This is a genomic window from Bacteroidales bacterium, assembly GCA_031275285.1.
Taxonomy (GTDB): Bacteria; Bacteroidota; Bacteroidia; order Bacteroidales; family UBA4181; genus JAIRLS01.
The window spans coordinates 1-57671 of the sequence record JAISOY010000082.1; the positions used below are offsets into that span (position 1 = coordinate 1).

The 57671-nt window shown below is 41.1% G+C and carries 46 protein-coding genes (1 of these 46 running past the window's edge); 27 read left to right on the plus strand and 19 right to left on the minus strand.

Features of this window, described 5'->3' with window-relative positions; all coding sequences use genetic code 11:
* Positions 1 to 63: 63 nt before the first annotated feature.
* The 5 genes from rpoB to infB all read left to right on the plus strand — a co-directional run bounded on the left by rpoB (position 64) and on the right by infB (position 13236).
* Positions 64 to 3873, plus strand: a complete 3810-nt coding sequence (gene rpoB / locus LBQ60_08365; protein ID MDR2037922.1) for a DNA-directed RNA polymerase subunit beta — start codon at positions 64 to 66, stop codon at positions 3871 to 3873.
* A gap of 94 nt (positions 3874 to 3967) precedes the next feature.
* Positions 3968 to 8263, plus strand: a complete 4296-nt coding sequence (gene rpoC / locus LBQ60_08370; protein MDR2037923.1) for a DNA-directed RNA polymerase subunit beta' — start codon at positions 3968 to 3970, stop codon at positions 8261 to 8263.
* A 184-nt stretch (positions 8264 to 8447) separates the two neighbouring features.
* A complete protein-coding gene (gene rimP / locus LBQ60_08375) occupies positions 8448 to 8912 on the plus strand; it encodes a ribosome assembly cofactor RimP (GenBank protein MDR2037924.1) in 465 nt (154 codons plus the stop codon).
* A gap of 12 nt (positions 8913 to 8924) precedes the next feature.
* Positions 8925 to 10163, plus strand: coding sequence for a transcription termination factor NusA (gene nusA, locus LBQ60_08380; GenBank protein ID MDR2037925.1), 1239 nt, complete (start codon positions 8925 to 8927; stop codon positions 10161 to 10163).
* Positions 10164 to 10281: 118 nt separating this feature from the next.
* The gene (gene infB, locus LBQ60_08385; GenBank protein MDR2037926.1) at positions 10282 to 13236 is read left to right on the plus strand and encodes a translation initiation factor IF-2; all 2955 of its coding nucleotides are present in this window, start codon (positions 10282 to 10284) and stop codon (positions 13234 to 13236) included.
* 85 nt (positions 13237 to 13321) lie between these two features.
* Here infB and LBQ60_08390 read toward each other — a convergent pair whose 3' ends face one another.
* From LBQ60_08390 to LBQ60_08405, 4 genes are all read right to left on the minus strand, one after another.
* Entirely contained in the window at positions 13322 to 14194 is an 873-nt protein-coding gene (locus LBQ60_08390; GenBank protein MDR2037927.1) for an NAD kinase, read from the minus strand.
* Between the two features lie 61 nt (positions 14195 to 14255).
* Positions 14256 to 15221 (minus strand): M23 family metallopeptidase, encoded by a 966-nt coding sequence (locus LBQ60_08395; protein ID MDR2037928.1) that lies wholly within the window; start codon positions 15219 to 15221, stop codon positions 14256 to 14258.
* 215 nt (positions 15222 to 15436) lie between these two features.
* On the minus strand, positions 15437 to 16879 hold the full coding sequence (locus LBQ60_08400) for a Gfo/Idh/MocA family oxidoreductase (GenBank protein ID MDR2037929.1): 1443 nt from the start codon (positions 16877 to 16879) through the stop codon (positions 15437 to 15439).
* Positions 16880 to 17037: 158 nt separating this feature from the next.
* Complete coding sequence (locus LBQ60_08405; GenBank protein MDR2037930.1) at positions 17038 to 17721, minus strand: DUF4294 domain-containing protein; 684 nt, start codon at positions 17719 to 17721, stop codon at positions 17038 to 17040.
* Between the two features lie 41 nt (positions 17722 to 17762).
* Here LBQ60_08405 and LBQ60_08410 point away from each other — a divergent pair, with 41 nt between their 5' ends.
* Complete coding sequence (locus tag LBQ60_08410; protein ID MDR2037931.1) at positions 17763 to 19007, plus strand: ABC transporter permease; 1245 nt, start codon at positions 17763 to 17765, stop codon at positions 19005 to 19007.
* Positions 19008 to 19011: 4 nt separating this feature from the next.
* Here LBQ60_08410 and LBQ60_08415 read toward each other — a convergent pair whose 3' ends face one another.
* From LBQ60_08415 to LBQ60_08430, 4 genes are all read right to left on the minus strand, one after another.
* Entirely contained in the window at positions 19012 to 19428 is a 417-nt protein-coding gene (locus tag LBQ60_08415) for a secondary thiamine-phosphate synthase enzyme YjbQ (GenBank protein MDR2037932.1), read from the minus strand.
* 12 nt (positions 19429 to 19440) lie between these two features.
* Positions 19441 to 20151 (minus strand): UMP kinase, encoded by a 711-nt coding sequence (gene pyrH, locus LBQ60_08420; protein MDR2037933.1) that lies wholly within the window; start codon positions 20149 to 20151, stop codon positions 19441 to 19443.
* 149 nt (positions 20152 to 20300) lie between these two features.
* Positions 20301 to 22427, minus strand: coding sequence for a methylmalonyl-CoA mutase (scpA, locus tag LBQ60_08425; protein ID MDR2037934.1), 2127 nt, complete (start codon positions 22425 to 22427; stop codon positions 20301 to 20303).
* A gap of 94 nt (positions 22428 to 22521) precedes the next feature.
* Positions 22522 to 24357: a methylmalonyl-CoA mutase family protein gene (locus LBQ60_08430; GenBank protein MDR2037935.1), complete on the minus strand. Its 1836-nt coding sequence runs from the start codon at positions 24355 to 24357 to the stop codon at positions 22522 to 22524.
* Positions 24358 to 24663: 306 nt separating this feature from the next.
* Between LBQ60_08430 and LBQ60_08435 the strand changes: the two genes are divergently transcribed.
* The gene (locus LBQ60_08435) at positions 24664 to 25434 is read left to right on the plus strand and encodes a shikimate dehydrogenase (GenBank protein ID MDR2037936.1); all 771 of its coding nucleotides are present in this window, start codon (positions 24664 to 24666) and stop codon (positions 25432 to 25434) included.
* 8 nt (positions 25435 to 25442) lie between these two features.
* Here LBQ60_08435 and yidD read toward each other — a convergent pair whose 3' ends face one another.
* The 5 genes from yidD to LBQ60_08460 all read right to left on the minus strand — a co-directional run bounded on the left by yidD (position 25443) and on the right by LBQ60_08460 (position 30489).
* Positions 25443 to 25664, minus strand: a complete 222-nt coding sequence (yidD, locus tag LBQ60_08440; GenBank protein ID MDR2037937.1) for a membrane protein insertion efficiency factor YidD — start codon at positions 25662 to 25664, stop codon at positions 25443 to 25445.
* Positions 25648 to 26052 (minus strand): ribonuclease P protein component, encoded by a 405-nt coding sequence (rnpA, locus tag LBQ60_08445; protein MDR2037938.1) that lies wholly within the window; start codon positions 26050 to 26052, stop codon positions 25648 to 25650. Before rnpA ends, yidD begins: the two co-directional genes overlap by 17 nt.
* A 37-nt stretch (positions 26053 to 26089) precedes the next feature.
* Positions 26090 to 26857, minus strand: coding sequence for a uroporphyrinogen-III synthase (locus tag LBQ60_08450; GenBank protein ID MDR2037939.1), 768 nt, complete (start codon positions 26855 to 26857; stop codon positions 26090 to 26092).
* Positions 26858 to 26944: 87 nt separating this feature from the next.
* Positions 26945 to 28108, minus strand: coding sequence for a DUF4271 domain-containing protein (locus tag LBQ60_08455; protein ID MDR2037940.1), 1164 nt, complete (start codon positions 28106 to 28108; stop codon positions 26945 to 26947).
* 14 nt (positions 28109 to 28122) lie between these two features.
* The gene (locus tag LBQ60_08460) at positions 28123 to 30489 is read right to left on the minus strand and encodes a transglycosylase domain-containing protein (GenBank protein ID MDR2037941.1); all 2367 of its coding nucleotides are present in this window, start codon (positions 30487 to 30489) and stop codon (positions 28123 to 28125) included.
* Positions 30490 to 30606: 117 nt separating this feature from the next.
* Here LBQ60_08460 and topA point away from each other — a divergent pair, with 117 nt between their 5' ends.
* From topA to LBQ60_08525, 13 genes are all read left to right on the plus strand, one after another.
* Positions 30607 to 32934, plus strand: coding sequence for a type I DNA topoisomerase (gene topA / locus LBQ60_08465; protein ID MDR2037942.1), 2328 nt, complete (start codon positions 30607 to 30609; stop codon positions 32932 to 32934).
* A complete protein-coding gene (locus tag LBQ60_08470; GenBank protein ID MDR2037943.1) occupies positions 32931 to 34064 on the plus strand; it encodes a formimidoylglutamase in 1134 nt (377 codons plus the stop codon). The genes topA and LBQ60_08470 overlap by 4 nt, the downstream gene beginning before the upstream one ends.
* Before the next feature lie 209 nt (positions 34065 to 34273).
* Positions 34274 to 35248 carry a type IX secretion system membrane protein PorP/SprF gene (locus LBQ60_08475; GenBank protein MDR2037944.1) on the plus strand — a complete coding sequence of 325 codons (975 nt, stop codon included), beginning with the start codon at positions 34274 to 34276 and terminating at the stop codon, positions 35246 to 35248.
* A 30-nt stretch (positions 35249 to 35278) separates the two neighbouring features.
* Complete coding sequence (locus LBQ60_08480) at positions 35279 to 36619, plus strand: SUMF1/EgtB/PvdO family nonheme iron enzyme (protein MDR2037945.1); 1341 nt, start codon at positions 35279 to 35281, stop codon at positions 36617 to 36619.
* 56 nt (positions 36620 to 36675) lie between these two features.
* Positions 36676 to 37521 carry a gliding motility protein GldL gene (gene gldL, locus LBQ60_08485; GenBank protein MDR2037946.1) on the plus strand — a complete coding sequence of 282 codons (846 nt, stop codon included), beginning with the start codon at positions 36676 to 36678 and terminating at the stop codon, positions 37519 to 37521.
* A 34-nt stretch (positions 37522 to 37555) separates the two neighbouring features.
* A complete protein-coding gene (gldM, locus tag LBQ60_08490; GenBank protein MDR2037947.1) occupies positions 37556 to 39226 on the plus strand; it encodes a gliding motility protein GldM in 1671 nt (556 codons plus the stop codon).
* Positions 39227 to 39242: 16 nt separating this feature from the next.
* A complete protein-coding gene (gene gldN, locus LBQ60_08495; protein ID MDR2037948.1) occupies positions 39243 to 40130 on the plus strand; it encodes a gliding motility protein GldN in 888 nt (295 codons plus the stop codon).
* 65 nt (positions 40131 to 40195) lie between these two features.
* On the plus strand, positions 40196 to 40630 hold the full coding sequence (locus tag LBQ60_08500) for a GNAT family N-acetyltransferase (GenBank protein ID MDR2037949.1): 435 nt from the start codon (positions 40196 to 40198) through the stop codon (positions 40628 to 40630).
* A gap of 69 nt (positions 40631 to 40699) precedes the next feature.
* Entirely contained in the window at positions 40700 to 41728 is a 1029-nt protein-coding gene (hisC, locus tag LBQ60_08505; protein ID MDR2037950.1) for a histidinol-phosphate transaminase, read from the plus strand.
* A gap of 7 nt (positions 41729 to 41735) precedes the next feature.
* Positions 41736 to 42149: an acyl-CoA thioesterase gene (locus LBQ60_08510; GenBank protein MDR2037951.1), complete on the plus strand. Its 414-nt coding sequence runs from the start codon at positions 41736 to 41738 to the stop codon at positions 42147 to 42149.
* A 103-nt stretch (positions 42150 to 42252) separates the two neighbouring features.
* Positions 42253 to 43338, plus strand: coding sequence for a peptide chain release factor 1 (gene prfA, locus LBQ60_08515; protein ID MDR2037952.1), 1086 nt, complete (start codon positions 42253 to 42255; stop codon positions 43336 to 43338).
* Between the two features lie 68 nt (positions 43339 to 43406).
* Positions 43407 to 45389: a DNA primase gene (dnaG, locus tag LBQ60_08520; GenBank protein ID MDR2037953.1), complete on the plus strand. Its 1983-nt coding sequence runs from the start codon at positions 43407 to 43409 to the stop codon at positions 45387 to 45389.
* A gap of 111 nt (positions 45390 to 45500) precedes the next feature.
* Positions 45501 to 46478, plus strand: a complete 978-nt coding sequence (locus LBQ60_08525) for a hypothetical protein (GenBank protein ID MDR2037954.1) — start codon at positions 45501 to 45503, stop codon at positions 46476 to 46478.
* Positions 46479 to 46481: 3 nt separating this feature from the next.
* Here the strand turns inward: LBQ60_08525 and LBQ60_08530 are convergent, their stop codons facing one another.
* On the minus strand, positions 46482 to 47579 hold the full coding sequence (locus tag LBQ60_08530) for an SGNH/GDSL hydrolase family protein (protein MDR2037955.1): 1098 nt from the start codon (positions 47577 to 47579) through the stop codon (positions 46482 to 46484).
* Positions 47580 to 47828: 249 nt separating this feature from the next.
* On the opposite strand from LBQ60_08530, the gene LBQ60_08535 reads away from it, so the two are divergent.
* Positions 47829 to 49691, plus strand: a complete 1863-nt coding sequence (locus tag LBQ60_08535; GenBank protein ID MDR2037956.1) for a RecQ family ATP-dependent DNA helicase — start codon at positions 47829 to 47831, stop codon at positions 49689 to 49691.
* Between the two features lie 173 nt (positions 49692 to 49864).
* Positions 49865 to 50152: a lasso peptide biosynthesis PqqD family chaperone gene (locus tag LBQ60_08540; GenBank protein MDR2037957.1), complete on the plus strand. Its 288-nt coding sequence runs from the start codon at positions 49865 to 49867 to the stop codon at positions 50150 to 50152.
* Positions 50153 to 50355: 203 nt separating this feature from the next.
* Here LBQ60_08540 and lgt read toward each other — a convergent pair whose 3' ends face one another.
* From lgt to LBQ60_08560, 4 genes are all read right to left on the minus strand, one after another.
* Positions 50356 to 51264 (minus strand): prolipoprotein diacylglyceryl transferase, encoded by a 909-nt coding sequence (gene lgt, locus LBQ60_08545; GenBank protein ID MDR2037958.1) that lies wholly within the window; start codon positions 51262 to 51264, stop codon positions 50356 to 50358.
* A 23-nt stretch (positions 51265 to 51287) separates the two neighbouring features.
* Entirely contained in the window at positions 51288 to 51806 is a 519-nt protein-coding gene (locus LBQ60_08550; GenBank protein MDR2037959.1) for a methylated-DNA--[protein]-cysteine S-methyltransferase, read from the minus strand.
* A 94-nt stretch (positions 51807 to 51900) separates the two neighbouring features.
* Positions 51901 to 52104: a helix-turn-helix transcriptional regulator gene (locus tag LBQ60_08555; protein ID MDR2037960.1), complete on the minus strand. Its 204-nt coding sequence runs from the start codon at positions 52102 to 52104 to the stop codon at positions 51901 to 51903.
* 2 nt (positions 52105 to 52106) lie between these two features.
* Positions 52107 to 52730, minus strand: a complete 624-nt coding sequence (locus LBQ60_08560) for a DUF2975 domain-containing protein (GenBank protein ID MDR2037961.1) — start codon at positions 52728 to 52730, stop codon at positions 52107 to 52109.
* 121 nt (positions 52731 to 52851) lie between these two features.
* Between LBQ60_08560 and LBQ60_08565 the strand changes: the two genes are divergently transcribed.
* From LBQ60_08565 to LBQ60_08580, 4 genes are all read left to right on the plus strand, one after another.
* The gene (locus LBQ60_08565) at positions 52852 to 53571 is read left to right on the plus strand and encodes a hypothetical protein (protein ID MDR2037962.1); all 720 of its coding nucleotides are present in this window, start codon (positions 52852 to 52854) and stop codon (positions 53569 to 53571) included.
* A 28-nt stretch (positions 53572 to 53599) separates the two neighbouring features.
* Positions 53600 to 54367, plus strand: a complete 768-nt coding sequence (locus LBQ60_08570) for a hypothetical protein (GenBank protein MDR2037963.1) — start codon at positions 53600 to 53602, stop codon at positions 54365 to 54367.
* A 214-nt stretch (positions 54368 to 54581) separates the two neighbouring features.
* Positions 54582 to 55751: an aldo/keto reductase gene (locus tag LBQ60_08575; GenBank protein ID MDR2037964.1), complete on the plus strand. Its 1170-nt coding sequence runs from the start codon at positions 54582 to 54584 to the stop codon at positions 55749 to 55751.
* A gap of 19 nt (positions 55752 to 55770) precedes the next feature.
* Complete coding sequence (locus LBQ60_08580; protein MDR2037965.1) at positions 55771 to 56643, plus strand: hypothetical protein; 873 nt, start codon at positions 55771 to 55773, stop codon at positions 56641 to 56643.
* A 16-nt stretch (positions 56644 to 56659) separates the two neighbouring features.
* On the opposite strand, the gene LBQ60_08585 is transcribed toward LBQ60_08580, so the two are convergent.
* Positions 56660 to 57127 (minus strand): type I restriction enzyme HsdR N-terminal domain-containing protein, encoded by a 468-nt coding sequence (locus LBQ60_08585; protein ID MDR2037966.1) that lies wholly within the window; start codon positions 57125 to 57127, stop codon positions 56660 to 56662.
* A 455-nt stretch (positions 57128 to 57582) separates the two neighbouring features.
* Between LBQ60_08585 and LBQ60_08590 the strand changes: the two genes are divergently transcribed.
* Positions 57583 to 57671, plus strand: the 5' end (the start) of a protein-coding gene (locus LBQ60_08590) for an AI-2E family transporter (protein MDR2037967.1). Its footprint extends 964 nt past the window's final position; the window shows 89 of its 1053 coding nt (coding positions 1-89); it begins with the start codon at positions 57583 to 57585; its stop codon lies beyond the right edge, outside the window.

Consider the following 57671-nt stretch of genomic DNA (forward strand, 5'->3'; position numbering starts at 1 on the left):
AAAGGAGATGAGTTCCTAAGCCTTTTGTTGTTATAAGTACAGTTCACTTTAATCTTTCCACAAATGTCAGTTCATAAAACAGAAAGAATCAATTTTTCTTCCATACAAAATCCCTTTGAATATCCGGATTTTTTGGAAATCCAATTAAAAGCATTTTACGATTTTTTCCAAATCGATACTACTCCGGAAAATCGAAAAAATGAAGGATTATATAAAGTTTTTCAGGAAAATTTTCCGATTACCGACACAAGAAACAACTTTGTGCTGGAATTCATCGACTATTTTGTAGATCCTCCGCGTTATACTATTGATGAGTGTATTGAGCGGGGATTGACTTATAGCGTTCCGCTCAAAGCAAAACTAAAATTATATTGTACCGATCCTGAACATGAGGATTTTGATACGGTAATACAGGATGTATATTTGGGTACGGTTCCGTATATGACTCCTAAAGGATCATTTGTGATCAATGGAGCAGAACGTGTAGTCGTATCACAATTGCACCGTTCTCCCGGAGTCTTTTTTGGACAAAGCCTACATGCTAACGGGACTAAGTTATATTCAGCACGTATCATACCTTTTAAAGGTTCATGGATCGAGTTTGCTACTGACATTAATAGTGTCATGTATGCCTATATCGACCGTAAGAAAAAGTTGCCCGTAACCACTCTTTTACGTGCGATAGGTTACGAAAATGATAAAGATATTCTCGCCATATTTGATTTGGCTGATGAACTGAAAGTTTCCAAAACATCTGTTAAGAAGGCTGTAGGACGGAAATTAGCTGCCCGTGTATTAAAAACATGGGTAGAGGATTTTGTGGATGAGGATACCGGTGAAGTGGTTTCCATTGAACGTAATGAAGTAATTATTGACCGGGAAACCATTCTTGAGCCTGATCATGTAGATATGATTGTAAATTCGGGTGCTGAAACCATTCTTTTGCATAAAGAAGGTCAGAATATCACCGATTTCGCCATTATATATAATACATTGCAGAAAGATGCATGTAACTCTGAAAAAGAAGCCGTTTTGCATATTTACAGGCAGTTGCGTAGTTCAGAACCACCTGATGAAGCTACTGCCCGTGATGTAATTGATAAACTCTTTTTCTCGGATAAGCGTTATGACCTCGGAGATGTCGGACGTTACCGGATCAATAAAAAATTAAATCTCAATACACCAGCAGATACAAAAGTATTGACCCGTGAAGATATTATTGAGATTATAAAATATCTGATTCAGCTGATTAACTCTAAAGCCGATGTAGATGATATTGACCATTTGAGTAATCGTCGTGTACGTACGGTAGGAGAGCAGTTGGCAGGGCAGTTCAGTGTCGGTTTGGCACGTATGGCCCGTACTATCCGTGAGCGTATGAATGTTCGCGATAACGAGGTGTTTACTCCGATTGACCTGATCAATTCAAAAACTTTATCTTCGGTCATCAATTCGTTCTTTGGGACCAATCAGTTGTCACAGTTTATGGATCAGACCAATCCGTTGGCGGAAATGACCCATAAACGTCGTTTATCTGCATTGGGCCCAGGAGGTTTGACCCGTGAACGTGCAGGTTTTGAGGTTCGTGACGTTCACTTCACACATTACGGACGGTTATGTCCCATTGAAACACCTGAAGGACCCAATATCGGTTTGATCTCTTCACTTTGTGTATTTGCAAAGATCAATAATCTCGGTTTTATTGAAACACCATATCGTAAAGTTGAAGAATCTGTAGTGTCATTAAACGAAGATGGTGTCGTATACTTAAGTGCAGAAGAAGAAGAAGGAAAGATAATAGCACAGGCCGATGTGAAAGTCGACGCAAAAGGTCATTTTATGGAAGTCCGTGCAAAATCAAGGTTAGATGCAGACTATCCGGTGGTAGAACCTTCGGAAGTGAACATGATGGATGTGGCTCCGAACCAGATCGCATCAATTGCTGCATCCTTAATCCCGTTCCTCGAACATGACGATGCGAACCGTGCCTTGATGGGATCAAACATGATGCGTCAGGCGGTACCATTATTGAAACCTCAGGCTCCGGTTGTAGGTACTGGTATTGAACATACCGTAGCAAAGGATTCCCGTTTGCTCGTGCTTGCAGAAAAAGACGGTATAGTTGAATCGGTGGATGCACGTAAGATAGCTATCCGTTATGATTTGACAGAGGAGGAAAAATTCATGAGCTTTGATAATGATTTGAAAGTTTATGATTTACCTAAATTTACCAAAACAAATCAAAGTACATGTATTAATATGCGACCGATCGTTAAAAAAGGCGATCGTGTAGTAAAAGGACAAATCCTGACCGAAGGTTATTCTACCGATAATGGAGAACTGGCTTTAGGTAAAAACCTGAAGGTGGCATTCATGCCATGGAAAGGATACAACTTTGAAGATGCAATTGTCATCAGTGAAAGAGTGGTGAGCAATGATGTGTTCACATCACTTCATATTGATGAATATTTATTGGAAGTGCGCGATACGAAACGTGGGCTGGAAGAATTGACTTCGGATATTCCGAATGTGAGTGAAGAAGCCACCAGGAATCTGGATGAAAACGGATTGATCATGATCGGTGCACATGTTGAACCGGGAGATATCCTTATAGGTAAGATTACACCTAAAGGAGAATCAGACCCATCGCCTGAAGAAAAATTATTGAGGGCTATTTTCGGGGACAAAGCCGGTGATGTGAAAGATGCTTCATTAAAAGCACCCCCGTCATTGTATGGTGTGGTAGTGGATAAAAAACTCTTTTCACGTAGTGTGAAAGATAAAAAAGCCAAGACCAACGAAAAAGCTATTCTTCAAAAAATTGAAGATGAGTTCAATAAACTGGCGGATGAATTGAAAGGCCGTCTGGTAGAGAAATTAATGGTGATGCTGAATGGTAAGACTTCACAGGGTGTGAAAGATTACTATAATGTGGAAATTGTCCCTAAGGGATCCAAGTTTTCTGCCAAACAACTGATGGACATTGATTATACCAATGTAAATCCGGGTAAATGGACTTCTGATAAGGCTAAAAACGATTCTATCAAGGATATACTTCATAATTATATGGCCAAGTATAAGGAAATAGAGGCTGTATATAAACGTAAAAAATATAATGTGACCATTGGCGATGAACTGCCTGCTGGTATTATCCAATTAGCTAAGGTATACATTGCGAAGAAACGTAAAGTAAAAGTAGGAGATAAAATGGCAGGCCGCCACGGAAATAAAGGTATTGTTTCCAAGATTGCCCGTGCGGAAGATATGCCTTTCCTTGCAGACGGCACACCGGTTGATATCGTACTTAATCCGTTGGGGGTACCTTCGCGTATGAACCTTGGACAGATATACGAAACTGTGTTGGGTTGGGCTGGTGAGAAATTAGGTGTAAAATTTGCCACTCCAATTTTTGATGGTGCTGAATTGGAAAATATCAATGATTGGACAGACAAAGCCGGTCTTCCGCGTTATGGACGTAGTTACCTCTATGACGGGGGAACGGGAGAACGTTTCGACCAGCCTGCAACTGTAGGTATCATCTATATGTTGAAATTAGGACATATGGTAGATGACAAGATGCATGCCCGTTCTATTGGTCCGTATTCTCTTATTACCCAGCAACCGTTGGGAGGTAAGGCGCAATTCGGAGGTCAGCGTTTTGGAGAAATGGAGGTCTGGGCACTTGAAGCATTCGGTGCTGCTAATATCCTACAGGAAATCATTACAGTCAAATCTGACGATGTGGTAGGGCGTGCCAAAACATATGAAGCCATTGTTAAAGGCGAGCCTATGCCTACTCCTGGAGTTCCGGAATCATTCAATGTATTGTTGCATGAAATGAGAGGATTAGGATTAAGTATCAATCTTGTATAATAATTATGAATTATGATGATGGATAGTAGTTTTAATTTACGTTTCATCACTCGTAATTTATCGTTCATAATTGGTTATTAAAAATCATCTTACGATGTCATTTAGAAAAGATAATAAAGCAAAAAGCACTTTTAAAAAGATAACAATCGGGTTAGCTTCTCCGGAAGAAATCCTTGAACGTTCAAGTGGTGAGGTGCTGAAACCGGAAACCATAAATTACCGTACTTATAAGCCGGAGCGTGATGGTTTATTCTGTGAACGGATTTTTGGACCTATCAAAGATTACGAATGCCATTGCGGTAAATACAAACGTATTCGCTATAAAGGAATTGTGTGTGACCGCTGTGGTGTTGAAGTAACCGAAAAGAAAGTGCGCCGTGAAAGGACAGGGCATATCCAATTGACTGTTCCCGTAGCACATATATGGTATTTCCGTTCATTGCCCAATAAAATAGGGTATTTGCTCGGATTGCCTTCCAAAAAGCTGGATGCCATTATTTATTACGAACGTTATGTGGTGATCCAACCTGGAATAAAAGCGATTGATGGTGTGAAAGCGATGGATTTCCTTACGGAAGAAGAGTATCTGGATATCATGGAATCTCTGCCGAAAGAAAATCAGATGCTGGAAGATGACGATCCTAACAAGTTTATTGCAGACATGGGGGCTGAGGCCCTTTGTAAGATATTAGGCCGGTTAAAGTTGGATGAGTTATCTTATGAATTACGCCATAAAGCCAGTATTGAGACATCTCAGCAACGTAAAGCAGATGCCCTGAAACGTTTACAGGTAGTAGAAGCTTTTCGTGAATCAGTAGAAGTCAATAAGCCGGAATGGATGATCCTGAAGGTAATTCCGGTTATCCCACCTGAATTAAGACCATTGGTACCTTTAGATGGCGGACGTTTTGCCACTTCCGACCTGAATGATTTGTATCGTCGTGTCATTATCCGTAATAATCGCTTAAAAAGATTGATGGAGATCAAAGCTCCCGAAGTAATTTTACGTAATGAAAAACGTATGTTACAGGAGGCCGTTGACTCTCTGTTCGATAATTCACGTAAGGCCAATGCTGTTAAAACAGATGCTAACCGTCCGTTGAAATCATTAAGTGACAGCTTAAAAGGTAAACAAGGCCGTTTCCGTCAGAACCTGCTCGGTAAACGTGTGGATTATTCTGCACGTTCGGTAATCGTAGTAGGTCCTGAATTACAATTACATGAATGTGGCCTTCCGAAAGATATGGCGGCAGAACTATACAAGCCTTTTATCATCAGGAAATTGATAGAAAGAGGTATTGTTAAAACAGTGAAGTCGGCCAAGAAAATAGTTGACCGTAAGGATCCTGTGGTTTGGGATATTCTTGAAAATGTTTTGAAAGGACATCCTGTATTACTGAACCGCGCTCCGACTTTGCACCGGTTAGGGATACAAGCTTTCCAGCCAAAATTGATCGAAGGAAAGGCAATTCAGTTGCACCCGTTAGTTTGTACAGCTTTCAACGCCGACTTTGACGGTGACCAGATGGCGGTTCATGTGCCTCTTGGTAATGCAGCCATTCTGGAAGCCCAGTTGTTGATGCTTGCTTCCCATAATATTTTGAATCCTGCTAATGGTGCGCCGATTACAGTACCGTCGCAAGACATGGTATTAGGGTTATATTATATGACTAAAGAGCGTAAGAGCACACCAGATAGGATTGTTAAAGGGGAAGGACTGGTCTTTTATTCACCCGAAGAAGTGAACATCGCTTATAATGAAAAGCGTGCTGATCTTCATGCTAAAGTAAAAGTTCGTACACGAACCGTAGAGAATGGTCAGCCGGTCACCAAAATTATAGATACAACTGTCGGACGTATTATTTTCAACGAAGTAGTACCTGAAGAAGTTGGTTATCTCAATGAAGTGTTGACAAAAAAATCATTGCGCGATATTATCGGCAATGTCTTGAAAATGACAGGAACAGCTCGTACAGCAAAGTTCCTTGATGATATCAAAAATCTCGGTTATAGAATGGCTTTCCAGGGAGGATTGTCGTTTAATCTTGCCGATGTGATTGTTCCCGAAGAAAAAACCAGTCTGGTGAACGAAGGTTATGAACAAGTAGAAGAAGTAATGAATAACTATAATATGGGATTCATCACCAACAACGAACGTTATAATCAGATTGTCGATATCTGGACACATACCAATGCCAAACTGACCAATATCGTGATGAATCAGTTGACCAATGATAATCAGGGGTTCAATGCGGTATATATGATGCTTGATTCCGGAGCCCGTGGTTCGAAAGAACAGATACGTCAGCTTTCAGGAATGCGTGGTTTGATGGCTAAACCTAAGAAATCCGGTTCAGCTGGTCCTGAAATTATTGAAAACCCGATCCTTGCGAATTTTAAAGAAGGATTATCGGTTTTGGAATATTTTATTTCCACCCACGGTGCACGTAAAGGTTTGGCCGATACGGCTTTAAAAACAGCCGATGCAGGTTATCTAACCCGTCGTTTGGTAGACGTATCACAGGACGTGATCATTACGGAATCCGATTGCGGAACACTTCGCGGATTATTGGCTACAGCCAATAAAAATAACGAAGAAGTGGTACAGTCATTATATGAAAAGATTTTGGGTCGTACAACGGTTCATGATATTTTCCACCCGCTTACAGGTGAATTGATCATTGCTTCCGGTGATGAGATTACAGAAGAGATCGCACAGGTTATTGAAGATTCTCCGATCGAGCAGGTAGAGATTCGTTCGATGTTGACCTGTGAGTCGAAGAAAGGAGTGTGTGCAAAATGCTATGGTCGTAGCTTGGCAACCGGCCGTATGGTTCAGATGGGAGAAGCGGTAGGAGTTATTGCAGCTCAGTCTATCGGGGAACCGGGAACACAGTTGACACTCCGTACATTCCACGTAGGGGGTGCCGTAGCCGGGGTAAGTAGTGAATCCAATTCTATTATAGCCAGATATGATGGTATTGCCGAGATTGATGAATTGCGTACTATTGAGCGCACCAACTCCGAAGGTAATCCTGAATCCGTTGTAATTGGCCGGGCAGCTGAATTGCGTATTATTGATAAAAATACAGGGATCACGCTGACCACTCAAAACATTCCTTATGGTTCATTGCTTTTCATCAAGAATGGCGAAGAGGTGGAAAAAGGTAAATTGATCTGTCGCTGGGATCCTTTCAGTGCAGTAATTATCTCTGAAGTATCCGGTAAAATATCTTTTGAAAACCTTACAGATGGTGTGACCTATCGTGAGGAGACGGACGATCAGACTGGATTTAGCGAAAAAGTAGTTATAGAGTCAAGAGATAAACAGAAAAATCCGGCCATACGTATTGTTGGTGATGATAAATCTGTAATTTCCTCTTATAACCTACCAGTAGGAGCACATATCCAGGTAAAAGATAAGGAAAAAGTGGCTGCCGGTGATATTTTGGTAAAGATTCCCCGTGCTGTTGCCAAATCATCCGGTGACATTACCGGTGGTGGTGGTTTGCCGCGTGTAACCGAATTGTTTGAAGCACGTAATCCATCGAATCCTGCTGTTGTTTCGGAAATTGATGGTGAAATCTCATTCGGTAAGGTAAAACGTGGTAATCGTGAGATTTTAGTGACCTCCAAATCCGGAGAAGTCAAAAAATATATGGTGCCGCTGAGTAAACAGATCCTGGTTCAGGAAAACGATTATGTGAAGGCAGGTTCTCCTCTTTCGGATGGAGCCATTACACCTTCGGATATTCTGGCAATCAAAGGACCCACGAAAGTACAGGAATACATTGTCAATGAAATTCAGGAAGTATACCGTATGCAGGGTGTGAAGATCAATGATAAGCACTTTGAAGTAATTGTCCGTCAGATGATGCGCAAGGTACAAATTGTTGATCCCGGTGATACACGTTTCCTTGAAGGACAAATTGTTGATAAATGGGAATTCATGAATGAAAACGACTATATCTATGGTAAAAAAGTAGTTGTTGATGCTGGAGACTCTTCTTTACGCCCCGGACAAATTATCGCGGTTCGTAAACTTCGTGATGAGAATTCGGTGTTGAAACGTCGTGATGCAAAAGTCATTGAAGCCCGTGATGTGATTCCGGCAACATCGTTCCAGATACTACAGGGTATTACCCGTGCAGCACTTCAGACACAAAGTTTCTTTTCAGCAGCGTCTTTCCAGGAGACGACCAAGGTGCTCAATGAGGCTGCCATTTATGGAAAGGTAGATAACTTAGATGGTTTGAAAGAAAATGTGCTGGTAGGACATTTGATTCCAGCCGGAACAGGAGTCCGGGATTATTCGAAAATAGTCGTCGGTTCTATGGAAGATTATGACAAATTACATTCTGCCAAAGCTTATAGCATGGAAGATGAATAAGGATGTAAAAAGACACATATAAGAAAATAAAGGCCCGGTATGTATTAAAATATACCGGGCCTTTTGCTGGTATTACCTATGTAATTGATATATATTTTGTATTTACGTGAAAATATATTACATTTGCACTGGTTTTTAAAAACGAAGTGGGGGACGCAATCCCCCTTCTTTATATGCCAAAAGCATGATTTCGAAGGATATTGTAAAAAGCATTGTACAATCGTTCATTGAGGGGCAGACCATTTTCTTAGTGGATATCAGGGTAGATGATACTAACCGGATATTTGTAGAAGTGGATAAACCAGAAGGGATTACCATCGATGAATGTGTCAGCATCAGTCGTGCCATCGAAGCCAGTCTTGATCGGGAAATAGAAGATTATGAACTGGAAGTATCTTCTCCGGGATTAACAGAGCCATTTAAAGTAATAGGTCAATACCAAAAAAATTGCGGGAGAATGGTGGATGTAGTCATGAAAGAAGGGCAAAAGATCAAGGGACTGTTGCAATATGTAGATGATGAAGGGATAATGTTGGAGGTAGAGGCAAAAATCAGAGAGGAAGGGAAGAAGCGACCGAAAATCGTGAAACAATCCGTTCCGTTAAAATATAACGATATTAAAGCAACCAAGGTTACGATCACTTTTTAGTCAATTCAGATAATGGAAAATCTAAGATTATTGGATACTTTTTCGGAATTCAAGGAGTTAAAAAATATAGACCGCGCTACCATGATGAGCGTGCTTGAAGATGTATTTCGCAGTACCCTGGCAAAAAAATATGAAACGGATGAAAATTTCGATGTGATCATCAATATTGACAAAGGTGACTTTGAAATATGGAGGAACAGAGAAGTAGTCGCTGATGCGGATTTTACTGATCCTAATCTCCAGATTCCGTTATCCGAAGCAAAAAAGATCGATGATGATTATGAAGTAGGGGAGGAAGTAACCGATGAGGTGAAAATGGAAGATTTCGGTCGTCGTTCGATACTTGCTTTAAGGCAAAATCTATCGGCGCGTATCATGGAACTTGAAAAAGGAAATGTATATGCCAAATATAAAGACCGTATAGGAGAGATCATTACCGGCGAAGTGTATCAGGTTTGGAAACGTGAAATACTGATCATTGATGATGATGGAAATGAATTGATTTTGCCTAAGAACGAACAGATCCCATCGGATCATTACCGTAAGGGTGATACTTTACGGGCTGTGGTGTTGCGTGTGGAGATGAAAAATAATAATCCTTTGATCATATTATCAAGAACATCTCCGGTTTTTCTGGAACGCTTGTTTGAACTGGAAGTACCTGAAATATTTGACGGTTTGATCACCATAAAGAAAGTTGTTCGTATTCCGGGTGAAAAGGCAAAAGTGGCCGTAGAATCGTATGATGACCGTATCGATCCGGTAGGAGCTTGTGTAGGGATGAAAGGATCACGTATTCATGGGATCGTGAGGGAGTTGCGTAATGAAAATATTGATGTTATAAATTATACTACCAATATCCAGTTATATATTACCCGTGCATTGAGCCCTGCAAAGGTGATATCCATCAAGGTGAACGAAGCAGACAAACATGTAGAAGTTTTCCTCAAAGCAAGTGAAGTGTCGCTGGCTATAGGAAAAGGCGGATCGAATATCAAACTGGCCAGCCAGCTCACCGGTTATGAAATCGATGTGTACAGGGAAGCTGAAGAGGTTGAAGAAGAGGATGTTGATTTAGACGAATTCGGGGATGAGATAGAAGGATGGATTATTCAGGAATTGAAAAGTATCGGTTGTGATACCGCCAAAAGCGTGTTGGAATTGACGATAGAAGATTTGGTTAAGCGAACAGATCTTGAAGAAGAGACAATTCGTGAAGTAACGCGCATATTAAAGGCTGAATTTGAATAAAAAGATCAAAGCCGAAAAGAATAAAAATTTATGTGTGACCTTTAAATTACGGAGCAATGGATATTTCGTAAAATACAGTCAGCACTTCATAAGATAAATAGAAAAGTAGGTCGATATTATGTCAGAAGTGAAAGCAACCAGATTAAGTAAAGTAGCCAGCGAATTTAATGTAGGGATATCTACAATTGTGGATTTCTTAAAAAAGAAAGGACATGATGTTGATGCGAATCCTAATACTAAGATAGCACACGACTTGTATATGCTCCTTTCGAAGGAGTTTAGTTCCGATGTCTCGGCGAAGAAAGAATCGGAAATGGTCAATTTGCGTAACTTCAGAGAAAAGAAAGAAACAGTTGAGCTTGTTGATCAACAACCATCAAGAAATATGGTGGAAGAAGAAGAAATTGAACCTCAGGTTTTAATAAAAGATAATACACTGGGTAAAAAGACACCTTTATTCAGTACTCCGGCTAAGGAAGTAGAAATTAAAGTTGTCGGAAAAATAGATGTGGATAATTTATCAGGAAAACCTGAAGAAAAGCCTCAAAAAACAGCCTTGAAGCCGGAAGAACCTGCAGATATAAAAAAGGAAAACACTCCGCCTGTGGAAGATCTTAAGGAAGATGTCGCTTCCGAAGTCAAGGAATCCTCTGAAAAGAAAGATTTACCGGAAGAAGTGATACCTGAGGACCACAATGAGGTGGAACGTTTGGTTGAACAAGAAACCTCGATTGACTCAGAGATTAAAGTAGTTGGAAAAATCGACCTTTCTTCGATTAATCAGCGAACCAGACCTCAGAAGAAATCAAAACAAGAATTGGAGAGAGAACGGAAAGCCCGTACTCAGCAGCATAAAGCGACATTGTCTTCTAGATCTGACGAGGAAAATGTTGTTCAAAGTACAGGTAAGGAAGAACAGGCAACAGAAAATAGAACAGAACAACAAGTCGAGCATATTGCCCGTCCTGATATTAAGTTATCCGGCCCGACTGTTGTTGGAAAAATAGACTTGCCGCTTGAGAAAAAGTCCAATGCTGATGATGAATCAAAGAAAAAAAGAAAACGTATCCGTAAGGATAAGGAAAAAATAGTTCTTAATGATAAGAATATCAGGAAGCCGGATTCTCCAGTTGGGAAAGTTAAGAAGAAAAAAGCCCTCCGTACGGAAGTAAATGAAGAGGATGTCCAGAGACAAATAAAAGAAACCCTTTCCCGTTTGACATCGAAAGGAGCTAAATCAAAAAGTTCCAAGTATCGTCGTGATAAGCGTGATGCATTAAATCTAAAGATGCAGGAGGAAGTGGAACAAATGCAACTTCAGAAAAATGTTTTGAAGGTAACAGAATTTGTTTCTGTAAATGAATTAGCATCTTTGATGAATGTGCCTGTTACACAGGTTATTTCTACTTGTATGGCAATGGGACTGTTTGTTTCCATCAATCAGCGGTTGGATGCAGAAACGATGGTATTGGTTGCGGATGAATTCAATTATAAGGTTGAGTTCATTAGTGCTGATTCCCAAGACATCCTTGTTGAAGAGGAAGATAAAGAAGAAGATATGGTTCCACGTCCGCCGATTGTCACAGTTATGGGGCATGTCGATCACGGGAAAACCAAGTTATTGGATTATGTTCGTAACGCAAATGTGATTGCAGGCGAAGCTGGTGGGATCACGCAACATATCGGAGCCTATAGTGTGGGTCTTGAAGACGGCCGCCATATTACATTTTTGGATACGCCTGGTCATGAGGCATTTACTGCAATGCGTGCACGTGGAGCTAAAATAACCGACGTAGCTATTATTGTAGTTGCTGCGGATGATGGTGTCAAACAACAGACTGTTGAAGCGATCAACCATGCTTCTGCTGCAGGTGTGCCTATTGTATTTGCTATTAACAAGATAGATAAACCAGATGCTAATCCTGATAGAGTTAAGGAAGAATTAGCCCAAATGAATTATTTGGTAGAAGATTGGGGTGGAAAATATCAGTCCCAGGATATTTCTGCAAAAGCTGGGATAAACATAGACCTATTGTTGGAAAAAGTTCTCTTGGAAGCTGAATTGCTCGAATTAAAAGCCAATCCAAGCAAGAAAGCTACTGGTTCGGTGGTTGAATCTTCTCTGGATAAAGGACGCGGATATATCTCAACAGTATTAGTGCAAAATGGAACATTACGTACAGGCGATATTGTATTGGCCGGTAGTTATACGGGGCACGTAAAGGCCATGTACAATGAGCGGAACCAGAGAATAGAAGAGGCAGGTCCATCTACTCCGGCATTGATACTTGGTTTGGATGGAGCTCCACAGGCAGGTGATTTATTCAATGTATTGGATGATTTCCGTGAAGCCCGTGATATTGCTTCTAAACGTAGCCAATTACAGCGTGAACAGGGGATGCGTACCAAAAAACATATTACTCTTGATGAAATTGGACGCCGGATCGCAATTGGAAATTTCCAGGAACTGAATATTATCGTAAAAGGCGATGTGGATGGATCCATAGAAGCGCTTTCGGATTCACTGATAAAATTGTCAACTCCTGAAATTCAGGTAAACATTATACATAAAGCGGTAGGACAGATTTCAGAATCGGATGTTACTTTGGCAGTGGCATCTAATGCAATCATTGTCGGGTTTCAGGTACGTCCGTCTCAGGGAGCACGTCGATTAGCCGAACAGGAACAAATAGATGTCCGGATATATTCTATTATCTATGATGCTATTGAAGAAATCAAAGCCGCAATGGAAGGAATGCTTTCTCCTGAAATCAAGGAAGAAATTGTAGCCACACTCGAGGTACTTGAAGTATTTAAAATTACTAAAGTGGGAACGGTTGCCGGGTGTATCGTCCGTGAAGGAAAAATTACACGAACCACTAAGATACGGGTGATTAGGGATGGTATCGTTATCCATACCGGTGAACTGGGATCCTTAAAACGTTTCAAAGAAGATGTCAGGGAAGTAACTACCGGATATGAATGTGGATTAGATATTACCAATTTTAATGACATTCAGGTAAAAGACATTATTGAAGGTTATCAGGAAGTTGAAGTGAAGAAAAAGCTTTAATAGCAGGATTTGACTTTCCGGGTTAGGTCTGTTAATAGAAAAAATGCAATATTTTCCCTATTCAGGGAAAATGTTCAAAACCGGATCAGTTCCTTTTGTCTTCACCCCACATTAATTTGTTACGTAAGGTAGCATAAAAAGAAGAAGATTTAATTACTTTTACTTTAAAGTTAGCCCGTTGTAGTGTAATTTCAGTATTACAGGGGTATTCAAAGGATCGGGAATCGAGAGATACGATAAAATGATCGCTACGGCAAGATGTTTTAAGGCGTAAAACAGCATTATCCGGAATTATAAGCGGTCTGACCGTCAGGTTGTGTGGTGCGATAGGTGATATAATGAAATTTTCGGATTCCGGAGCGACAATGGGTCCTCCAACACTCATCGAATAGGCAGAGGAACCTGTAGGAGTGGCAATAATTAATCCATCTGCCCAGTAAGAGTTCAGAAAATCGTCATTATACCATGTATGAACAGTAATCAGACCGGTATTTTTCTTTTGGATAACCACATCATTTAATGCATAAGGAAAGTCATTGAATTTATTCTTTTCGGTATCCATCCTGAGTAAAGTACGTTCTTCAATAGGTAATGCTCCTGCCAATAATTTCTTGATGGAATCTTCAAGTTCAGGTTCGGCAATGGTCGCTAAAAACCCTAACCTTCCAATATTAATACCTACAATAGGAATTCCGCTGTTACGGATGATATTTACAGATTGAAGGAATGTTCCGTCTCCCCCAACAGTAATTAAAAAACGGACATCATTATTCAGGTCATCGTGAGAAGTAAATGTTCTTAATCCGGAATTGATTTTTTGAGGCTGAGATAATAGAAACTCATACATAGGACGGAAAATCATCATGTCCACACCAAGTTTATCCAACAATTTCAATAGGCTGCGGATAATTTCAGCACTTCTGTCATTGAATATTTTACTGTATACGGCAATAATCATACGAATCAGGGATTTCCCTGCAAATATACAATAAGTAGTTCAGTAAGAAAAAAAATGCGGGTTAATCGTACATTTCTCCTGAATTGGCCAGATCAAGAATTAAAGCATATTCCTCAGGAGAAAGATCTTCATAATAGTAATTAACGGGATTTACCGATCGGCCACTTTTGTGTACTTCATAATGCAGGTGTGGGCCGGTAGAATCTCCGGTATTTCCAACATAACCGATTACCTGGCCTCTTTTGACAACATCCCCTACTTTTACGGAGAATTTGCTCATATGGGCGTATACAGTTTCATAACCGAATCCATGGTCGACGATCACCCTATTTCCAAGCCCTCCATTGTAGCCTACAGCAGTTACTCTTCCATCTCCTGTAGCATAAATATCAGTTCCTGTAGGAGCTGTAAAATCCATTCCATGGTGGAATCTTCGATCTTTATATATAGGATGTGTCCTCCAACCATATCCAGAAGCTGTTCTTTTAAGGTCTTTATTGTCGATTGGCTGAATTGCAGGCTTTGTAGCCAGTATTAATTCCCTGTTTTTTATCCTTTCAATTAATTCATCATATGATTTCGACTGCACATACATCTGCCTGGTGATCTTATCAACTTTTGTACTCATGTCGATCATCAGCCCCGAATTTATATATCCTTCAAGAGCCTCGTAACGATTAACACCACCAATACCAGCCTGACGTATTGACTGGGGAATAGGATCAAGTTCAAAAACAGTACGGTAAATATTATCGTCCCGTTGCTGCATATCACTAAGTGTCAAATCTATTTGGTCTACCCGTTGTTGCAGGATTTTATAATTGAAAGTAACCCGGTTCAATTCATGAGACAATGCTTTTTCCTTAGGTGTAGATAGGAAAGATGAAAGCCCGACAATGTAGGTGGCAACTATAACCAGCGAGATACCAATAAATGTTAATGCTTTTATTACCGTGCTTTTAACACTGGTTTTAACTTTATCATAACTTAATGATTCCGGATTATACCTATATCTGATTTTTGCCATAAAACAACTTATCTCAAGAACTGCACTAAATTGTGCCCGAAATTAATTAAAATTTGTAATATTTTACGCATGGTACCACTAAAAGTTACGTTTTTATGCGTTTTTTTATATTTTTTAAGAGTAGGGATGATTTGAGGTTTCAAATTTTGAAAGAAGAAAGCCGTTTATAATGAGCATTATAAACGGCTTTCTTATGATATAAAGCGCTGTATTCCTTATACTTTGTAATATTGTTCCCATCCTTTGCGAGGGGGAGGACCTACAAGTAATTCATTGGCAACTTTATTGTTGGTGATAATTTTCTTTTTACGGTTAAATTCAATTTTTTGATTGAGTTTTTGGGTGATTACCCCTAATGAAAATACCTGGCTCAAAGGAGCTGAAATTTCAAATGGAGAACGTGTTTTTTCCTCTCCCTTACATGCCAGCAAAAAGTTTTTGTAATGATTCGATGGACTTTTCGGAACTTCGGGAAGACTGGATGCCATTTCCTTCGCTTTTTCTTCCGGAATAATAGATAAAATACTACCATGGGATCCACCCTTAAAGGTAAGGTCTTTGCTATAAATGATCTTTCCGGGATTCAATTTTGCCTTGATCTCTCCTGTACTTGGCGGCGGAATATTGGGATCCAATCCGGATACACCATATCCTGCAGGGATAGGAGGAAGATTATCTACACCATCGTACCAGGTAATTTCAACCGGAGGCATTTTTTTCCTTTTAGGAAATTTGAAAGAGATGGTGGATGACATCGGATAGAAGAAATCATTATGTCCGTCCAGTTTGATAGGATCTACTTCATAGGGTAATCCAAGATCAAGGAACTGATGAGCTGTGTCAATGATATGCGCCCCCCAGTCGCCTAATGCACCTAATCCAAAATCGAACCAGCAACGCCATTGGCCGTTTACAAAATCATGGTTGTATTCATGGAATTGTGCCGCAGCCAACCATTTGTCCCAATCAAGAGTAGATGGAATGGGCTCTGCAGGCGGGAAATTCTTAATCTTCGGATCCCAACCATGCCAGCGACGGGCGGAATTCATGTGTGCGGTAATAGCATAGACATCCTTGATAATCCCTGCGTCTACCCATGCTTTGAATTGAAAATAATTGCCTTCGGAGTGACCTTGGTTACCCATTTGGGTAACTACCTTTTTATATTTTTTGGCTGCTTTGATCAAAAGTTCATTTTCATGGAAAGAACGGGCTAAAGGTTTTTCTACATATACATGTTTACCCAATCCCATGGCCATCATGGTTGCAGGAAAATGAGAATGATCCGGCAAACCAATAGAAACAGCGTCTATTTCATTTCCCATCTTATCGAACATTTCCCTAAAATCCTGAAATCTACGGGCATTGGGAAATTGTTTCATCACCCTTTCCGTGTGTGGTGCACCCATGTCAACATCACATAATGCAACTACATTGGCCAAACCCGTTTTTTCAAATTCACGGATAATTTCTCCTCCTCGATTACCGATACCACAACAAGCGAGATTAACACGTTCATTAGGGTTAGCCTGTTTGATTTCAGCCGGTTTCCCGGATGATGTATTGGCAGTCAGGATGGTGGGGACAGCAGATGCTGCTGCCGAAAATACCGCTGCTTTTTTTAAAAACGAACGGCGGGATTCATCACTTTGTTTCATTGGTTTACTGATATTTATATTTGGTTATTTTAGATTATCTTCTAATAAAAAACATGCCACTATATGTAGTGATAGGATATAAAGCCCAATGATTGCAAATATAGCGAATAAGATGTTACAGTAATCGTGTATGAATGATAAAATATGTTAAAACAAGCCTATATAGATCCTTCTTCTATCTGTATAATGATCTGTTCGATGGTTTTATCTTCTCCTTCAGAAGGATCGTAGCGTGCTTTCAGGTTTGATCCGAAAATTTTTGCAACGGTCTGCCAGAAAAATGCAGAAAGCGATCCCCGGAAATCTTTTAATATTTCGTAGGTGGTGTTTCCGGTTTCCCTGTCTACCAGACGCAATAGGATGCGTCCCTGTGTAATGGTCAGTTTTCTCAATTCACCTTCAAATTCTGCCATTAACTCTTTTTCCACCTGTTTACTGTATTTTTTTTTCTCCTTTTCACTGTTGAGGGTCAGGTAATGCTCATTGAGTTGATGGAGTTTTTCTCCGGCTAATCTTGCATAAGGATATGTTTTTTTTACGTTATGTACCAGTCTCCAGAATTTACGTTCTTCGGCTTTACTTTTAAAAATACGTGGAGCACGGACGACTTGCTCATCCAGCATAGTATGAAAAATGGTATCCCCATTAACGATATCAAATCCAAGGACAACCCCCTTTTCTTCCATTCTGATTTGGGAAAAAGATGGAAGAAATACCAGTAAAAGAAGTATAAAAATCAGCCAATAACGCATGAATAAATTCAATATCTTCAACAAGCAAACTTCAATTATCGTTCCAAAATTAACATCTAATTCCGGATACGGAAAAATAATAAAAGTCATGATATTTGATTACTTTTGCCTGCTAGCTAAAAATATAAATTTTGAATACCCAGTTATACATAGCACGACATCTTTTATATGGTGGATCTCAGAAGAAATCAAACGGATTAATGGTATCCATCAGTATTTTCGGTATTGCTCTGAGCCTTTCCGTAATGATTATAGCCGTAGCTGTTACTACCGGGTTTAAAAAGGAAATCGGTTTAAAAGCCACCGGGTTTGCGGCAGACATTCAGATTACCAATCTGGACAGTCATTATTCCATATATAACATGTCGCCAATATCCGTAGATCAGCCTTTTATGGATGATATACGCGCTCTTCCCGAAGTCCGGCATATACAGGAATATTGTATAAAACCGGGAGTCATGAAGAGTGCGGGGGAAACACAGGGAATAGTTTTAAAAGGAATATCGTCTGATTTCGAATGGGATTTCTTTTTAAATAATTTAGTGGAAGGATCTGTATTTCAACTGAATGATTCGACAGCCTCGAACGAGATCATTTTATCCCGCCAGATCGCTAATTTATTACAGTTAAAGTTAGGTGACCAGTTGCTGATCTATTTTGTACAGGAACGGATCCGTTATCGCCGGTTTACTATATCCGGGATTTATGAAACAGGATTAACGGAATTGGATAAAATGTTTGCTTTGGTTGATATGCGGCATTTGCAGCGGTTGAATGGATGGAAAGAGGGTGATGTCAGTGGCTTTGAGATATTTATTCACGATTTTGATCAACTGGAAGAGGTAACGGAACAGGTTTTTGATATAGCGGGCTTTCGTATTTCCGGAGATGGCTCGGCTTTAAAAGTGCAGAATATAAAGGAATTGTATTCTCAGTTGTTCGATTGGCTCAGTATCCAGGATACTACGGTGGCAATTGTCTTGTTGTTAATGGTCCTTGTTGCAGGATTTAATATGATTTCCGGCTTATTGATCATTATTCTTGAACAAACATCTACTATTGGCATATTGAAGTCACTTGGCGCGAATAACCGCTTCATTCGCCAGGTCTTTTTATACGAATCGGTATTCTTTATCGGGAAAGGATTGTTATGGGGAAATATTATCGCATTGATTTTATGTTGGATACAATGGAAATTCGGCGTGATTGTGCTTGATCAGGACAACTATTTCCTTAGCAAGGTACCCATTTCCATTAACATGATCCAATTATTGCTGATCAATGCAGGAGCTGCTCTTGCCATCTTGTTGATGCTGATCCTTCCTTCCTCGATAGTCAGTAAGATAAGTCCGGAGACTTCTATAAAATACAGGTAAACTTCTATTCCCCAATGATCTTTACCAAAACCCGCTTTCGGCGCTTCCCGTCAAATTCACCGTAAAAGATCTGTTCCCAGGGGCCGAAATCCAATTCTCCTTTGGTTACGGCGACTACTACTTCCCGTCCCATGACAGACCTTTTCAGATGAGCATCCGCATTATCCTCGTAGGTATTGTGCCTATATTGGTTGTGAGGTTTTTCAGGCGCCAGTTTTTCCAGCCATGCCTCCATGTCATGATGTAGCCCGCTTTCATCGTCGTTGATAAAAACACTTGCAGTAATATGCATGGCATTCACCAATATGAGCCCTTCTTTTATACCACTTTCCATGAGGCATGCCCTGACTTCCTGGGTGATATTGATAAACTCCCTTCTGGATGTAGCATTGAACCATAATTCCTTCCTGTAGCTTTTCATGGCCGTTGATCTTTATAGTTTTACCAGTGTTCCTACATGTTCGCCTTGCAGTACGCGGGTTAATTCACCCTCTTTGTTCATGTCGAAAACAATGATAGGCATATTATTTTCCTTACACATGGTGAATGAAGTCATATCCATTACTTTAAGATTAAGTCGGTATGCTTCGTCGAATGTAATTGTTTCATATTTGGTCGCTGTTGGGTCTTTTTCCGGATCGGCAGTATATACCCCATCTACCCGTGTACCCTTGAGTAGTACATCAGCTTCCATTTCGACCGCTCTGAGTGCAGATGCCGTATCTGTTGTAAAATAGGGATTACCGGTTCCGCCGCTAAAAATGACCACCTCTCCCCGGTCAAGTGCTTCCATCACTTTCGGTTTGCTGTATCCTTCGCCAATGGGTTCCATACGGATGGATGTAAACAACCGGGCTTTAACACCCATACTTTCTAATGCGGAATGAATAGCCAGGCCATTGATCACTGTTGCCAGCATACCCATATAATCACCTTTTACACGATCGAAGCCTTTATCAACCCCTTTTAGCCCACGGAATATATTTCCGCCACCGAATACAATCCCGATCCTGACACCCATTTCGGCACCTTCTTTAATTCTTTGGGCATATTCGATTAACCGGTCGGTATCAATGCCTGCGGGTTGGTTGGCCATTAAGGCTTCTCCGCTTAATTTTAATAAGACACTTCTGTATTTCAACATCTTTTTATGACTGAATATTTATTGGATCTTCAAATTTACTACGAATATTTATGTCTTCAAAATCCCGGATCATTCGGGATGTAGTATAAAAATGAAAGAGGATAAACCATGAACTGATCTATCCTCTTATCTTTGGGTATTTATGATACTTATACAGTTTGTATGAGGATCTCAAGGATTTTTTTACCGGCTGCGGAAACAGAAGTACCGGGTCCGAAAATAGCGACCACCCCTGCATCATACAAATACTGATAATCCTGAGCGGGAATTACTCCACCGGCAATGACCATGATATCTTCACGGCCCAGTTTCTTCAATTCTTCAATTACCTGGGGAACCAATGTTTTATGTCCGGCTGCCAATGATGAGACACCCAATACATGCACATCGTTTTCAACAGCCTGTTTGGCTGCTTCGGCAGGAGTCTGGAACAGAGGTCCCATATCCACGTCGAATCCGAGGTCGGCATAACCGGTAGCAACTACTTTTGCACCACGGTCGTGTCCGTCCTGTCCCATTTTGGCAACCATAATACGGGGTTGACGGCCTGCTTTTTTAGCAAATTGTTCTGCCAGTGCTTTGGCTTCTTTGAAATCGGGATCTTCCTGGCTTTCGGTGGAATATACCCCTGAAATAGTACGTATCACAGCTTTATATCTTCCTGAAACATTTTCAATAGCATCTGAAATCTCGCCTAATGAAGCTCGTTTTGCTGCAGCTTCAACACTCAATGCAAGCAAATTACCTTTACCCGAACGAGCCGATTCAGTAATAGCTTCTAATGCTGCTTTTACTTCATCATTGTTACGGTTGGCTTTTAAAGCCTGTAAGCGTTCGATCTGTTGACGGCGTACTGATGTGTTATCCACTTCAAGGATTTCGAGTGCATCTTCTTTTTCCAGACGGTATTTATTGACGCCGACAATAGTATCTTTTCCCGAGTCGATGCGTGCCTGTTTACGGGCTGCAGCCTCTTCGATCCTCATTTTGGGAATACCGCTTTCAATTGCTTTAGCCATTCCACCGAGGTTTTCCACTTCCTCAATCAAAGCCCAGCCTTTCTGAGCCAGTTCATGAGTGAGTGATTCCACATAGTATGAACCTGCCCATGGGTCTACTTCGCGACAGATATCTGTTTCTTCCTGAATGTATATCTGTGTGTTACGTGCAATACGTGCGGAGAAATCCGTAGGAAGAGCAATGGCTTCATCCAGAGCGTTGGTATGTAATGATTGTGTGTGCCCCAATGCTGCCGCCATCGCTTCAACACAGGTACGTGCCACATTGTTGAACGGATCCTGTTCGGTAAGACTCCAGCCTGAGGTCTGTGAGTGTGTACGCAGAGCCAGCGATTTTGGATTTTTAGGATTGAATGTCTTTACGATTTTTGCCCATAACATACGTGCTGCACGCATCTTGGCGATTTCCATGAAATGATTCATCCCGATAGCCCAGAAGAATGAAAGGCGTGGAGCAAAAGCGTCGATATTCATGCCTGCGTTAACTCCTGTACGAAGGTACTCCAATCCGTCGGCCAGGGTGTATGCCATTTCGATGTCGCAGGTAGCACCGGCTTCCTGCATGTGGTAACCGGAAATGGATATTGAATTGAATTTCGGCATGTTTTGCGAAGTATAGGCAAAAATATCACCAATAATTCGCATGCTCATTTCCGGCGGATAAATATATGTATTACGTACCATGAATTCTTTCAGGATATCATTCTGGATGGTACCTGCCAGTTCCTCAAGTTTGGCGCCCTGCTCCAGGGCTGCTACAATATAAAAAGCCATTATAGGAAGAACAGCACCGTTCATGGTCATGGAAACAGACATTTTGTTGAGTGGGATCTGGTCGAACAGGATTTTCATGTCCTCGACGCTACAGATAGATACCCCTGCTTTCCCGACGTCTCCTACCACACGTTCGTGGTCTGCGTCATATCCGCGGTGTGTGGCCAGGTCAAAAGCTACGGAAAGTCCTTTTTGTCCTGCTGCCAGATTACGGCGGTAAAAAGCATTCGATTCTTCTGCTGTGGAAAATCCGGCATATTGACGGATGGTCCACGGGCGCATCACATACATGGTTGAGTAAGGTCCACGTAGATAAGGAGTGATGCCGGCTGCATAATTCAGGTGCTCCATACCTTCAAGATCGGCGGCAGTATATACCGGTTTTACAGGGATCTGTTCTGGTGTTTGCCACAACGATCCGGGCTTGATAGTACCGGATGACGGAGCAGTTTTATAATTGATGGATTTAAAATTTGGTTTCATTTTTATCTTTTATTTTTGATTGATAATTGAATATTTCAGACTTGTTCAAATCGTAAAAGACATTTTCAATTATCAATTATCCATTTTCCATTGATTAAATTCCTAACATTTTTTGGTAATCGGTCAAAGCTTCCAACACATTTTGTCCGGCGAAAATAAAGTTCTCAATGCCAGCGGCTTTCAGATCATCAACAATGGCTTTCGGATAACCGGCCAGTACGAGGATACCTTTTCCTTTAGCTGTTTTTACTGCTTGTGGTGCCAGTTCCGGATATTCATCGTCGCTGCTGCATAAGACAATGATATCGGCTTTTGCTTTTACAGCTGCATCAACACCTTCATCTACTGTTTTGAATCCATTGTTGTCGATTATTTCAAAGCCTGCAACGGAAAAGAAGTTGCTGGCAAAGCTTGCACGTGCTTTACGCATAGCCAGGTTTCCGATAGTCAGCATAAATACTTTCGGGCGGCGGCCACTTTGTTCGGTACGTAACCGTAAAGCTTCGAATTCTTCACCCAGGCGGAGCATTTTGATAGGTTCTGCTACCTTTTCACAGTCACAGGAATGACCGCCACAAGTACATCCTTCCACCTGATCTTTCATGAATTCGGTGGTATTAGCAAATTGGTTGGTACCCAGTAATGTTTCTTTACGAGAGGCCACTGCTGAACGGCGTTTGTCTGCACTTGCCTTTATCTGGGCCTGGATCAACCCTTCTTTCATGGCTGCGATATAGCCACCTTTATCTTCGATATCCAGGAATAATTTCCAGGCATTTTCGGCAATTGAAGCAGTGAGGTTTTCAATATAATAAGAACCGGCTGAAGGATCCACGATTTTGTTCATGTAGGATTCTTCCCTTAAGATGATTTGCTGGTTGCGGGCAATGCGTTCAGAGAATGTGTCGGCCTTACGGTAAGCGCTGTCGAACGGTTGTACGGAAAGTGAGTCAACACCGGCAATAGCTGCCGACATGGCTTCCGTAGTCGTTCTTAACATATTCACATACGGATCGTAAACAGTCATGTTCCAGTCGGCTGTTTCGCCATGGATATACATGTAAGCCGCTTCTTCTTCGGAGGGAGCATAGGCTTTTATGATATTAGCCCATAGCAGGCGCGCAGCACGCATCTTAGCAATTTCCATGAAATAGTTCGAACCGACTGCAAATTTAAATTGCATACGTTTCGCCACTTCCCCGGCTTTTTCCCCTGCATCGGTCATTAGTGAAAGATATTCGCTCCCCATACTCAATGCATAGGCCAATTCCTGTACGATAGATGCCCCGGCATTCTGGAATTGGGACGCATCTACACCGATTACCCTGAAATCCTCCAAACCTTTGGATAATTCCAGTAATTTTTTGACTGTGTCAGTCGGAAATTCGGTTTTTTTGTAAAAACAACCGCAGGCAGCCAATCGTCCCAACGGATCAAAGAATACAGAACCACGTGACCCCTTAACCTTAGTAAAAGCTTCCAGCACAGAGACCGAATTTACCCCGACATCAAAATGGATGGGGTAGGTTTCACTGGAGATACCTTTCAGCAAGGCAGCTACATCTATTTCCTTTTCCTTTCCTTTTCCACAAAAGTCGAAACCAATGGAGTCGGCTCCTTTTTTCAGGGCATCCAAAGCTTTAGTATTGGCTTCGGTAATATCCTTGACATGTATGTCCTGGCGTATCGACCAATTGTTGGATTCTTTTTTGTTTCCCCGCACATAAGGGAATTGACCGGGCAATGCATTCAGGTATTGCAGGTCGTTAAGATTTTCACTACGGTAGTACGGACGAACAGAAAAACCTTCATTGGTTCGCCATACTAACTTTTTTTCATAGTCGGCACCTTTCAGGTCAATGGCAATCTGTTCTTCCCATTGTTCTGTGGTTACCGGCGGAAATTCTGAAAACAGCTTTTTGTCCGACATTATTTTATGTTTAATTGATGATGATTTCAAATTTAGTCGCAAAAGTAAGAAATTATTAACAATCATCTGTGGATAAAAATCAGGTATTTTGGTAAAATATTCTTAAAAACAGGTTTTATCATTCTATAGGGAACTTGTTTTCTATTTTTATATCAGGCTTAATCAATTTTGAATATATATATCATAAGTATTCCCTATATATTATATTGGTATAAGAAATAATTCATAATTTTACCAGTTATAATCAGGATCTATTCGTGAAATTACGAATGAAATAGACAGGTTTTAAGAAAAAAGATAAAGTATATGCAACAATACATGTACGGGTTAATCGGATATCCGTTAACACATTCGTTTTCCCAACGTTATTTCTCGGAAAAATTTGAAAAAGAAGGATATGCCGATCATTCATATATCAATTTCCCTATCAGGAGCATCGATGAGTTGGAGCAGGTGCTGGTCCGGAACCCGGAATTAAGGGGTTTTAATGTAACCATTCCCTATAAGGAACAGGTTATTCCTTTTCTTGATGAGATCGATGAGGAAGCATTCCGGATCGGAGCGGTGAATACGGTACATATTTCAGATAAAGGGGGTCGACCGTTTTTAAAAGGATTTAATACGGATATATATGGTTTCCGCAAATCGCTCGGGGATTGGCTGGTTTCCTGTAATGTGACGCTGCCGAAAAAGGCTTTGGTATTGGGTACGGGAGGAGCGTCTAAAGCGGTGGTGTTTGCATTGAATCAGTTAAATATCATACCTCATTCCGTGTCACGGAACAAAGGCGACAAGGTATACAAAACCTATGATGAACTTGACGCTTCGGATATGGCGTCTCATTTACTCATTATTAATACATCACCTTTGGGAATGTTTCCTGATACCGCTACATTTCCGGACATTCCATACCAATTCCTTTCTAAGGACCATTTGTTGTATGATCTGGTTTATAACCCCGTTCAAACTTCATTCATGAGAAAAGGAGAAGAAAAGGGTGCAAAGGGACATAACGGGGAACGGATGCTCTATTTTCAGGCTGAGAAAGCATGGGAGATATGGCAGGACCAACAATGAATGATCTTTCATGGAACCGGATCGTATCCGTGTCCGCCCCACGGGTGGCAACGTAAAATACGTTTCAGGGCCAGCCAGGTGCCTTTGATAACACCATATTTTTGCAGCGCTTCAATGGCGTACTGGGAGCAGGTCGGGGTATAACGGCAAGAGGCCGGGGTTAGCGGAGATATGCTGGACTGGTAAAATCTGACCAATCCGATCATCAAATATTTAATGGGATTCCGCATTTTTCCGGACAATATATTGGACGATTTTTTTCATTGAAGCATCCAGTTCCGTATACGGCAACGACTGATCAGAGGTATAAACCACCATCAGATGTATCTGTTTTCCTTCCGGGATCGATTCGCTCAATAACTGTTTGTTGGTCCGGAATGCTTCCCGCGTGCGTCTTTTGATCAGGTTACGGGCCACTGCCCGTTTAAATTTGCGTTTGGGAACAGCCACTGCAAATTTCACAGGAAAAGAAGCATCATCGATTGTAGATACTTTTGTCCAAAAAATCTTGTACGGGTTCAGGAAAAAAGATTTTCCATCACAGAACAATTCTGAGATAATCCGTTTTCCACATAAACGTTCACTTTTGGAAAAAGTATGGATTTTTGTGGCAGACATTATTTCAGGTAAAAACAACCGTAAAGCCGGCTATAGATCAGGCAGACTTTGTGGGCTTTCCGTTTTTGGACAATTCTTTGATGTAATGTTCAAGGGCCATGGTCATAGATGGAAACTGGGGGGTCGGGGCCTGAACATCGATACGCAGCTTGGCATCCTTTGCCGCTTTGGTGGTAGTAGGTCCGAAACAGGCAATCAGTGTTTCCGATTGTTCAAATCCGGAAAAATTCTGGAACAAGGATTTTATTTCAGTAGGACTATAAAAAACCAAAGCGTTATAATCAGTAATATCGATATCCGATAGATCACTGCTTACTGTCCGGTAGAGGATTACTTTCGTGTATTTAAATTTTCTCTTATCCAGCAATTTAGGTATTTCCGGTTTGTGCGGATCCGAAAGCGGTAAAAATATCTTTTCATCTTTATGTTTCTGCATCATATCCAGCAGATCGTCCACCTTCGGTGCAAAGAAGATCTTTCGTTTGCGGTAAACGATGTACTTTTGCAAATAATTAGCAATTGATTCGGAGGTACAGAAATACTTCATGGTATCCGGAACAGTGATACGCATTTCTTCACAGATCCGGAAATAATGATCCACTGCGGTTTTGCTGGTGAGGAAAACCGCTCCGTGTGCTAAAATATCTACTCTGTATTGACGGAACTCCTTAGCACTGACCCCTTCTATTTGAATAAAGGGTTTAAAATCAACTTTTAAATGGTACTTATCAGCCAGTTCTGTGAAAGGTGATTTTTGTGCTTCGCCAGGTTGCGGCTGCGATACTAAAATTCTCTTAATCTTCAAGACTTGATAATTTTTAGGACAAAATGTAAATTTGATCTTGTTTTCGATAAAAAAGTCTGCTTTTTGTAAAAAACAAATATCAAATAATTAAAAATCAATCAGCATTTTACATGTTTTTGCAAATATCAAAAACGGTAAAATTTCGAGGGTGCAAAGATACAAAATGAAATAGAAAAACGATGCATTTTTTGAACGAATAATTTGAAAAAACCTAAAAACCCTCAACAAATAAACTAAACAAATAATCGCTATGATGGTATAAATCAGAGGGTGAAGTACAACATACGGAACGAACGGCATGATGGCCACCAGGGGAAAAATAAATATTCCGGTATTCCGGTTATACAGGTATAGCGTATAAATATATTCCATAGAAACAGGTTGAATGAGGAATATCGTTCCGAAAATCTTCCAGATGATCGCATTGATGGCGTACAATAGCGCAATGGCAACCGAAAAAAACAGGATAGGCACTGTATAGCCCTCCCACGGCAATGAAAATCCCAGCTTAGGAAACACCAATGATATAAAAATGCCTGTAATGACATAAGAGAAAATGTTGGTATAAAGGGCAGCCTGTTTGTCAGATTCTTTTCTTTCTTCAAATGTTCTCCTGGCTTGTTGGAAACTGAAAAAGGACAATACCATTTGTTTCAGGTTCCTTCCAAAATTGTATTTTATCCATGTAAAAAAGACCAGTGTGCCTAAAAGAAAAAGTACGATGGCATTCGGGTAGCTGTTCATGCGAGGGTTTACCGGCAGGAAATGATTGGCCGGAGCAGGAAGAATGGCAGATGGTTCAGCATAAGAGACAATGCTGTCAGGTAACGTTTCTTCAAAATAACCTTCAGTAATAAGTATATCCTGGGGAAGAATGATTTTTGGGATCGGTTGAAAATATTGTTCAAGGACGGTTAATGGGAGGGTATCCGGAAAGTTGATGGGTGGGTTGCATCCGATATGAAGATATTTCATCATCAGGGGATCCACCTCAATGGAAGGTTTTCGGATCCTCTCAATCCGGGGCCGGACAATGACAGATTGTTGGGCTAGGATTTCCTGTTCTCTTTCTTCGGCCCTTTCCATGATCTCCTGCATGCGATCCAGGTCTATTCTCGATCTGGATGAAGGAATATCCAGTTGAACCGGTTGATTTACCGGTTTAGGAAGTACGATCAGTGTATCCTGTTGTATTCCGGGAATATTTTCCCGGGAATAAGTCAGGTCAGCAACAGGAAAAAACACAGGCATGTCAATTTATGTTATTATAGCATTGATTCGTCATAATCAATGTTTCCACCAAACTCTTTGTCTACATCGCAATTCAGGTCTACATTGAAACCGTCCGGTCTTTCAAAGGGTTCCTGTGTCAGTCCGATACTTTTATCCGCATATACTTTTTGCATGAACAGGCCATATATGGGGAGTGCTGTGTTTGCTCCCTGTCCTATTTTCATATTATCAAAACGGATACCACGGTCTTCACCGCCCACCCATACACCGGCGACCAGATCCGGAGTAATACCTATATACCATCCGTCGGAATGTCTCTGGGAGGTTCCGGTTTTGCCACCCATGTCCATGGTTCTTAGGTTATATGTATAACGTAGCCTGCTGGCTGTACCTCCTTTAACCACTCCTTCCAGCAGGTTTACCATCAGGTATGCGGTATGTTCGCTGATCGCTTCTTCCTTATAGGAGTTAAAGCGCTGCAGTACATTTCCGTTTTTATCTTCAATCCTGGTAACATAAATAGGTTCGGAATATACCCCTTTATTAGGATATACGGAAAATGCCCCTACCATTTCAGCCAGTGATAATTCCGGGGTTCCCAGCACAATGGAAGGAACCGGGTCAATTTTGTTTTTTACGCCCATTTTCCTGGCCATTTCAGCTACAGCTTCGGCTGAGACCTGTTTCAATAGCCATGCAGTGATATTATTTTCAGAGGTGGCCAACGCCCATTTTAGTGTTACCGGCTGGTAAAGAAATTCTTTTCTGCCGGAACTTCTGGGTTGCCATGTAGTATCTCCGTCAATGAATGATTGGGGAACATTCAGGACCCGATAGCAAGGAGTTAATTCCTTTTTATCCTGCATGGCCAGAGTATATAAAAACGGCTTGAAGGTGGAGCCGACCTGCCTTTTCTGAACCGTTACCCCATCCCATTTAAAATGCCGGTAATCTATCCCGCCGACATATGCTTTTACTTCTCCCGTATGGGGATTCATGGCCATCATACTTGCGCGGAGGAAACTTTTGTGCCAGCGGATGGAATCCCAGGGACTCATAATGGTGTCGATCTCACCGTCCCAGGAGAATATGGTCATCTCACAGGGAGTTTTGAAGTTTTTGATGATATCATTCCAGGAAAGTTCCTGTTTCCGGAGAGTAATGTACCGAGCGGTTCCGCGTATCGCATTGGACATGATGGTTTCGATCTGTTCGTTTGTCACGTCTTCTGAAAATGGCGCTTTTCTCCTGTTTTTCTTTTCCCTGAAGAATTCCGCCTGTATCGTTTCTTTCATATATTGTTTCATCGACTCTTCGGCATATTTTTGCATCCGGGAATCAATGGTCGTATATATCTTCAGTCCGTCTGTGTATAGGCTATATGGGGTATGGTCCGGCTTGAGATTTTTGCTGCACCATCCGAACAAAGGATTTTCGGCCCACTGTATGGAGTCTTCCTGATAGGAAAGAGGATTTCCATACCGTTCTTTTTCCGGTTTTTTCTTATCCATGGTCTTTCTCAGATATTCCCTGAAATAAGGTGCGATACCGGCTACATGATCGAGCCGTTCAAAATCCAACTGAATGGGTAATTGTTTCAGGGAGTCGGCCATCCTTTCATTCAGGAAGTTATTTTCTTCCATTTTGGACAATACCCCATTGCGTCGCACCAGGGCCCTTTCTGGATGCCTTACCGGATTGTATCTGGAAGGGGCTTTAAGCATACCTACCAGTAAAGCAGCATCTTCGATCCTTAACGAATCCACACTTTGTTTAAAATAAGTACGTGCTGCCGATTTGATGCCATAAGCATCGTACCCGAAAGGAACAATGTTCAGATACATGGTGATGATTTCCTGTTTGGTATATTGTTTTTCAAGACGCACGGCAATCACCCATTCCCTGAATTTGATGGTAGCCATGTGCGCTTTCCGGACAAGACCCCATCTGTATTGGGTGGTATCTCTTTCAAAAAGTTGTTTGGCCAATTGTTGGGTAATGGTACTTCCGCCGCCTTCGCCCCTGCGTCCTAATAGTACTGTCTTTACAGCAACACGGATCAACCCGATGCCATCGATTCCTGAGTGATCCACAAAGCGGTGATCTTCACGTGCAATTAATGCATTGACCAGATATGGGGGCAGGTCTTTATAGGTGACCGGATTCCGGTTCTCATTCAGGAAAAAAGTAGTCAATAATTCTCCGTCAGAGGAATATACTTCTGTGGCGATACTGGTTTTTGGATTTTCCAGGTACTCAAACGTGGGCATGAATCCGAATTTTCCATTGACAATCAATACAAAAAGGAGGAAGACGAGAAGGAATAATCCGGTAACCGTGCCCCAGAATATAACCAAAACCTTCTTTTTCTTTGTGTTCTTTTTTTTCGCTTCAGGCATATTATATATATGTATAAGAAACGACAAAAATACGAAATAATTATCGTAAAATTTTGAACATACGATTCTATTTGTTTTTCTTTGCATCATTTTTCAGATACTATTTGTAATACCTAAATGGAACAAAACTTAGTAATAGTTGAGTCACCAGCAAAAGCCAAGACTATTGAAAAATTTCTTGGAAAAGATTATCTTGTAAAATCGAGTTTCGGGCATATCCGGGATTTAGAGAAAAAGAACCTGGGGATTGACATAGAACATAATTACCAGCCGCAATATATTGTCTCGGATGATAAAGGAGCAGTAGTCTCGGAGTTAAAAAAACTGGCCAAGCAGGCAAAAGTAGTGTGGCTTGCATCCGATGAAGACCGCGAAGGAGAGGCGATTGCCTGGCATCTGGCGGAAGTGTTGGATTTGAAAAAAAACAATACGAAGCGGATTGTTTTCAATGAGATCACCAAGGAAGCGATTATCAAGGCGGTAAAGAATCCACGGGAGATTAATAAGGACCTGGTGGATGCACAACAGGCCCGCCGGGTACTGGACCGCCTGGTCGGTTTTGAAATATCCCCGATACTCTGGAAAAAAGTAAAGCCGTCATTGTCTGCGGGACGTGTCCAGTCGGTGGCTGTCCGGCTATTGGTGGAACGCGAACGCGAAGTACGGGACTTTAAAACCAGGTCATCCTTTAAGGTGACGGGAAAATTCCTGCTTCCCGGAGATAAAAAAGCAGTGTTGAATGCCGAATTGAACGAACGTTTTGATACATCTCAAAAAACGCTTGACTTCTTAAACCGGTGTAAAGCTGCAAAATATCAGGTAGAAGAAGTAGTCACCAAGCCGGGAAAGAAGTCACCGGCTCCTCCGTTTACCACCTCTACGTTACAACAGGAAGCCAGCAGAAAATTAGGATTTTCTGTTGCACAGACCATGTCGATAGCCCAGAAATTATATGAGGCGGGGAAGATTACTTATATGCGTACGGATTCCGTCAATCTTTCAGATATGGCCATCGGTATGGCAAAAAAGGTGATTTCGGAGCAATTCGGACCTGAATATGCCTACTCCCGCCAATATAAGACCAAAAGTAAGGGAGCGCAGGAAGCCCATGAGGCGATCCGGCCTACTTATCTGGATAAATCGGAGGTGAGTGGCTCAACGGCAGAGAAACGTTTATATGAGTTGATATGGAAACGTACGGTCGCTTCGCAGATGAGTGACGCTCAACTGGAAAAAACAACGGTAACCATCAATATTTCCACAACTTCCGAGAAGTTTGTGGCTACCGGTGAGGTCATCAAATTCGACGGATTTCTTAAATTATATATTGAATCGGTAGACGATGACAATGAAGAGGAAAAAGGAACCATATTGCCTCCGATCAGTAAGGGGCAGAACCTTGATCCGGAGGACATTGTTGCCATGCAGCGATTTACACATCATCCGCCCCGTTATACCGAGGCCAGTCTGGTGAAAAAACTCGAAGAACTGGGTATCGGGCGTCCGTCTACTTACGCACCTACCATATCTACAATACAACAACGCGGGTATGTAGTGAAAGAAGATAAGGAAGGCGTAGAGCGGGAATATGCAGTTTATACCTTAAAAGGAACCCAGATCAAGGAAGCAGTCAAAACCGAAATCACAGGTGCAGAAAAATCAAAGCTATTCCCAAGTGATATAGGTATGATTGTGAATGACTTTTTGGTTGACCATTTCGACGATATCCTGGATTATAATTTTACAGCTTCTGTTGAAAAAGAGTTTGACGAAATTGCTGAAGGGAAGTTGAACTGGACAAAAATGATCGATAAGTTTTACCGTCCTTTTCATGAAAAAGTGGATATTACTACCAAGACATCGGAAAGGGCAGTAGGTGAGCGTCATTTGGGAATTGATCCTGATTCAGGGAAACCGGTGATTGTAAAAATCGGAAAATACGGTCCCCTGGTCCAGATAGGAGAGGTCTCGGATACCGATAAACCCCGTTTTGCAGGATTGTTAAAAGGGCAACATATTGATACCATCACGTTGGAAGAGGCACTGGAGTTGTTTAAACTTCCCCGGAAGGTCGGTCAGTATGAAGGAAAGGATATTACAGCTGCTGTAGGACGTTTTGGCCCATATCTATTGCATCATTCCAAATTTTATTCATTACGTCCGGCAACAGATAATCCTTTATCCGTAACCCAGGAAAGGGCGATCGAAATTATAGAAGCCAAACGGGAAGCTGACCGCAACAAGATCATCAAGACTTTTGAACAAGATCCTGAATTACAGGTTTTGAACGGACGTTGGGGGCCATACATTTCCTATAAAAAGGAAAATTATAAAATTTCCAAAAAACAGGATCCTGCGGCCCTTACTTTTGACGATTGTATGAAGATCATCAAAGAAGGAGCGGATAAACCGAAAAAGAACACACGAAAAAAAGCAAAAAAATGAATTTTGCAGATTACCTGATACCTGTAAGTTCTGATTTAAAGTTATCCGCTGGAGGGGGTAGTTTCGGCGATTCTATTATGATATATGACGGAGAGCCCGGATTCCGCGTGCCGGAATCCGTGAAGATTGCCATTTTGGGAGTTCCGGAAGACCGTTTTTCAAATAATGCCGGAGAGATCAAAGCCCCGGAACATATCAGGAAGCAACTGTATGCATTATCATCCGGATCACCGGGAACAATAGTTGATTTGGGTAATCTCCGGACTGGTAAAACTTTATTTGATACATATTTCGGATTACAGCATCTTTTTGAAGAACTCTATTCTCAAGGAATTGTTACGCTGGTTATCGGTGGCACCATAGATGTAGGTTACGGTAATTATTTGGCATTTAACGGGGAAAAGATAAACCTGACAAGTATAGCTCCTCATCTCAGGCTCCCGGTTTACGGGATAGGAGAACAACCATTGAATTCGCTCATTTTTGATGAGGCCCATCTACCGGTTCGTTGTTGTAACATAGGTTATCAGTCTTATTATGTAATGCAATCGGACCTGGATTTTTTAAAGGGTAAATATGCCGAGATATACAGGTTGGGAGAAGTAAGGATGAATATAAGGGAAAGCGAACCTGTGATACGGGATTCAGACTTGCTGATGTTGAGTATGAATGCGGTCAAATATTCCGATGCGCCCGCAGCTTCTATTTCTTCTCCTAATGGATTCTCCGGGGAAGATGTGTGTCAGCTGGCCCATTATGCAGGCTTGGGTTATCGGTGTAAATCTATGGGAATATTTGATATCGTCCCGCAGGATGATTACCGGAATATTACCTCTAAACTGGCAGCACAAATCGGATGGTATTTTATTGAAGGTGTGAAACGGCGTAATATGGATAACCCTAAAGATACCATTCAGAATTTTAAAAAATACATGATTTATTTCGACCAGCTGCATCATAATCTCTGTTTCTATAAGAATATCAAGACTGAACGTTGGTGGATGGAGGTGCCTTCTTTAAAAGAAGACCAGCCCGGAGAAATTATTTCCTGTACCCAGGAAGATTACACAAGAGCAGCAGAACAGGAGATACCCGATCGTTGGTGGAAAATGTACCAGAGAATTAATTGAGAACATTTTTCAAGCAATTTCTGAATCTTTACACGGCTATATATCAACGAAATACAAAGCTTATGCTGTGAAGAGGTTAAAAACTTTAACAAAAAATGTAACATTTTTTATCGAATGAAGTATAATGTATTGTTAAAGTGCAAACAAAATAGGCATTGTTTATTTTTGTTCGTAAACAATATTTTTTGTTATTTTACGTTTTTTTGTAAATGTCAACATTCTATAAGAATTACGATATAGGAATGAAACGATTGCTGATATTTTTTTTGTTCGGCTTTACATTGCTCTTTGATAGTGTTGTTGCCCAGCAAGATCCGCAGTATAGTCAGTATATGTTTAATCAGTTAGCGATCAATCCGGGTTATGCGGGAAGTCGCGATGCCATTTGTGCATCGGCTTTGCATCGGCAGCAGTGGGTAGGAATGGACGGGGCTCCCGTCACTTCTATTTTTTCTGCAAATATGCCGTTCCGGCTTTTCGGTCAGAATCACGGTGTCGGGTTTATGTTGATGAATGATGAACTAGGATTTGATCAGAACATCAGTATAGGTCTGGATTATACTTATCGGTTAAATGTCGGTCCCGGGAAACTAGGGATTGGGATTAGCGGGATATTGTTGAACAAAGCATTGGCCGCTTCATGGTATATTCCGAATGGCACTCCCGAAAGTGACCCGTCTATACCTAAGGCTGATGAAAGTGTTATGGGATTTGATATGGGGCTCGGATTGTTTTATAATGCTGAACGGGTGTATTTAGGATTGTCAACTACCCATCTTCTTCAACCAAAGATGAAGTATGAGAATCCATCTACTGATTTTACCTTAAGAAGGCATTATTATCTGACAGCAGGTTGCTCAATCCCCCTAAGGAACCCTGTTTGGGAGTTAAATCCTTCGATGATGGCTTATTCGGATGGAATCTCTTCCCAGCTTTCAATGAATGTAAATGTGATGTACAATAAAAAAATATGGGGAGGAATCGGTTACCGTTTAAATGATGCTATTGTCGCCATGATAGGTATAGATTTATTCAGCGGATTGAAACTGGGGTATTCTTACGATTATTCATATACCAATATAAGGCGTTACTCAAGTGGTTCGCATGAAATTGTTCTTAGTTATTGCTTTAGTTTGGTAAAGGAGAAGGTCGTGAAAAAATATAAAAGTGTAAGATTTTTATAATATTTTTGCAAAGCATTAAATCATAATATAATGAAGAGGTTAATACCAATATGTATTTCTATTTTGTTTCTTTATAGTTGTGGAAGTACTTCTAGTGGAGAATTGACGGGTGTAGAAGGGAGAGGAAAATATTTCGAACCGCAGCCTTTTGGGATGGTTTTTGTCCCTTCCGGAGCTTTTACAGTCGGTCCGAGTGATCAGGATATTGCATGGGCCCAGAATTCCCTATCTAAAATGGTGACCATAGATGCATTTTACATGGATGAAACGGAAATTACCAATAATGAATACCGTCAGTTTGTTGCATGGGTGAGAGATTCCACTGCCCGTCGCAATTTGGCGAAAGAGGGAATAGAAGGTTTCCTCAGGGAAGGAGAAGATTTTGAAATGATGGATGATGACAAGCGTCCATTGAACTGGGAGACAAAAATAGATGCTGCAAAGAACCAGGATCAGAAGGAAGCTTTGGAACAAATGTATCTTCCCGAAAATGAGCGGTTTTTTGGAAGAAAAGAAATAGATACCCGTAAATTGATCTATGAATATTACTGGGTAGACATGAAACAGGCCGCTCATCCGAGGAATAGGTATAATTTTGAGAAAAAGCAATATGAAGGTTTTGCTTTCAATGCATTGGGTGAACAGATAGAGGTTAAAGACCGTTCGGCGTTCGTATTACACGATCAGGTTCCCGTATATCCTGATACCCTTTGTTGGATCAGCGAATTGACTTACTCTTATAATGAGCCTTTTGCAACCATGTATTTCTGGCATGTTGCCTATGATAACCATCCGGTAGTCGGGGTCAACTGGAAACAAGCCACAGCTTTTTGTATCTGGCGGACAGAATTGTTGAACAATGCATTGGCGAAAAATAAAGATCCTTTTGTACATCATTATCGTTTGCCTACCGAATATGAATGGGAATATGCTGCCCGTGGCGGTCTGGATAATTCAAAATATCCGTGGGGAGGTCCTTATACCCGGAATAACCAGGGATGTTTCTTAGCCAATTTTAAACCATTGCGTGGTGATTATGCTGCCGACGGTGGCGTTCGTACCGTACGTGTGGGAACTTATGAACCAAATGAATGGGGTTTATACGATATGGCCGGTAATGTAGCCGAATGGACGAGAAGTGCATATGATGAATCCGCATACCGTTTTACACATGATTTGAATCCGGATTATCAATATAATGCCCGTCCGGACGAACCCGCTGTGATGAAAAGAAAAGTGATCCGCGGAGGTTCATGGAAAGATATAGAATATTATTTACAAGTTAGTACAAGAGCTTACGAATATCAGGATACAGCTTCTTCATACATTGGTTTCAGATGTATTCGCGACTATCTGGGTAATTCGCAATAATAAATGAGAGATTAAAACTAAATAAAGAATAAAAATAACGTTAAAAATAAATTATTATGGGTCTTGCAGAGTTAACACAAAGTTCCGGTTGGAAAAAATTTATGGCCAAATTATATGGTATTGGTGCAGCAGTTGTTATCGTCGGTGCACTGTTTAAAATTCAACACTGGCCGGGAGCAGGTATCATGCTTTCTGTCGGGCTTTTAACCGAAGCAATCATTTTCTTTTTCTCGGCATTTGAACCTATGCACGAGGAATTAGACTGGACGCTGGTTTATCCTGAATTAGCCGGGATGACTGATCCTGATGAATTGGAAGGAGTGAAGGAAGTATCAAGGAATTCTGAAGCCATCGAGAGATTTGATGATTTAATGGGTGGTTTAGGTGGAGTAGATCCTGCTCTTATTAAGAGTTTGAGTTCTTCTTTTGAAAAGTTGAATTCAACGGCATCTACGATTTCTGATATATCCCAGGCTACCGTTGCTACGGATAAATATGTAAAAAATGTGGGTGCAGCAGCAGAATCAGTGGGTGCCATCAGTTCTGCTTTCCAACAATCCGCAGCCGGATTACAGCAAACAGCTTCTAATCTGAATGCTTCTTCTGCAGCCCTTGCCAGCATTGGTGAAAATGGAAAGAATTATGCCACACAATTGGAAGGGATGAATAAAAACCTATCTGCCCTGAATGCTGTGTATGAGTTACAATTGCGTGATACCAACGAACATATGCAACAATCAAAGGCAGTCTATGGTAATATGGGACAAATGCTGGAAGATATGAAGTCTTCAGTAGAAGAAACCCACCGTTACCGTGAAGAAATGTCCAATCTCAATAAAAATTTAGCATCATTGAATACTATTTACGGCAACATGTTGTCCGCAATGAGTACAAGAGGTTAATTATTAATAACTAATAACTTAACATTGTAATAATATGGGTCACGGTAAAGAAACCCCGAGGCAGAAGATGATCGGTATGATGTATTTGGTGTTGACAGCAATGTTGGCGCTGAATGTATCGAAAGACATATTGGATGCTTTTGTCCTTGTAGACGAGGGACTGTTTAAAACAACCACCAATTTTGCTGTTAAAAACGAAGGATTATATAATGAATTCGAGAAACAAAGAGCAAATAACGGTGAAAAAGTAGCCCCTTGGCAAGATAAGGCGCTGACTATAAGAGCTCAATCGGATCGGTTGGTAGAAGATATGCAGCAATTAAAAGTTAAAATAGTTAAACTTTGTGATGGGGAAGAAGCGCTGGCTTTGATCCCTACCCAGAGGAAACTATGGGACAAGAGTGCCAATAAAATGGTAGAAGTAGAAAGTTATGATATCAATGATGCTGATCTTTCTGCTAAAGACAATATGGATAAACCGGCTCAGATCCTGATTCTGGAAGGGAATGGAAAGGAGTTGAAAAGCAAAATAGAAGAATTCAGGAATTATGCCACATCATTGGTATCAGAAAAGCATCCTGAAATTAAAGAATCTATTTTAAAGTCATTGGATACTTCAGATCCTCCTCCTACTAAGGATGGAATCAATAGGACATGGGAGGCAAATTATTTTGAAAATATTCCGATGATTGCTGTAATCACCATGCTTACTAAGTTGCAGAGTGATGTTCGTAATGCCGAAGCGGAAATTGTACAGCACTTATTGACGGAAATTGATGCAGGTGCATTAAAGGTGAATACTGTAGAGGCTATTGTACTCGCTCCTTCCAATTATATTCTGGCCGGAGGTGAATATCAGGCTCGTGTTATCCTGGCAGCTTACGACAGTATGCAAACCCCGGAAGTATTGGTAGGTAAAGTTGTTTCAAAGAAATTACCTGATGGTACCCTTGATTATGATATTGAAGGAACTCCCGAGAAAATCAGTTATGATGCATCCGGAAGGGCTATTTATCGTCGTTCGGCTAGCAATCCGGGAACCTATAAATGGGAAGGTATTCTTCGGTTGATGAATCCTGACGGATCATTCACGAAAAGACCATTCTCGGCTGAATATCAGGTGGGTAAGGCAGATGCGGTAATTTCAGCAACCAAAATGAATGTATTCTATATTGGGGTAGATAATCCGGTCAGTATTTCTGTATCAGGTGTTCCGGCCAGCGCGATCAGTGCAAGTATGACCAACGGACAATTGGTGCGTTCAGGATCTAACTGGATTGCTAAACCTTCAAAAGCCGGTACTCCCGCTGTTATAACTGTAACTGCTAATATCGGCGGACAGAATAAGGTGATGGGTAAAATGGATTATCGTGTTAAAACAGTTCCGAACCCTGTAGCTAAGGTAGCCGGAAAGATTGGCGGGAAAATTGATAAGGCAACGTTAGCTGCTCAAGTAGCGGTGATTGCCGATATGGAAAATTTTGACTTCGACCTGAAATTCCGTGTTACAGAATTTACGGTTTCGGCTAATGTCAGGAATTTCCAGCGGAGTGAAACTTCAAAATCTCCGACCATTACTGCCAAACAAAAAGAATTGATCAATAGTTTAAGTAAAGGATCTAAGGTTTATTTTGAAGATATCAAGGTAGTAGGACCTGATGGAAGTACCAGGGAACTCCCGGCCATATCCTTCTCCATTAATTAATATTATATCGATAGAAATGAAACGCATAAGTAGTGTATTTTTAGGATTAGGTTTATTGATGATGGCCCCTGTGCTGATAGCCCAGGAAGCCACTGTCGACACTTCAAATACAGTTCTCGACTATAAGAAAGAAGTGTATGAGAAGGTGAATATACCATTCAAGAAGCCGATCCCTTATGCATATGTCAGGGAAGCGGATGTCACTTTTGACAGGACTGTCTGGAGGATGGTAGATCTCCGTGAAAAACGTAACCTGCAATTGTATTATCCGACAGCCAATATCGGAAGTCGTGTAAATCTGGTTAATCTCTTGTTAAAGGCAGTAGATAGTGGGGAGATTACCGCCTATGATACCGGTGACCCGAACAATGAATTTGTTCGCGGGATGACCAAGGAAGAACTGGACCAGAGTTTTGGTTCCCGGCAGGATACCATTATGGTACAGGATGCCGACGGTAACATGATTGCACAGTCACGGAACCTTGAACGCCAGGTAGATCAGGTAAAACGTCTTTTGATAAAAGAAAAGATCTATTTTGACAAAAGGCGTTCGGTATTAGACCGTGAAGTGATCGGTATTTGTCCTATCCGCGTATATTCAAGGGATGATGGCGGAGAAGAAGGAGGTGATATAATTATGGTACAAACCATGTGGATACTGATGGCTGAAGCAAGACCCATTCTGGCACGCCACCCGGTATTCAATACACATAATGATGCACAAAATATTTCTTTTGACGATTTCTTTATGATGCATCGCTATGATGGCCATATCTATCAGATATCCAACGTGTATAACAACCGTTCGATCAGCGAATATGCATCAGGAGTTGAAGCCTTGTATGAAGCCCAGAGGATTGAAAACGAAATATTTGACTGGGAACAAGATTTGTGGGAATATTAATCTGACAATCATGATATTAAAAAAGTGTGGCTTCTGTCACACTTTTTTGTTTTTACGAAAATCTGATGAAATACGCCGTGATAACCTATAAAAGTCCCGATTACGGGGAAATGCTGGATCTGCGTAAAAGCGTTTTACGTGATCCTTTAGGGTTGGTGTTTTCCCCTGAAGAGTTGCGTCTTGAATCTGAGGATTGCTTTCTGATATGCCGGGACCATGGACGCATAATAGGATGCTGTATTCTTACCCGGATATCATCCGGGCAGGTAAAATTGAGACAAATGGCTGTCCATCCCTCTTTTCAGGGAAAATCCGTGGGTGCCGGTTTATTGTTATATGCCGAACAATGTGCCGGAAAAGCAGGATATTCATCAATCATTCTTCATGCCCGGGAAACAGCCATCGGTTTTTATGAGAAATATCACTACCGGATCACTGGGACACCTTTCATTGAGGTCGGGATACCGCATGTGGCCATGCAAAAGCATATACCGGCATAGTTCTTCCGGATGACAGATAAGGGAATATGCCTCACTTTTTGTACCTTTGTATCACAAAAATAATATACCATGAATTTAGAGCAATGGGTTCGTCCCAATATATGGAATCTGAAACCATATTCGACTGCAAGAAATGAATTTGTAGGAGAAGCATCCGTATATCTGGATGCCAACGAAAATCCTTATAGTGAAACATTGAATCGTTATCCGGATCCTCTGCAATGGAAAGTGAAGGAAATGATCGCACAGATAAAAGGTGTCCATAAGGAACAAATATTTCTGGGAAATGGAAGTGATGAGCCGATAGACTTAGTATACAGGGTATTTTGCGAACCGGCAATAGACAATGTAGTCGCCATTGATCCTACCTATGGGATGTATCAGGTGGCTGCCGGGATCAATAATGTAGCCTACCGGAAGGTGCTTCTTGATGACCATTTCAATTTTACGGCCGAAAGTTTATTAAAAGCGGCCGACAAACATACCAAACTGATCTTTTTATGTTCTCCGAATAATCCTACAGGTAATGATCTGAACCGGGATGAGATTGTTAAGCTGATCCGCTCTTTTGAAGGGGTCGTAGTGCTGGATGAGGCATATATTGATTTTTCTTTGCAACCGTCTTTTCTTGCCGAATTATCGCTTTTCCCTAACCTGATCGTTTTACAGACCTTTTCAAAAGCATGGGGGAGCGCCGCAGCAAGGTTGGGGATGGCATTTGCAGATCCGGAAATTATCCGCATCATGAATAAGGTAAAATATCCGTATAACATCAACCAGCTGACCCAGGATTATGCTTTGGACATGTTGTCGAAAGCCACTCGTGTGGAAAACTGGGTAAAAGCATTGACGCAGGAGCGTTCGCGCCTTCAGGAACAATTATTGATGTTGCCCTGTATTGAAAAATTGTATCCGACCAATGCCAATTTTATTCTTGCGAAAGTACCTGATGCCAATGCATTGTACCGGAGTTTAGTCGAGAAAGGCATTATTGTACGGAACCGTAACACCATTTCTCTTTGTGCCAATTGTTTGCGGATTACGGTAGGAACTTCCACCGAAAATGAAGCATTGATCGAAGCCCTGAAACAACTCTGAGAATCTTATGTATACATTTGAAACACAAATACGGGTGCGTTACGGAGAGACAGACCAGATGGGGTATGTTTATTATGGAAATTATCCATTGTATTATGAGGTTGCCCGGACCGAAATGCTTCGTTCGCTGGGCCTGAGTTATAGGGAGATGGAACAGGAAGGGATTATTTTGCCTGTGAGATCCTTAAATGTACGTTATATAGAACCGGCCCATTATGATGATTTGCTGACTTTAAAGGTAATATTAAAGGAGGTACCGACTGTACGCATTCATTTTTTTTATGAATTGTATAATGAGCAGCAGGTATTATTGAATACGGGAGAGACAGTACTGGTATTTGTTGATGCGCAAACCCGTAAGCCAAGGAAGGCACCGGATTCATTATTGGCGGAACTGGAAAAATATTTTGAACATTCGTGATTTCATTAGTAGGAGGAACCACACTATTCCTCTTTTCTCTTTTTGATTATTTTTGCATCAAATTTGCGGGATGCGCAATGAAGAATAAACATAGATAAATAATATGGCAAACAGCGTAATTCTTGGAAAGCTGGAGGGGATAAAAGTTCGTTTTGAAGAGATCGGTCAACAGATCACTGATCCGGACGTGATGGGTGATATGAAACGGTTCGTAAAACTGAACAAGGAGTACCGTGATCTGGAGCCGCTTATTGCTGCTTATGGGGAATACAAAGTTGTTTTGAGTAATCTGGATGAAGCAAAAGAAATGCTGCAGCATGAAAAAGACGAGGAACTCCGTGAGATGGCCAAGGATGAGGTTGAGCAATTAACCGGGCGCGTAGAGCCGCTTGAGGAACAGATAAAGTTATTGCTTCTTCCGTCTGACCCTGAAGATGATAAGAATGCAGTAATGGAGATTCGTGCCGGAACAGGAGGTGATGAGGCCAGTATCTTTGCCGGTGATCTTTACCGGATGTATACCCGTTTTTGTGAAAATAAAGGCTGGAAAGTGGAGGTCACCAGTATGTCACCGGGAACATCGGGAGGCTTTAAGGAAATTGTCATGAATATCAGCGGGAATAAAGTGTATGGTACGCTTAAATATGAGTCCGGTGTTCACCGGGTTCAGCGGGTTCCGAAAACAGAAACCCAGGGACGCGTACATACTTCTGCGGCAACCGTTGCGGTATTGCCTGAGGCCGGAGAATTTGATATCGAACTGAACATGAATGATATCCGTAAGGATACCTTTTGTTCATCCGGTCCCGGCGGACAATCGGTCAATACTACCTATTCGGCGATTCGTCTGACACATATCCCTACGGGGATCGTGGTCCAGTGCCAGGATGAAAAATCCCAGATAAAAAACTTCGATAAAGCGCTTGCCGAGTTACGAACCCGGATATATAACCTTGAATACCAGAAATACCTGGATGAGGTGTCTTCCAAAAGGAAAACCATGGTTTCAACAGGAGACCGTTCGGCCAAAGTCCGTACTTATAATTATCCACAAAGCCGTATTACCGATCACAGGATCAATCTTACCCTATATAATCTTCCGACAGTAGTTGATGGGGACATTCAGGAACTGATCGATAAACTACAGATGGAAGAAAATGCAGAACGGTTAAAGGACAGTGGATTATAATGAATAAAATCCGCTTTTTTGATGCCGGATTTGATGTTACTTTTTATCAGAGATGTACTTCATCATAAATGATTGATAGAAATACCATAGACCGGATTTTTGAAGCCTCACGTATTGTTGATGTGGTGGAAGAGTTTGTCTCCCTGAAACGCAGGGGGGTGAATTATATTGGTTGTTGTCCGTTTCATAATGAACGGACGCCATCGTTTGTCGTATCTCCGGCTAAAAATATTTATAAATGTTTCGGATGTGGGAAAGCCGGTAATCCGGTGAATTTCATCATGGAACATGAGCATCTCAGTTATCCGGATGCACTGCGTTATCTGGCCAAGAAGTTTCATATCGAAATTGTAGAAAAGGAACAAACCCCGGAAGAACAACAAATTGCTGACCGGAGGGAAAGCCTGATGATCGTATCGGCTTATGCATCCCGGGTTTTTCAGGAAAATCTTTTCGATACCCGTGAAGGGAAGGCTATTGGGTTGAGTTATTTTAAAGAGCGGGGCTTCCGTGAAGATATCATTAAAAATTTTGAACTGGGTTATAGTCTTGAAGCGCGGGATGCGTTTACGAAGAAGGCTATAAAAGAGGGTTATAAAGAAGAATTCCTGATTGAAACCGGCTTAAGTATCAAAGGAGAGAATGCGGTTTTCGACCGTTTCTCCGCACGGGTGATGTTTCCTATCCATAGTCTTGCCGGGAAAGTGATCGCCTTTGGTGGTCGGGTGCTGAAAGCAGATAAGAAGCAGGCCAAATACCTGAACTCTCCCGAATCTGACATATATCATAAAAGTAAAGTACTTTATGGTATTTTCCAGGCCAGAAGTAGTATTGTAAAAAACCAGAAGTGTTATCTGGTAGAAGGATATACCGATGTTATTTCCATGCATCAGGCCGGGATTGAAAATGTAGTGGCCTCATCGGGCACCGCATTAACCGTGGAACAAATACAACTGATCAAGCGGTTTACGGAGAATGTAACTGTCTTATACGATGGAGATCCGGCAGGTATCAAAGCGTCTTTACGGGGAATAGACCTGATCCTTCAGGAAGGAATGAATGTAAAGGTATTGTTGTTACCGGACGGTGAAGATCCTGATTCCTTTTCGAGGAAGCATAGTGTCACGGAGTTAGAAGAATACATCGGGAATCATGAAACGGACTTTATCAATTTTAAAGCGCAATTACTGCTGGATGATGCACAGGGTGATCCGGTAAAGCGTGCCCGTTTGATCACGGAGGTTGTACAGTCTATTTCTCTTATCCCGAATGCTATACAGCGATCGGTTTACCTGAAGGAGTCGGCCCGTATGTTCGATATGGATGAACAGATGCTGGCCGAAACGGCAGATACCATGCGTAAAAAAAAGATCAGTGACGAACGGAAACGGGAAATCCGGAAATCGGAAACAGATAGCCCACACCTTCCTTCTGACCTGGTGCCGGAAAATAATGCATCAACGCTTTCTATTGACCCGGAACAGGTGCAACATCATAAAGATATTGAATTGGCTGAAGAGGAGATTATTCGTTTACTGGTAAGCTATGGGAATAATATATTACCGGGTTGTGGTGAGTCGACCGGTGGGACGGGGTCTACTGTTGCTCATTACCTGATCCAGGAATTACGTTCCGATGACCTTGAAATCCAGGAACCGTTATTGCGCAGGATATTTAATGAATACGAACAATTACTGGAAGAAAAAGAAAGTATTGATGATAAATATTTCATTTATCATGCTGACCCTGAGATATCCCGTATGGTGGCTGGCTTGATGGCCAACAAATATGTATTGAGCAATATCCATAAAAAAAGCGGGGTGATTGTGAAAACCGAAGAAGATCACCTTGAAGAAGTTGTTCCTGTCAGTGTGCTGGCTTATAAAAACAGAAGAGTGATCATGTTGCTTAAAGATCTTTCTCTGGAAATGCAGAAGGCGGAAAAAGAGAACGATACGGAGCTTCTGGATGAATTATACGCCCGGTATATTTCACTGAATGAGATAAAGAAACAATTGGCCAAAATATTGGGAAAACGGATTGTCTATTAATCATATCATATTAAGCACTCAGTGCTATTTATTGTTTTCTTAAGTCACATGGATCAAATGGATTACGTTCAGAAAATATGATATTAATTGTTTTATATTACTTATTTTAAAATGAAGCATATAATTATTGCAGTTTTTTTTCTTCTTTTCTTTTTTTCCGGGTGTCGGCAGAAACAAGAAGTACAGATTAAGATAGGCCGGTTTGAACAGGCTTTGTTTTCCGTACCGATTGATTCGGTGGGGGAATATGTACCCAGACTGGAGAAACAGTATGGGGAGTTGTTCGATATGTATAACCAGGGGGTGATTTCGATCGGCCCTTCGAATGATCCGGATTACCCGGAACATTTGATGAATTTTCTGACCGATTCATACATGAATGCGGCTTATCGTCAGGTGACGAAAACCTATCCGGATATGTCCGGTATAGAGGAGGGACTGAGTAAAGGTTTTTCAAAATACCATCAGTATTTTCCGGAAAAGGTGATCCCATCGGTGTATACATTGATTTCCGGATTCAATCAGACCATTATAATCAGTGATACTATACTGGCTATTGCACTGGATAAATACCTGGGGAAAGATGAAGAAATGTATATTCGTTTGGGTCTGGCCAGTTACCAACGGCAGTTGATGGACAAGAAATATATTGTTTCCGATTGCATGAAAGCCTGGGGATATACCGAATTCCCCAAAAGTGACTCTACCGATAATGTTTTATCGAATATCCTGTATGAAGGAAAAATTGCTTATTATGTCAGCCAGGTGCTTCCGCAAACTTCCGATAGCATTATCTTTGGCTATAAACCTGAACAACTGAATTGGTGTATCAATAATACCCAACAGATGTGGACATATCTGGTGGAGAAAAAAATGTTGTATGCTACCGATTATCTGATCATCAATAAACTGGTGGGTCCCGGACCATTTACGACATTATTTACCCGAGAGTCTCCGGGAAGAGCTGCGGTATGGCTGGGATATAAAATCATACAATCATATATGAAACACAATAAAGTTTCGCTGGAGGAATTGTTGTTGAATAATGATTACCAGGGTATCCTGGCAAAAGCGAAATTCAGGCCGTAAAGATCAATAACTTACTTTTTTGTCTTTCAGATAAGGATACATGCCTTCCGCATAACGAAGGAATCCAAGATCCGTGAAATGCACCCCATCAACGGTTGCTTCCCCGTCATTTCCGATCATTCCTTTTCCGCGGACATACCTGATATTTTTATATCCTTCTTTCCGCAGTTTCTCATAAAGCATTTTCCATTCCCCGTCTTCTTCCTGTAATTCGGGTAAGATTTTCGTATTGAACCCGGCAAAAGGGAATTCCGGATTTTCTATCATCAATATACGTATACCCGGATGTGCATCGGCAATATGCCGGATGAAAAGATAGGCACTGTCCCGGACAATCTGTGCAGTGGTATTGGGAAGACAGTCCATGACCACTGCTTCCGCATCGATCATGCTGATAGCCCTTGCCATGGAGAGATCCAGTTTACCGTTGCCCGAAAAACCAAGATTGATGATTTCCCGGTTCAGCATCCTTCCCAGTATCGATGGGTAAGCCATTCCGGGACGGGAAGCACATCCTCCCTGTGTGATACTGGTCCCGTAAAAAACAATAGGTTTTACATCGCTCCTCTTTGTGAGGTTGCTTTTTTGGGGTTTTGTGATGATTGCCTCTTTATCCACCCCGATTTCCAATAATTCCACTCCGTCATAAAGCGGTAAATAGGCGATATATTCCCTGGTTTCTCCGGACAGGTTCTTTATGAAAAAGTAAGCAGAGGTTTTCTCTGTGTGCCTGGCCGTACCTGTATGACACCATCGATTTCCGTCAAGTACGTACAGATCGAGGCCTTTGCTTCCGGTTGCGGGCATATGGTCCATATATACGTTTGCGATGACCGTCCATCTGGCAGCAATGGCCGTGCTGTTAGTAGAGAAACGTACGGCTATACCGGAGGTGTTTTTTCCCAGGGAGATCAGTTCTTTCCGGAATTCTTTTTCCATGGAGGCCGGTAGCCGCCCATATTTGACATGGGCATTTTCAAACCCTTTCCCAATCAGCATCAGGTCATCCGCATTTACGTATTTCAGGTCTTCCAGTTGCTGGGCATTCAAAGCAGATGATAACAAAGTCAACAAAAGAATATAGATGATGAATCTAATCATGAGATGGATAATAAAAGATGATCCAACAAATATAACGAATTCTTTATATGTATAGTCAGTGTTTCTATAGAAAGATTTATTCGTAAAACCACGAATAGTCCTTCAATAAAAATCATAAATTTAAAAATCTCATAATTGATTTATTTTCAGAAAATTATTTATTTAAGTAAATATAGGAGAGAAATTAATTTTAGATGTCAGGACATTTTATTTATATTTACATAAAGAATAAGTCCTGAGGTAGGAAAAATGCAAGAGATTCATTCGGTTTTAAAACATTATTGGGGGTATGCTTCTTTTCGTCCCATGCAGGAGGAGATCATCCTTTCTGTACTGGAGAAAAAAGATACGTTGGCCCTGATGCCTACAGGCGGCGGCAAATCAATTACTTTCCAGGTGCCGGCTATGGCGCAGGAAGGGTTGTGTATTGTGGTTACTCCCCTGATCGCTTTGATGAAGGATCAGGTGGAAAACCTAAGGAAACGCCAGATAAAAGCTGTGGCGGTATATTCGGGATTGACACAGAATGAAATAGATGTAGCATTCAATAATTGCATTTTTGGCGGATATAAATTCCTATATGTATCTCCTGAAAGACTGCATACGGAGATTTTCCAGACCCGTGTCGCTCAGATGAATGTAAACCTGATCGCTGTTGATGAGGCACATTGTATTTCCCAATGGGGCTATGATTTTCGGCCGGCTTACCTTGAAATATCCAATCTGCGTGAATTGTTGCCCGGGGTTCCGGTACTGGCTGTTACGGCAACGGCAACGCCTCCGGTGGTAGAGGATATCCAGAAACAACTCAGGTTCCGGGTTCCCCATGTGATACAAACCAGTTTCGAACGCAATAACCTGGTGTACCTTGTCCGTCATGTCGAGGACAAACAACGATATTTGCTGAAGACCATCGGAAGATTTCCCGGAAGTGGGATTGTATATGTACGTAACCGGAAAAAAACGAGGGAAACGGCGCAATTCCTGCAACGTAATGGAATCGAGGCCGATTATTATCATGCGGGTTTAAGTAATGAGGTGCGCTCAGAGAAACAGGATCGGTGGAAGGAAGGGCTCTGCCGTGTCATCGTTGCCACCAATGCTTTCGGGATGGGGATCGATAAGGCTGATGTCCGGTTTGTGGTTCATCTGGATGCTCCGGATACATTGGAAGCTTATTTCCAGGAAGCAGGCAGGGCCGGCCGGGACCTGAAAAGATCTTATGCCGTATTGCTCTATGAGACAGCCGATGAAAATAAACTCAGGCAGCGGTTGCGTGTCAGTTTTCCCGAACCGGACATGATCCGGAAAGTGTACCATGCATTGGGAAATTTCCTTCAGGTTCCCTTAGGCGGTGGGCGGGATATTCCCCTTGATTTTTCACTGGAGCGTTTTGCTGCTGTCTACCAGTTGGAATTGCTGACTGCCCATCATGCACTGAAGTTGATCGAGCAGGAGGGATACATCCAGTATGATGAAGATCCCAGATCGGCCGCCAAGGTTTTCTTTACCGTTTCCCGGGAAGACCTATACAAATTCCAGGTTTCCAATGAATCATTTGATCAGTTTATCAAACTGCTTTTACGTTCATACTCCGGTTTTTTTTCAGGATATGTCAGTATTGATGAGGCAATTCTGGCCAGGAATGCGAAGGTGAGCCAGGATGTGATCTATGAATATCTGAAACGGTTGGACAAGATGAAGATCATTGATTATATCCCCCGGAGGAAGCAATCGGTCATTACCTATATCCGTGAACGGATCGATGAAAAATACCTGGCTATTTCTACCGGGAATTATAAGATCCGTAAGAAAAATATGCAGGAGAACATTGGGGCGGTGATCCGTTATGCCGGGAATCATGATCAATGCCGGAGTGTCATGTTACTGGAATACTTCGGGGAAAAGAACGCACTGCCGTGCGGGCGATGTGATTATTGTGTCCGGCAAAAAGAGAAAGAGATATCAGCCAATGAACGCGCGTCGATTATCAAGGCTATCCGGAACGAACCTCTTGCTGATATCGATACCCTCAGCAAAAACCTGGGTATTAAAGAACATAAGATCATCGAGATACTGCGTCAGATGAAAGATGATGGGGAGATCAAATAAAATGAGCCGTAACAGCCTCTATTGTATGACAAAGTAAAAAAGAAAGATTACTTTTGTCAAAATTACTTTAAGCACTCAGTGCTTTTTATTGTTTTCTTAAGTCACATTGATCAACGTGGATTACGTTCGGCAAATATGACATTGATTTTTTTATATTACTTAATTTCATTGATTTGAGTCAGAAATCAGCATTCGGAGACCAATTAATACAGCGTCAGCCTGAAATGGTATTTAGCCGTATTGATGAGGAAGTCGTCATGATGAGTATTGAAACCGGAGAATATTATGGTTTGAACCCTGTCGCTACCCGTATCTGGGAATTATTGGAAAATCCGTTGACTTTTGATACATTGATCGATGCTCTTTTACAGGAATTTGATATTGACCGCGATACATGTTGCGAAGAGGTGGAGAGTTTTCTGAAAAAATTACAGGAAAAACGCCTGATCATTGTTATTTAAGCACTCAGTACTATTTGTTTTTTCTTAAGTCGCATTGATCAAGTGGATTACGTTCAGAAAATTTGACATTAATTGTTTTATATTACTTAATACTGTAAAGCATCTTTTTCAATTATCGATACACAGAAAGACGAAAGGCAAGGCAATAAAAACCTGTTGTGAAACAAAGTCCACAACAGGAATAGTAAGTTTACCCTTCTTACTTAACGCTTCTTTTTCTTTGGTTTAATGCCGCTTTTTTCCTGTACGGAAGGGGTATTGGTTGCCCTGCTGACATGTGTTAATGGTGTTGGCTGTTTGGGTCCGGGTTTCCCTTCGATGGGTCCGGGTTTTTCTTTCCGGCTACTGATAATCAGTGAAGCAATTCCCATGAGGACGAACGGAACACTCAGCCATTGTCCCATGTTGAACAACATGGCCTTTTCAAATTCTTCCTGAGGATTTTTGATGAATTCGATAAAGAAACGAAAAGCAAATATCATGATCAGGAACAATCCGAATATCAGGAATGGTCTCGGCCTGTTGTCACATTTGCGGTATACAAGTCTTAAAACAAAATAAGTGAACAGGTAATACAACGCTTCGTAAATCTGCGTCGGATGTTTGGGTACTGTCTCTCCTTCCCGTTCAAAAATAAATCCCCATGGCAATGATGTCTGGATACCATAAATTTCGGAATTCATCAGGTTACCCATCCTGATAAAGAACCCGGCAACACCGATTACGATCACTACCCTGTCCAGTGTCCAGATATAGGGTTTCTTTATTTTTCTTGAAAAAAGGAACAATGAGATAAGGATGCCACAGGCTCCTCCATGGCTGGACAAGCCACCTTTCCAGATGAAAAGGATTTCCAGCGGATTTTGCAGGTAATATTTCGGATGATAGAAAAAGCAATCGCCGAGACGTGCTCCGATGACTGTACCTAAAATCATGTATACCAGAAGCCTGTCGACTGTTTCTGCATCCATTTCTTTTTTTACCAGTTCTTTGAAAGCATAGAAACTGGCAATAAAGGCCATCCCGTATAATATACCATACCAACGAACTGTCAGACTGCCTATACTGAATGCTTCGGGAGAAACATTCCAGTGAATGAATAAATCAAGCATGGGTTATCTTTGTTTATATATTACTAAAATAATTCTAACTGAATGGATTGATGAATAGTCAATCCTAATTTCCGGGAAATCCTTGCTTCATGGTCAAGCAACCATTTTTTGCGTTCGATTCCTCCGGCATATCCTGTCAGGGAACCATCCGAACCGATGATCCGGTGACAAGGGACTACCAGCCAAAGCTGGTTTTTTCCATTGGTGGTTCCTACCGCACGGACTGCTTTCGAATTTCCGATTTTCTGCGCAATATCGGCATAAGTCGCGGTATTACCAAACGGGATATCTAAAAGGGCATTCCATACCTTTTGCTGAAATTCGGTTCCTTCCTGATAGAGAGGTAGATCAAATATTATCCTTTCGCCTTTGAAATATTCGTCCAACTGGGAGATACACTTTTTCAACAATTCCGACCCGATCTGATCATCATTATGGGAATCGTTACAAAAAAATAATGCAGTAATCTTATTATCAGAGGAATGGATTTCTACAAGCCCGATAGGGGACATGTAATGAGCGATGGCTATTTTATCTGACATAGCTATAAATCAATACTTTCAAAATTCTTTATTTTCAGGCAAGATATAAAAAAATTCGTATATGGGAAAGATTATTTGTAGACAATAAGATAGATCATTCTTTATATTCCAGAATGTCACATGGTTGACAATCAAGCACTTTGCATATTGCTTCCAGCGTGGAAAACCGGATTGCTTTTGCCTTGTTATTTTTCAGGATCGATAAATTGGCCATCGTGATATCTATTTTCTCTGACAGTTCAGACAATGACATTTTCCGCCTGGCCATCATCACATCAAGGTTTACTATTATTGCCATGATTATATCGTTAATTCGTTTTCAGTCCTCAACTGTTCTCCTTCCTTGAAGACAAAACTAGTTAAAAAAGCAATTAGTATCAGGCAGATATCCAGAATAAACCTACCTAAGGTAATATTATAATGATGCGTCCAGTATTCACCATCCAGCCAAATCATGGATATTTCCGAACCTAATATTGAGTTCAACAAATCGAAAACCAATAATACAGTGAAACAATAAGCTATTTTAGTGAAATAGGCTGAGCTTTTTATAAAAAATGTAGAGAGATTTTTTACACTTCTGAAAAATTTCACCAGATACTTAAGTAACAATAAACAGATCAAGAAAGGTATCATGATCCGGAATAAGGTAAGAAGCTTGCTCTTAACAGATAACCTGTTTAAATAATAATATTTGTTTCCGGACTCTTTCCATTCGGTATATGTCTCCGGCGAATCCGGAATACTTGACAAATACGAAATCATTGAATAATTTTCGCCGGTTACTACTACTTTATCATAAAATTCCGGATGTATTGATGAGTGGATGAAGATAAAAATAAAAGCCGTCAATAGTGTGATAATGAAACCGATTACTATTTTAAAAACTAGATCAGCAAATTTTAATACCTGGGTTGTTTTCATATTTTTAGGATTTTTTATATTTGAACAATGATGCAAAGGTAATTCTATTTATCGAATAACAATAAAAAATTATCATTTATCAATATATTTTTATTGAAAAATGATTTATTCTAATGTAAATATGAAAGTATTATCCATCTTTTTATTTTCTTTCTTCTTTTCTCTGACAGTATTTTCCGGAAACCAGGATGAAAAACCCGAATTGAAACAAAAGGAAACGGCTTTTATTGCCGGAGAATTAGCGAAAATCACAGATAATGTAACAGGAGAACAGGTGGCCTGGCATTTAAATTATTACCTGGGACCCATACTTCGCAATTGCGAAAAAGATCCGGATAATTGGATAGCTCCAACAGAAAGGGTACTTAATCTGCTTGCCGATAAAATGGCCACAGGTCCGGATGGATATAAGGGATTCATCGGGCCGTATATTTATAATGAAACACAACATTGGTGCGATGTTCATGTTGGCGATGCGATCCTGGTCACCCACATGTTACGTTTTTCCCTGATTGTCTATGGGAACCATGATATGAAAGAAAAATACGGTAAGAGTGCTTTACGATTCATTAATATCGGTAAAAAAGACCTGATTGAAAAATGGGAAAAGCGGGGAACTTATATCGTCGACGGGCCGTTTGCCGGTTATGATGAATGGAATCAATTCTGCAAACCGGGAAATATGAATGAATGGTATATTGATGACCATCCACGCGGACAAAATTCGTCTTCGCCTGCTCTGCCTTTTAATAAAGCAATGGATATGGGACATTGTATGTTACAGATTTATGCACTTACCGGAGAAGCAGACTATAAAAAAAAAAGCGGAAAGGATTTTTAATCGCGTTAAGGCAGGAATGAATCCCTATATGAACGCTTACACCTGGAACTATTGGGAACCTGTTTCTCCAAAGGATATCAATATACATTCTACCCGTAACGAACGTATTTTATCGCATTGGGTAGGTACTCACCCTTACCGTAATTATCAGGATGGCGAAGTGGCAAAAATAGTCTATGCCTATGATATGGGAGTGACATTTACGGAAAAGGATATCCGGCGGTTGATCAATACAAATCTGGGATTGATGTGGAATGGTAACAGGCAACACCCTGAGTGGGCGAACTCCGATTCCGGATTACCGGGATATACAAAAGCAGCACCTTCTGAGGCATATCCGACTACCGCAGGAATATACTGGAGTGCGCTTTCCCGGTTCGACACGACGATCTGTTACCTGGTCAATAAAGCGAGAAGTAAAAATGTGCAGATATGTTCGGTTGATTTTGTCCGTGCTTATGCACCGGATGTTGTTGTTGAAGAACCTGTCTGGATGAAGGGGATTAAAGAAAGTGCCGGACAAACAGAAGCCATAGTTATCCCGTCGGTGGTACCGCCGGGGGAGAATACGGTCATCCTCTCGAAAGCGCTGGCGCCGATGTCTCCGGTAGAAATATCTGTCCGTCTGCTGGAAGGCGAAGATACTATACCTATTGTAACCCAACAGATGGGCAACGGCATCCAGCTGTTCTATGTCTGGGACGGAAAGATCAATGGACGACGTACTCCCGGGCAATATGTCATTATCTGGAAATATATGGGAGGAGAGCGGGCTTATCCTGTAACATTGATGTAACAATTAAAATTTTATGTTGGAAACCAGCCTCCTATTCCTGTAAAAGATCTGTCTCTGGAAAACTTGGTGTTTTCATATATATATCTTAATATTGCACAATGAGTTATTGTATACACTGGTAAAATATATTGTTGATTTTTAATGATATATTATTTGTTAAATCACACATCCGAATACTTTGTTCATTTATCATCTACCATAAACAGAAGAACCAATGAGTAACCATTCAGTCAACCGCAGGAATTTTATTAAATTATCTGCTGCCGCGAGTGCAGCGTTAGCTTTGAACCATGCAACAATACAGGCTAAGCCTGCTATCCGGGAAAATAAAATACCGGAACGTACCCTTGGAAGGACCAATATTCAGCTTCCAATACTAAGTATGGGGGTAATGCGGGCGGATAATCCATCTGTTGTGCGTGCAGCATATAATTCCGGGATCATTCATTTTGATACGGCCAACGGATACCAGAACGGGAAGAATGAAGAGATGCTGGGAACTTTCTTTTCCGGTAAACCCAGGGATTCGTATATTCTTGCCACTAAAGTAAAGCAGAATTTGGGTGACGATGCTGTTGAAAAGTTCCTGGAACAATTTGAGACCAGCATGAAACGATTGAAGATGGATCATGTGGATATTCTCTATTTTCATGCTTTGAGCAAGCCGGAAGAAGTCAATTATGCACCCATCGTTGAAGCAATGGTTAAACTAAAGAAAGATGGCCGGACAAAATATATCGGATTATCTACACACAGCAATGAGCCTGCAGTAATTAATGCGGCCGTGGATAACGGGAATTACGATGTAATTCTGACATCCTATAATTTTAATCAAAAACACCTGTCGGAATTGAATCCGGCTATTGAGCGTGCTGTAAAAGCAAATCTGGGTATTGTAGCCATGAAAACGATGGCCGGTGGATACCTGGATCGTGAACGGACTCAAAAGGTAAATACTAAGGCCGCATTAAAATGGGCTTTACAGAATCCGAATATACATACAGCCATTCCAGGATTCACTTCTTTTGAAGAATTGGAGGAATGTCTGGATTCAGCTGCTAATCTGGAAATGGATCAGGAAGAAAAGAATTTCCTTTCAGTTACAGCCAATCAGACTCTTTTGTACTGTCAGGGCTGCAGGAATTGTATCGACCAGTGTTCAAAGAATCTGCCTATTCCGGATATGATGCGTGCATATATGTACAATTATGGGTACAAAAGCCCGCAACTTGCCCAGGAAGTAATTACCGGACTACAACTGGCAGAAAATCCCTGTGGGGATTGTGCTGCCTGTACTGTAAGATGTACCGGCGGATTTCAGGTTGCTGAAAAAATAAAGGATATTAACCGTCTCCGGAATGTATCCAAAGATTTCCTTGTGTAAGATTACATATTATAATGATATGATGAGAACTTTCCTTTTATTGATAGTACTGGCTGCAGCGCAATATAGTTTTGCACAGACTGCTTCCGAATTGAAATCCAAATTACCCGAAATATCCGGATGGGATATTGATCCGAATGTTGAGACGTTTGATCAGAATACATTGTTCGAGCGCATTAATGGTGCTGCGGGAGGGTACCTGTTGTATGATTTTGAGGAACTGATATCTTTTGTGTACAATCAGGTCGAAGAGGGTGAAAATGTACCTTATATTACCATTCAGGTATATCGCCATGCCACACCGGCCGATGCTTTCGGTATTTATGCAGCTGAAAGGCCATCCCAGGCAAATTTTCTACAAATCGGTGCGGAAGGATACCAGGAAGGGCCTATGCTCAACTTTTTTGTAGACCGGTTGTATGTGAAGATGGAAAGTCCTTCTTCATCCGATCATGTGATAAAGACAGTGGAAGAAATTGCCCGTAAATTCGGAAAGAGTATCCGCTCCAAGCCGAAAATGCCGGAAATCCTTCAGGCTTTTCCAACAGAAAATAAGATGGCGCACAGTGAAATGTATGTCCCGAAAAGTTTTTTGGGTCATGAGTTTTTATCCAAAGCATTTACTGCAGTTTATGAGTTATCCGGTAAGTCTTACCAGGTATTTATTATCAATGCGGAAAACTCCGGAAAAGCGAAGGAAATGCTGGAAAAATATTATGGGTTTACCAAACAGGCTGATAGTGTAAAAGAAGGGCGTCTCACCATTAAAGACCGTTATAACGGTGATCTGGAATGTATCTGGAAAGGGCAGTATATCTGGGGAATTCTGAATGACAACCAGATTCCTTTAAAAACGGATGAGATTTTAAAGGAAGTAGGAAAACGCCTGTAATCAGGAGAAGATGTGATTAAATGATGGTATTTCTGACCAGGGTCTGGTAGTCAGGTATTTCGCGGAGAAAACAGGCCGGTTTTTCTCCTGCCTGGGAAGACAGGCAATAGTGTTGCAGTCCATTGGTCACCATCAGGTAAGGCGCATGAATGGTCAGGTTGTATATGGTTATCTGTTCGAACACTTTTTGTGTAATATTTACTTCTGGAGCCTTGCATTCAGCCAGTAACAGAGGTTGTCCGTTGCGCCCATATACAATTACATCGCTGCGTTTATTCATTTGGACGTATTTCAAAGGTGTTTCTACCGAAATGAGCGAGATCGGGCATTTTTTTTCTGTAACCAGATAATTGATCAGATGTTGACGTACCCATTCTTCCGGAGTCAGCGCAACATATTTCCTGCGTACGGAATCAAAGATGGACATTTTATTGCTGATAACTTTTGTCCGGACCTGATAAGCAGGAAAATTTAATGGATCCAAGGTAAAAAAGTATTAGAAATAGAATTCAAATTTACATAATCTTATTGTATGGACAATGTGACAGGAAAAATCCTCTGGAATGATTTCATTGAAAATGATGAGAATTGGTACCATTACAGAAGCAGTATTATTTCATGAATGTAAAAAAGACCGGCATATAAAGTGGCTATAGATTTTGGACTATGTGGGATTCGAAAGGGTTTGCTCCAGATAACGTAAATTACATACAGCAAATGAGACTGTCGGGAAGCATGTGATCACGATTATGATTTTCCCCGTAAGTAGATTGTTTAAATGATAGTTAAGATTCTGATATTTAGAATTTTATATCGATGAAAAATGATATTGTCCTCTTAACAACTGAAAGAAAAACCGGTAACGGATTAAGAACAGGATAGAATTTTTATTACCATTGCAGGATATTTTAAAAGCATTACACGTTAAATAACACTAATATGAAATTTGTATCTACCCATAATAATGATGTTATCCGTCAGGTTTTATTTATCATTGCATTGATTGCTTTGGGCGTTGTTATATTCAA

What these genes read in the sequence shown, in the direction of transcription:
- LBQ60_08525 (MDR2037954.1), top strand. Translation starts at nt 45,501, where the DNA reads ATGAAGCATATAATTATTGCAGTTTTTTTTCTTCTTTTCTTTTTTTCC.
- infB (MDR2037926.1), top strand. Translation starts at nt 10,282, where the DNA reads ATGTCAGAAGTGAAAGCAACCAGATTAAGTAAAGTAGCCAGCGAATTT.
- LBQ60_08430 (MDR2037935.1), bottom strand. Translation starts at nt 24,357, where the DNA reads ATGTCGGACAAAAAGCTGTTTTCAGAATTTCCGCCGGTAACCACAGAA.
- hisC (MDR2037950.1), top strand. Translation starts at nt 40,700, where the DNA reads ATGAATTTAGAGCAATGGGTTCGTCCCAATATATGGAATCTGAAACCA.
- rpoB (MDR2037922.1), top strand. Translation starts at nt 64, where the DNA reads ATGTCAGTTCATAAAACAGAAAGAATCAATTTTTCTTCCATACAAAAT.
- prfA (MDR2037952.1), top strand. Translation starts at nt 42,253, where the DNA reads ATGGCAAACAGCGTAATTCTTGGAAAGCTGGAGGGGATAAAAGTTCGT.
- LBQ60_08460 (MDR2037941.1), bottom strand. Translation starts at nt 30,489, where the DNA reads ATGCCTGAAGCGAAAAAAAAGAACACAAAGAAAAAGAAGGTTTTGGTT.
- LBQ60_08475 (MDR2037944.1), top strand. Translation starts at nt 34,274, where the DNA reads ATGTCAACATTCTATAAGAATTACGATATAGGAATGAAACGATTGCTG.
- LBQ60_08530 (MDR2037955.1), bottom strand. Translation starts at nt 47,579, where the DNA reads ATGATTAGATTCATCATCTATATTCTTTTGTTGACTTTGTTATCATCT.
- rimP (MDR2037924.1), top strand. Translation starts at nt 8,448, where the DNA reads ATGATTTCGAAGGATATTGTAAAAAGCATTGTACAATCGTTCATTGAG.
- yidD (MDR2037937.1), bottom strand. Translation starts at nt 25,664, where the DNA reads ATGCGGAATCCCATTAAATATTTGATGATCGGATTGGTCAGATTTTAC.
- LBQ60_08480 (MDR2037945.1), top strand. Translation starts at nt 35,279, where the DNA reads ATGAAGAGGTTAATACCAATATGTATTTCTATTTTGTTTCTTTATAGT.
- LBQ60_08395 (MDR2037928.1), bottom strand. Translation starts at nt 15,221, where the DNA reads ATGGCAAAAATCAGATATAGGTATAATCCGGAATCATTAAGTTATGAT.
- LBQ60_08405 (MDR2037930.1), bottom strand. Translation starts at nt 17,721, where the DNA reads ATGACTTTTATTATTTTTCCGTATCCGGAATTAGATGTTAATTTTGGA.
- LBQ60_08390 (MDR2037927.1), bottom strand. Translation starts at nt 14,194, where the DNA reads ATGATTATTGCCGTATACAGTAAAATATTCAATGACAGAAGTGCTGAA.
- LBQ60_08455 (MDR2037940.1), bottom strand. Translation starts at nt 28,108, where the DNA reads ATGCCTGTGTTTTTTCCTGTTGCTGACCTGACTTATTCCCGGGAAAAT.
- LBQ60_08580 (MDR2037965.1), top strand. Translation starts at nt 55,771, where the DNA reads ATGATGAGAACTTTCCTTTTATTGATAGTACTGGCTGCAGCGCAATAT.
- pyrH (MDR2037933.1), bottom strand. Translation starts at nt 20,151, where the DNA reads ATGTTGAAATACAGAAGTGTCTTATTAAAATTAAGCGGAGAAGCCTTA.
- rpoC (MDR2037923.1), top strand. Translation starts at nt 3,968, where the DNA reads ATGTCATTTAGAAAAGATAATAAAGCAAAAAGCACTTTTAAAAAGATA.
- rnpA (MDR2037938.1), bottom strand. Translation starts at nt 26,052, where the DNA reads ATGTCTGCCACAAAAATCCATACTTTTTCCAAAAGTGAACGTTTATGT.
- dnaG (MDR2037953.1), top strand. Translation starts at nt 43,407, where the DNA reads ATGATTGATAGAAATACCATAGACCGGATTTTTGAAGCCTCACGTATT.
- LBQ60_08550 (MDR2037959.1), bottom strand. Translation starts at nt 51,806, where the DNA reads ATGTCAGATAAAATAGCCATCGCTCATTACATGTCCCCTATCGGGCTT.
- scpA (MDR2037934.1), bottom strand. Translation starts at nt 22,427, where the DNA reads ATGAAACCAAATTTTAAATCCATCAATTATAAAACTGCTCCGTCATCC.
- LBQ60_08470 (MDR2037943.1), top strand. Translation starts at nt 32,931, where the DNA reads ATGAATTTTGCAGATTACCTGATACCTGTAAGTTCTGATTTAAAGTTA.
- LBQ60_08560 (MDR2037961.1), bottom strand. Translation starts at nt 52,730, where the DNA reads ATGAAAACAACCCAGGTATTAAAATTTGCTGATCTAGTTTTTAAAATA.
- topA (MDR2037942.1), top strand. Translation starts at nt 30,607, where the DNA reads ATGGAACAAAACTTAGTAATAGTTGAGTCACCAGCAAAAGCCAAGACT.
- LBQ60_08510 (MDR2037951.1), top strand. Translation starts at nt 41,736, where the DNA reads ATGTATACATTTGAAACACAAATACGGGTGCGTTACGGAGAGACAGAC.
- LBQ60_08500 (MDR2037949.1), top strand. Translation starts at nt 40,196, where the DNA reads ATGAAATACGCCGTGATAACCTATAAAAGTCCCGATTACGGGGAAATG.
- nusA (MDR2037925.1), top strand. Translation starts at nt 8,925, where the DNA reads ATGGAAAATCTAAGATTATTGGATACTTTTTCGGAATTCAAGGAGTTA.
- LBQ60_08400 (MDR2037929.1), bottom strand. Translation starts at nt 16,879, where the DNA reads ATGAAACAAAGTGATGAATCCCGCCGTTCGTTTTTAAAAAAAGCAGCG.
- LBQ60_08570 (MDR2037963.1), top strand. Translation starts at nt 53,600, where the DNA reads ATGAACGCTTACACCTGGAACTATTGGGAACCTGTTTCTCCAAAGGAT.
- gldL (MDR2037946.1), top strand. Translation starts at nt 36,676, where the DNA reads ATGGGTCTTGCAGAGTTAACACAAAGTTCCGGTTGGAAAAAATTTATG.
- LBQ60_08435 (MDR2037936.1), top strand. Translation starts at nt 24,664, where the DNA reads ATGCAACAATACATGTACGGGTTAATCGGATATCCGTTAACACATTCG.
- LBQ60_08555 (MDR2037960.1), bottom strand. Translation starts at nt 52,104, where the DNA reads ATGGCAATAATAGTAAACCTTGATGTGATGATGGCCAGGCGGAAAATG.
- LBQ60_08415 (MDR2037932.1), bottom strand. Translation starts at nt 19,428, where the DNA reads ATGAAAAGCTACAGGAAGGAATTATGGTTCAATGCTACATCCAGAAGG.
- gldM (MDR2037947.1), top strand. Translation starts at nt 37,556, where the DNA reads ATGGGTCACGGTAAAGAAACCCCGAGGCAGAAGATGATCGGTATGATG.
- gldN (MDR2037948.1), top strand. Translation starts at nt 39,243, where the DNA reads ATGAAACGCATAAGTAGTGTATTTTTAGGATTAGGTTTATTGATGATG.
- LBQ60_08535 (MDR2037956.1), top strand. Translation starts at nt 47,829, where the DNA reads ATGCAAGAGATTCATTCGGTTTTAAAACATTATTGGGGGTATGCTTCT.
- LBQ60_08565 (MDR2037962.1), top strand. Translation starts at nt 52,852, where the DNA reads ATGAAAGTATTATCCATCTTTTTATTTTCTTTCTTCTTTTCTCTGACA.
- lgt (MDR2037958.1), bottom strand. Translation starts at nt 51,264, where the DNA reads ATGCTTGATTTATTCATTCACTGGAATGTTTCTCCCGAAGCATTCAGT.
- LBQ60_08575 (MDR2037964.1), top strand. Translation starts at nt 54,582, where the DNA reads ATGAGTAACCATTCAGTCAACCGCAGGAATTTTATTAAATTATCTGCT.